The 57,671-nt window shown below is 31.5% G+C and carries 58 protein-coding genes and 1 pseudogene (1 of these 59 running past the window's edge); 27 read left to right on the forward strand and 32 right to left on the reverse strand.

Annotated elements, in window-relative coordinates; all coding sequences use genetic code 11:
- Positions 1–107: 107 nt before the first annotated feature.
- Genes B4E95_RS04835 through B4E95_RS04845 form a run of 3 tightly spaced genes read left to right on the forward strand, consistent with a single transcriptional unit; the run spans position 108 to position 2,765 of the window.
- On the forward strand, positions 108–1,133 hold the full coding sequence (locus B4E95_RS04835) for a DHH family phosphoesterase (protein ID WP_291061581.1): 1,026 nt from the start codon (positions 108–110) through the stop codon (positions 1,131–1,133).
- The gene (locus B4E95_RS04840; protein ID WP_291061579.1) at positions 1,133–1,660 is read left to right on the forward strand and encodes an FKBP-type peptidyl-prolyl cis-trans isomerase; all 528 of its coding nucleotides are present in this window, start codon (positions 1,133–1,135) and stop codon (positions 1,658–1,660) included. The genes B4E95_RS04835 and B4E95_RS04840 overlap by 1 nt, the downstream gene beginning before the upstream one ends.
- Before the next feature lie 25 nt (positions 1,661–1,685).
- Positions 1,686–2,765: a peptidylprolyl isomerase gene (locus B4E95_RS04845; RefSeq protein ID WP_286495213.1), complete on the forward strand. Its 1,080-nt coding sequence runs from the start codon at positions 1,686–1,688 to the stop codon at positions 2,763–2,765.
- Positions 2,766–2,815: 50 nt separating this feature from the next.
- Here the strand turns inward: B4E95_RS04845 and B4E95_RS04850 are convergent, their stop codons facing one another.
- Positions 2,816–3,043: a hypothetical protein gene (locus tag B4E95_RS04850; protein ID WP_291090354.1), complete on the reverse strand. Its 228-nt coding sequence runs from the start codon at positions 3,041–3,043 to the stop codon at positions 2,816–2,818.
- Between the two features lie 48 nt (positions 3,044–3,091).
- Entirely contained in the window at positions 3,092–3,436 is a 345-nt protein-coding gene (locus B4E95_RS04855) for an arsenate reductase family protein (protein ID WP_291061573.1), read from the reverse strand.
- 38 nt (positions 3,437–3,474) lie between these two features.
- On the opposite strand from B4E95_RS04855, the gene B4E95_RS04860 reads away from it, so the two are divergent.
- Genes B4E95_RS04860 through B4E95_RS04880 form a run of 5 tightly spaced genes read left to right on the forward strand, consistent with a single transcriptional unit; the run spans position 3,475 to position 8,370 of the window.
- The gene (locus B4E95_RS04860; protein ID WP_291090357.1) at positions 3,475–3,882 is read left to right on the forward strand and encodes a DUF6146 family protein; all 408 of its coding nucleotides are present in this window, start codon (positions 3,475–3,477) and stop codon (positions 3,880–3,882) included.
- A 33-nt stretch (positions 3,883–3,915) separates the two neighbouring features.
- The gene (locus B4E95_RS04865; RefSeq protein WP_291066780.1) at positions 3,916–4,314 is read left to right on the forward strand and encodes a hypothetical protein; all 399 of its coding nucleotides are present in this window, start codon (positions 3,916–3,918) and stop codon (positions 4,312–4,314) included.
- A gap of 26 nt (positions 4,315–4,340) precedes the next feature.
- The gene (gene prfB / locus B4E95_RS04870; protein ID WP_280048939.1) at positions 4,341–5,441 is read left to right on the forward strand and encodes a peptide chain release factor 2; all 1,101 of its coding nucleotides are present in this window, start codon (positions 4,341–4,343) and stop codon (positions 5,439–5,441) included.
- A 20-nt stretch (positions 5,442–5,461) separates the two neighbouring features.
- A complete protein-coding gene (gene trkA, locus B4E95_RS04875; RefSeq protein ID WP_291090360.1) occupies positions 5,462–6,829 on the forward strand; it encodes a Trk system potassium transporter TrkA in 1,368 nt (455 codons plus the stop codon).
- A complete protein-coding gene (locus B4E95_RS04880) occupies positions 6,829–8,370 on the forward strand; it encodes a TrkH family potassium uptake protein (RefSeq protein WP_291090363.1) in 1,542 nt (513 codons plus the stop codon). The genes trkA and B4E95_RS04880 overlap by 1 nt, the downstream gene beginning before the upstream one ends.
- Here the strand turns inward: B4E95_RS04880 and B4E95_RS04885 are convergent.
- Together B4E95_RS04885 and B4E95_RS04890 are read right to left on the reverse strand one after the other, a co-directional pair.
- Positions 8,367–9,341 (reverse strand): glycosyltransferase family protein, encoded by a 975-nt coding sequence (locus tag B4E95_RS04885; RefSeq protein ID WP_291061562.1) that lies wholly within the window; start codon positions 9,339–9,341, stop codon positions 8,367–8,369. The two genes, B4E95_RS04880 and B4E95_RS04885, sit on opposite strands and share 4 nt — an antisense overlap.
- Positions 9,342–10,166: a UDP-2,3-diacylglucosamine diphosphatase gene (locus B4E95_RS04890; protein WP_291090366.1), complete on the reverse strand. Its 825-nt coding sequence runs from the start codon at positions 10,164–10,166 to the stop codon at positions 9,342–9,344.
- A 92-nt stretch (positions 10,167–10,258) separates the two neighbouring features.
- Here B4E95_RS04890 and B4E95_RS04895 point away from each other — a divergent pair, with 92 nt between their 5' ends.
- Positions 10,259–10,471 carry a hypothetical protein gene (locus tag B4E95_RS04895; protein ID WP_286476837.1) on the forward strand — a complete coding sequence of 71 codons (213 nt, stop codon included), beginning with the start codon at positions 10,259–10,261 and terminating at the stop codon, positions 10,469–10,471.
- A 58-nt stretch (positions 10,472–10,529) separates the two neighbouring features.
- Here B4E95_RS04895 and B4E95_RS04900 read toward each other — a convergent pair whose 3' ends face one another.
- Together B4E95_RS04900 and lpdA are read right to left on the reverse strand one after the other, a co-directional pair.
- Positions 10,530–11,300: a T9SS type A sorting domain-containing protein gene (locus tag B4E95_RS04900; protein ID WP_052217822.1), complete on the reverse strand. Its 771-nt coding sequence runs from the start codon at positions 11,298–11,300 to the stop codon at positions 10,530–10,532.
- 137 nt (positions 11,301–11,437) lie between these two features.
- Entirely contained in the window at positions 11,438–12,829 is a 1,392-nt protein-coding gene (lpdA, locus tag B4E95_RS04905; RefSeq protein WP_038335929.1) for a dihydrolipoyl dehydrogenase, read from the reverse strand.
- A gap of 90 nt (positions 12,830–12,919) precedes the next feature.
- Here lpdA and B4E95_RS04910 point away from each other — a divergent pair, with 90 nt between their 5' ends.
- A complete protein-coding gene (locus B4E95_RS04910) occupies positions 12,920–13,267 on the forward strand; it encodes a hypothetical protein (RefSeq protein ID WP_291090373.1) in 348 nt (115 codons plus the stop codon).
- A gap of 28 nt (positions 13,268–13,295) precedes the next feature.
- On the opposite strand, the gene B4E95_RS04915 is transcribed toward B4E95_RS04910, so the two are convergent.
- Positions 13,296–13,493: a hypothetical protein gene (locus B4E95_RS04915; RefSeq protein ID WP_291090376.1), complete on the reverse strand. Its 198-nt coding sequence runs from the start codon at positions 13,491–13,493 to the stop codon at positions 13,296–13,298.
- Between the two features lie 101 nt (positions 13,494–13,594).
- On the opposite strand from B4E95_RS04915, the gene B4E95_RS04920 reads away from it, so the two are divergent.
- Positions 13,595–14,209: an alpha-ketoglutarate-dependent dioxygenase AlkB family protein gene (locus tag B4E95_RS04920; protein WP_291090379.1), complete on the forward strand. Its 615-nt coding sequence runs from the start codon at positions 13,595–13,597 to the stop codon at positions 14,207–14,209.
- On the opposite strand, the gene B4E95_RS04925 is transcribed toward B4E95_RS04920, so the two are convergent.
- Together B4E95_RS04925 and B4E95_RS04930 are read right to left on the reverse strand one after the other, a co-directional pair.
- The gene (locus tag B4E95_RS04925; protein ID WP_038335856.1) at positions 14,210–14,746 is read right to left on the reverse strand and encodes a hypothetical protein; all 537 of its coding nucleotides are present in this window, start codon (positions 14,744–14,746) and stop codon (positions 14,210–14,212) included.
- Positions 14,747–14,849: 103 nt separating this feature from the next.
- Positions 14,850–15,596, reverse strand: coding sequence for a M15 family metallopeptidase (locus tag B4E95_RS04930; RefSeq protein ID WP_280037621.1), 747 nt, complete (start codon positions 15,594–15,596; stop codon positions 14,850–14,852).
- Between the two features lie 69 nt (positions 15,597–15,665).
- On the opposite strand from B4E95_RS04930, the gene B4E95_RS04935 reads away from it, so the two are divergent.
- The 4 genes from B4E95_RS04935 to B4E95_RS04950 all read left to right on the forward strand — a co-directional run bounded on the left by B4E95_RS04935 (position 15,666) and on the right by B4E95_RS04950 (position 19,366).
- Positions 15,666–16,943: a hemolysin family protein gene (locus B4E95_RS04935; RefSeq protein WP_291090383.1), complete on the forward strand. Its 1,278-nt coding sequence runs from the start codon at positions 15,666–15,668 to the stop codon at positions 16,941–16,943.
- Positions 16,944–17,331: 388 nt separating this feature from the next.
- Positions 17,332–18,390: a 3-oxoacyl-ACP synthase III family protein gene (locus B4E95_RS04940; protein WP_291090386.1), complete on the forward strand. Its 1,059-nt coding sequence runs from the start codon at positions 17,332–17,334 to the stop codon at positions 18,388–18,390.
- Between the two features lie 339 nt (positions 18,391–18,729).
- On the forward strand, positions 18,730–19,155 hold the full coding sequence (locus tag B4E95_RS04945; RefSeq protein ID WP_219033988.1) for a cold shock domain-containing protein: 426 nt from the start codon (positions 18,730–18,732) through the stop codon (positions 19,153–19,155).
- A gap of 19 nt (positions 19,156–19,174) precedes the next feature.
- On the forward strand, positions 19,175–19,366 hold the full coding sequence (locus tag B4E95_RS04950; protein ID WP_135837000.1) for a cold-shock protein: 192 nt from the start codon (positions 19,175–19,177) through the stop codon (positions 19,364–19,366).
- A 73-nt stretch (positions 19,367–19,439) separates the two neighbouring features.
- Here the strand turns inward: B4E95_RS04950 and bioA are convergent.
- The 5 genes and pseudogenes from bioA to B4E95_RS04975 all read right to left on the reverse strand — a co-directional run bounded on the left by bioA (position 19,440) and on the right by B4E95_RS04975 (position 23,871).
- Positions 19,440–20,705: pseudogene (gene bioA / locus B4E95_RS04955) on the reverse strand (adenosylmethionine--8-amino-7-oxononanoate transaminase).
- Positions 20,693–21,688 carry a biotin synthase BioB gene (bioB, locus tag B4E95_RS04960; protein ID WP_291090389.1) on the reverse strand — a complete coding sequence of 332 codons (996 nt, stop codon included), beginning with the start codon at positions 21,686–21,688 and terminating at the stop codon, positions 20,693–20,695. The pseudogene bioA and the gene bioB overlap by 13 nt, the downstream one beginning before the upstream one ends.
- A gap of 62 nt (positions 21,689–21,750) precedes the next feature.
- A complete protein-coding gene (gene bioD / locus B4E95_RS04965; RefSeq protein ID WP_291048370.1) occupies positions 21,751–22,170 on the reverse strand; it encodes an ATP-dependent dethiobiotin synthetase BioD in 420 nt (139 codons plus the stop codon).
- Between the two features lie 87 nt (positions 22,171–22,257).
- Positions 22,258–23,307, reverse strand: coding sequence for an aminotransferase class I/II-fold pyridoxal phosphate-dependent enzyme (locus B4E95_RS04970; protein WP_291048373.1), 1,050 nt, complete (start codon positions 23,305–23,307; stop codon positions 22,258–22,260).
- A gap of 288 nt (positions 23,308–23,595) precedes the next feature.
- Positions 23,596–23,871: a hypothetical protein gene (locus B4E95_RS04975; protein ID WP_260509649.1), complete on the reverse strand. Its 276-nt coding sequence runs from the start codon at positions 23,869–23,871 to the stop codon at positions 23,596–23,598.
- A gap of 254 nt (positions 23,872–24,125) precedes the next feature.
- Between B4E95_RS04975 and B4E95_RS04980 the strand changes: the two genes are divergently transcribed.
- On the forward strand, positions 24,126–24,521 hold the full coding sequence (locus B4E95_RS04980; protein WP_291090392.1) for a hypothetical protein: 396 nt from the start codon (positions 24,126–24,128) through the stop codon (positions 24,519–24,521).
- Positions 24,522–24,730: 209 nt separating this feature from the next.
- On the opposite strand, the gene B4E95_RS04985 is transcribed toward B4E95_RS04980, so the two are convergent.
- From B4E95_RS04985 to B4E95_RS04995, 3 genes are read right to left on the reverse strand one after another with little or no spacing between them, the layout of a single operon-like run.
- Positions 24,731–25,510 (reverse strand): HAD family hydrolase, encoded by a 780-nt coding sequence (locus B4E95_RS04985; RefSeq protein WP_291090396.1) that lies wholly within the window; start codon positions 25,508–25,510, stop codon positions 24,731–24,733.
- A 60-nt stretch (positions 25,511–25,570) separates the two neighbouring features.
- A complete protein-coding gene (lat, locus tag B4E95_RS04990) occupies positions 25,571–26,860 on the reverse strand; it encodes an L-lysine 6-transaminase (RefSeq protein ID WP_291090399.1) in 1,290 nt (429 codons plus the stop codon).
- 12 nt (positions 26,861–26,872) lie between these two features.
- Positions 26,873–28,402: an aldehyde dehydrogenase family protein gene (locus tag B4E95_RS04995; RefSeq protein ID WP_291090402.1), complete on the reverse strand. Its 1,530-nt coding sequence runs from the start codon at positions 28,400–28,402 to the stop codon at positions 26,873–26,875.
- 141 nt (positions 28,403–28,543) lie between these two features.
- On the opposite strand from B4E95_RS04995, the gene B4E95_RS05000 reads away from it, so the two are divergent.
- Together B4E95_RS05000 and B4E95_RS05005 are read left to right on the forward strand one after the other, a co-directional pair.
- Entirely contained in the window at positions 28,544–29,710 is a 1,167-nt protein-coding gene (locus tag B4E95_RS05000) for an acyl-CoA dehydrogenase family protein (RefSeq protein ID WP_291090405.1), read from the forward strand.
- 72 nt (positions 29,711–29,782) lie between these two features.
- The gene (locus tag B4E95_RS05005) at positions 29,783–31,459 is read left to right on the forward strand and encodes a PNGase F N-terminal domain-containing protein (protein ID WP_291090408.1); all 1,677 of its coding nucleotides are present in this window, start codon (positions 29,783–29,785) and stop codon (positions 31,457–31,459) included.
- Between the two features lie 23 nt (positions 31,460–31,482).
- On the opposite strand, the gene B4E95_RS05010 is transcribed toward B4E95_RS05005, so the two are convergent.
- The 3 genes from B4E95_RS05010 to B4E95_RS05020 all read right to left on the reverse strand — a co-directional run bounded on the left by B4E95_RS05010 (position 31,483) and on the right by B4E95_RS05020 (position 34,925).
- Positions 31,483–32,409: an alpha/beta fold hydrolase gene (locus B4E95_RS05010; RefSeq protein WP_291090412.1), complete on the reverse strand. Its 927-nt coding sequence runs from the start codon at positions 32,407–32,409 to the stop codon at positions 31,483–31,485.
- A 187-nt stretch (positions 32,410–32,596) separates the two neighbouring features.
- The gene (locus B4E95_RS05015; RefSeq protein WP_291090415.1) at positions 32,597–33,928 is read right to left on the reverse strand and encodes a metal-dependent hydrolase family protein; all 1,332 of its coding nucleotides are present in this window, start codon (positions 33,926–33,928) and stop codon (positions 32,597–32,599) included.
- 121 nt (positions 33,929–34,049) lie between these two features.
- Positions 34,050–34,925, reverse strand: coding sequence for a DUF808 family protein (locus tag B4E95_RS05020; protein ID WP_291090418.1), 876 nt, complete (start codon positions 34,923–34,925; stop codon positions 34,050–34,052).
- Between the two features lie 197 nt (positions 34,926–35,122).
- Between B4E95_RS05020 and B4E95_RS05025 the strand changes: the two genes are divergently transcribed.
- The 7 genes from B4E95_RS05025 (at position 35,123) to B4E95_RS05055 (ending at position 40,812) form a co-directional block, all read left to right on the forward strand.
- Entirely contained in the window at positions 35,123–35,707 is a 585-nt protein-coding gene (locus tag B4E95_RS05025; protein ID WP_291090421.1) for a Crp/Fnr family transcriptional regulator, read from the forward strand.
- Between the two features lie 109 nt (positions 35,708–35,816).
- Positions 35,817–35,993 carry a carboxymuconolactone decarboxylase family protein gene (locus B4E95_RS13060; protein ID WP_312192984.1) on the forward strand — a complete coding sequence of 59 codons (177 nt, stop codon included), beginning with the start codon at positions 35,817–35,819 and terminating at the stop codon, positions 35,991–35,993.
- A 297-nt stretch (positions 35,994–36,290) separates the two neighbouring features.
- Positions 36,291–37,004 carry an AAA family ATPase gene (locus B4E95_RS05035; protein ID WP_291090424.1) on the forward strand — a complete coding sequence of 238 codons (714 nt, stop codon included), beginning with the start codon at positions 36,291–36,293 and terminating at the stop codon, positions 37,002–37,004.
- Positions 37,005–37,013: 9 nt separating this feature from the next.
- On the forward strand, positions 37,014–37,499 hold the full coding sequence (locus B4E95_RS05040) for a GNAT family N-acetyltransferase (RefSeq protein ID WP_291090428.1): 486 nt from the start codon (positions 37,014–37,016) through the stop codon (positions 37,497–37,499).
- Between the two features lie 79 nt (positions 37,500–37,578).
- On the forward strand, positions 37,579–38,616 hold the full coding sequence (locus B4E95_RS05045; RefSeq protein ID WP_291090431.1) for a sulfite exporter TauE/SafE family protein: 1,038 nt from the start codon (positions 37,579–37,581) through the stop codon (positions 38,614–38,616).
- An 81-nt stretch (positions 38,617–38,697) separates the two neighbouring features.
- Positions 38,698–39,981 (forward strand): MFS transporter, encoded by a 1,284-nt coding sequence (locus tag B4E95_RS05050; protein WP_291061509.1) that lies wholly within the window; start codon positions 38,698–38,700, stop codon positions 39,979–39,981.
- A 66-nt stretch (positions 39,982–40,047) separates the two neighbouring features.
- Positions 40,048–40,812, forward strand: coding sequence for an Eco47II family restriction endonuclease (locus B4E95_RS05055; RefSeq protein WP_291090434.1), 765 nt, complete (start codon positions 40,048–40,050; stop codon positions 40,810–40,812).
- Here B4E95_RS05055 and dcm read toward each other — a convergent pair.
- Positions 40,788–42,026, reverse strand: coding sequence for a DNA (cytosine-5-)-methyltransferase (gene dcm, locus B4E95_RS05060; protein ID WP_414647139.1), 1,239 nt, complete (start codon positions 42,024–42,026; stop codon positions 40,788–40,790). The two genes, B4E95_RS05055 and dcm, sit on opposite strands and share 25 nt — an antisense overlap.
- A 126-nt stretch (positions 42,027–42,152) precedes the next feature.
- Positions 42,153–44,537 (reverse strand): outer membrane beta-barrel family protein, encoded by a 2,385-nt coding sequence (locus tag B4E95_RS05065; RefSeq protein WP_286476240.1) that lies wholly within the window; start codon positions 44,535–44,537, stop codon positions 42,153–42,155.
- A gap of 166 nt (positions 44,538–44,703) precedes the next feature.
- On the opposite strand from B4E95_RS05065, the gene B4E95_RS05070 reads away from it, so the two are divergent.
- A complete protein-coding gene (locus tag B4E95_RS05070) occupies positions 44,704–45,258 on the forward strand; it encodes a DUF4303 domain-containing protein (protein WP_280061169.1) in 555 nt (184 codons plus the stop codon).
- A 35-nt stretch (positions 45,259–45,293) separates the two neighbouring features.
- Here B4E95_RS05070 and rpoN read toward each other — a convergent pair whose 3' ends face one another.
- The 10 genes from rpoN to B4E95_RS05120 form a co-directional block, all read right to left on the reverse strand.
- Positions 45,294–46,766, reverse strand: a complete 1,473-nt coding sequence (gene rpoN / locus B4E95_RS05075; protein WP_115000980.1) for an RNA polymerase factor sigma-54 — start codon at positions 46,764–46,766, stop codon at positions 45,294–45,296.
- Between the two features lie 80 nt (positions 46,767–46,846).
- On the reverse strand, positions 46,847–48,295 hold the full coding sequence (asnS, locus tag B4E95_RS05080; protein ID WP_291090440.1) for an asparagine--tRNA ligase: 1,449 nt from the start codon (positions 48,293–48,295) through the stop codon (positions 46,847–46,849).
- 209 nt (positions 48,296–48,504) lie between these two features.
- Positions 48,505–50,916, reverse strand: a complete 2,412-nt coding sequence (locus B4E95_RS05085) for a DUF5686 family protein (RefSeq protein WP_291090443.1) — start codon at positions 50,914–50,916, stop codon at positions 48,505–48,507.
- Between the two features lie 76 nt (positions 50,917–50,992).
- Positions 50,993–51,547: a ribosome recycling factor gene (gene frr / locus B4E95_RS05090; protein WP_286485669.1), complete on the reverse strand. Its 555-nt coding sequence runs from the start codon at positions 51,545–51,547 to the stop codon at positions 50,993–50,995.
- A gap of 8 nt (positions 51,548–51,555) precedes the next feature.
- Positions 51,556–52,266, reverse strand: coding sequence for a UMP kinase (gene pyrH, locus B4E95_RS05095; RefSeq protein ID WP_115000992.1), 711 nt, complete (start codon positions 52,264–52,266; stop codon positions 51,556–51,558).
- Between the two features lie 50 nt (positions 52,267–52,316).
- Positions 52,317–53,084: a TatD family hydrolase gene (locus tag B4E95_RS05100; RefSeq protein ID WP_291071479.1), complete on the reverse strand. Its 768-nt coding sequence runs from the start codon at positions 53,082–53,084 to the stop codon at positions 52,317–52,319.
- Positions 53,074–54,060 carry a GSCFA domain-containing protein gene (locus tag B4E95_RS05105; protein ID WP_291090447.1) on the reverse strand — a complete coding sequence of 329 codons (987 nt, stop codon included), beginning with the start codon at positions 54,058–54,060 and terminating at the stop codon, positions 53,074–53,076. Before B4E95_RS05105 ends, B4E95_RS05100 begins: the two co-directional genes overlap by 11 nt.
- Before the next feature lie 3 nt (positions 54,061–54,063).
- On the reverse strand, positions 54,064–55,035 hold the full coding sequence (locus B4E95_RS05110; protein ID WP_291090450.1) for a polyprenyl synthetase family protein: 972 nt from the start codon (positions 55,033–55,035) through the stop codon (positions 54,064–54,066).
- A 39-nt stretch (positions 55,036–55,074) separates the two neighbouring features.
- Positions 55,075–55,530: a hypothetical protein gene (locus B4E95_RS05115; protein ID WP_291090453.1), complete on the reverse strand. Its 456-nt coding sequence runs from the start codon at positions 55,528–55,530 to the stop codon at positions 55,075–55,077.
- 42 nt (positions 55,531–55,572) lie between these two features.
- On the reverse strand, positions 55,573–56,562 hold the full coding sequence (locus B4E95_RS05120; RefSeq protein ID WP_291090456.1) for an LLM class flavin-dependent oxidoreductase: 990 nt from the start codon (positions 56,560–56,562) through the stop codon (positions 55,573–55,575).
- A gap of 361 nt (positions 56,563–56,923) precedes the next feature.
- Between B4E95_RS05120 and B4E95_RS05125 the strand changes: the two genes are divergently transcribed.
- Positions 56,924–57,671, forward strand: partial view of a transcriptional regulator gene (locus B4E95_RS05125; protein WP_291072771.1) — the beginning only. 974 nt of this gene lie beyond the right edge of the window; only the first 748 of its 1,722 coding nucleotides appear in the window; its start codon is at positions 56,924–56,926; its stop codon lies off the right edge, out of view.

Genomic DNA, 57,671 nt, shown 5'->3' on the forward strand with positions numbered 1-57,671 from the left:
CACTACCGGTTATTGATAATTAAATTATTTCTATATCAAAGTATTGTTATAACTATATTTTAAAAAAGTCATTCTACTTTTTAAGTTGTTTGTTTATCTTTGCAACTATGCAAATGACAAATTTCGAAGAGCTAAAAGTTCTTTTAAAATCAACACCAAAGAAAATTGCAATTCTACCGCACAAAAATCCTGATGGAGATGCGATAGGTTCTACATTGGCGATGTATCATTATTTGAACAAATTGGGACATATATGTAATATTGTATCTCCTAATGATTTTCCGAAGTTCCTAAAATGGATGCCTTCAGCAAAAGATATTGTAATTGCAGATTACCGACCAAAAGTTGCCGAAGCAATTATACATCAAGCTGAGTTGATTTTTATCTTAGATTTTAATACCGTAAAACGAATTGACGACTTAGGAAACTGGGTTGAACGTTCAAAAGCACCAAAAATATTAATCGATCATCACCGCGAACCAGATACATTTGATTTTATGTATTCGGATATCGAAATGCCTGCGACTTGTCAAATGGTTTATAATTTTATCGATACGATGAATGATTTGGATAAAATTGACAAAGGTATTGCTGAATGTATTTATACTGGGATAATGACCGATACAGGTGGATTCCGTTTTCGTAATACATCGGCAGATACGCACAGAATTGTAGCAGAATTGATTGATAAAGGTGTAGAAGTTGACAAAGTGACTTCTTATGTAAACGATTCGCAAACGCAAGGACGTTTAAAATTGTTATCCTTAACCCTAAATAATCTAACTTTTTTACCAGAACATCGTACAGCTTTCATGTTTTTAAAACGTGAAGATTTGTTAGCAAATGGTTTTCAGAAAGGAGATACAGAAGGTTTTGTAAATTATGGTTTGAGTGTAGAGAATTTTATCTTTTCTGTAATTTTTATTGAAGACACACATCATAATTTCATTAAAATTTCGTTACGTTCTAAAGGTGATTTTGATGTGAATGAATTCTCTCGTAAACATTTTAATGGCGGTGGTCATATGAATGCGGCTGGAGGTCGTTCGGATATGAATATGGAAGAAACAATTGCTTATTTCCAATCACTTTTACCAGAATATCAAGAAAAATTAGCTAGTATCGTTATCTAATGAAAAAAGTTATTTTATTCACTTTCGCTGTTTTTGCGTTAATGAGTTGTGATCAAAAAGTGATACAATATCCCGTTTCATATTCTAATGATGATTTTATGAAACGTTCGCAAGAGCGCGGAAAATTATTGCATCAAGAAGAATTGCAATGGTTTGATGATTATATGAAAACATCTGACCTAAAATTTGTTAAAACGAGTTCGGGATTTTGGATTTCGAACAGTGGTCAACGAACAGCTCAAACAGCTAATAATGGAGATTATATCGAATTTGAATACCAAGTAACTGATCTCGAAAACAACATTTTATATTCGTTTCACGATAATAAAGTTCAGAAAATAATTTTAGGAAAAGCTGATATTGTGAGAGGTTTACAAGCTGGTTTACAATTAATTCCTGAAGGTGAAACTGCTAAATTATTGTTACCTTCGTTTTTAGCTTATGGAGGTTATGGCGATACGCAAAAAATTGCGCCAGACTCGCCTATTATTATGGATGTAAAAGTCTTAAAAATTAAAAAACACTAATAAACACAAAGACTGTCAAGTTAAAATGAGAAAAATATTATTAATCTTAACTGTCATCACTACCCTTGTTAGTTGTGGCGTTAAAATTCCAAAATCGATGAGTAAAGAAGAATTTAAAAGTTTAGAAGACGGATTGTATGCAAAAATGACAACAAATCATGGTGCAATGACAATCAAATTATACGAAGAAGAAGCGCCAATGACGGTTGCTAACTTTGTTGGATTAGCAGAAGGTACAAAAGAAAATAAAGCAAAAGCAAAAGGAGTTCCTTTTTATGATGGAATCATTTTTCACCGTGTGATCAAAGATTTCATGATTCAAGGTGGTGATCCAGATGGTATTGGTACAGGTGGACCTGGTTACGATTTCGAAGATGAGTTTGAACCAACTTTAAAACACGACAAAAAAGGTGTTTTATCTATGGCAAATTCAGGACCAGCTACAAACGGTTCTCAATTCTTCATCACAGAAGTTCCTACACCATGGTTAGACGGACGTCACACTATTTTCGGACAAGTTGTAGAAGGTTTAGACGTAGTTGATTCTATTGCAAATGTAGAAAAAACGCCAAGTGATAAACCAGTTGTTCCAGTTGTAATTGAGAAAGTAGAAATCGCTCGTAAAGGTGATAAATATGCTAAATACAACGGAGCTGAAGCATTTGAAGCTGCAAAAGCTAATCACGCAAAAAAACAAGCTGAAGCTGAAGCGAAAGCAAAAGCTGAAAAAGATGCAGAAATTGCTCGTCAAAAAGAATTAGAAGCAAAAGCTCAATCAACTCCTTCTGGATTAAAATATGTAATTTTAGAAGAAGGTAACGGAGCAAAACCAATTCAAGGAGATCCAATCCAAGTACATTATACTTTACGCTTAAACGATGGTGAAAAATTAGATTCATCTTACGATCGCAATCAACCATTAGACGCAACAGTTGGTGTAACAGGATTAATCCAAGGTTGGATGGAAGCATTAACAATGTTCAACAGAGGTTCTAAAGTTTTCTTAATTATCCCTGCAGAATTAGGATATGGTTCAAGAGGTGCTGGAGGTGTTGTTCCACCAAACGCAACTTTATATTTTGATATGGAAGTTTTAGATAAATAATTTATCTATTCAAAATAAGTAGAAAAGCCACTCAAATTGAGTGGCTTTCTTTATTTATTCTCTATAACAGTTTCATTCTCTGCTTCAACTTTCTTCTCGTATTTTTTTCGGATATACTCTGCTGCCAATGTCACAGCAATCCCTCCAATTATTCCATAAATAGACCTTTTTCCTAGAAATTTAGCAACGGTTACGCCTGTTGTAGCTGCAGTTGTTAAAAGACCTATTTTAGTTCCTTTCTCTGTGTGATTTTTTGTTAATGCTTCTAAAATTTTCATAGCTTTTTATGTTTAGTTTTATAAATACTAACAATTATCAAACCAATTTTATTTAATAAAATCTTCTACTAATTCTTTTGGACGACCTACTACTCCATTTTTTTCATCTGTTACAATCGGACGTTGAATCAATTTTGGATATTCAACCAAAGCATTCAAAACTTCATCATCAGAAAGTTCTTTTCCTTTAAAATTTGCTTTCCAATCTTCCTCATTTGTACGCACAATATCAATCGGTTTTAAATTTAGTTTAGTCAAAATTTCCTTCAATTCATTCTTCGTTAAAGGTTCTTTCAAATATTCTCTTACTACAAAATCTTTTCCAAATTCTTCTAAAATTTTCATCGCATCTCTACTTTTACCGCAACGCGAATTATGCAAAATCGTGTACATATCGTTATTTTTTAGTAAATTTAACTAAATTAAAGATTATGAAAAAGCTATTTTTATTTATCAGCGTTTCTCTCCTATTCTTTGCTTGTACAACCAATCAATCTACACAAAATTCAGTTCCGAATAAAGATGAAAATTCATTAAAATTCGAACCAAATGAAGATGGTGATTATGATATTGTAGTATTTGATTCTCAATATGATATTTATTTAAAAACAACTGCATTACCCAAAGAATATTATTCAAAAGAATATTACGAACAAAAAAATCGCCAATATGTGATGATTTGGAATCAACGACATATGCAACCAATGACATATAATCCAGATTTGTATGCGGTGAGTATAGATTTGGATCCTTCGATTGACTATGGTTATGATTTTGAATACAAATTATTTAACTTTTTTCGATTTATTGAACATAAATATCGTGTCAGAATTAGATAATATCGTTTATTTTTGCAAGCTAATTTTAGAAAGATGAACGATTTTTCAATCAAAATATACAATCAAATTATTGAAGCAATTCCAGATTTCACAGGGCTTCACAAGAAAGATACAGAATTATTAGAATTTCATATCGAGAATGAATACAAATCAACTTTTGGAGATCTTTATATTCAGATTTCGGATGATGATAAGATATGGATTAAATCTTCTTTTCCTTTCACAACTTACGAAGTAGATTCTGTGGAGGAACTTTTGTATATTTTAGAAGGATTGTTGTTCAACCAATTATTCTGGGTAATTAGTTATGATGATGGCGATTGGGACGATACTTTTTTGATGCTGAAAGACCAAGAAATTAAAACAGAAGAAGGTTTTACTTATAAAATTCTTTCTTGGAACGGAAAAGATGATAAAGTGATTAATGCTTAACCTCCTATTTTTATACATTTGCAATTATGTTTAACAACGAATTACTAAAAGACATCCAAAAACGTACACAAGATTTGCACGAATATTTGGAAATCGAACAAAAAGAAATCGAAGTTCAAAATGAAGAAGAGCATGCTGCTTCACCTGAATTTTGGAACAACCCGAAAGAAGCCGAAGCTTTTATGAAAGTTTTGCGTGGTAAAAAGAAATGGATCGATGAATACCAAACAATTGCAAATGCAGTAAATGATGTCGAAGTTTTAGTAGAATTTAACCGCGAAGGTGAAGTAAGTGACGAAGAAGTTATGGAACAATATAATGTTGTTGCCAAGCTTTTAGAAGATATAGAATTCAAGAATATGCTTTCAGAAGAAGGAGATAATCTTGGTGCAATTCTTCAAATTACTGCGGGAGCTGGAGGTACAGAATCTTGTGATTGGGCTTCTATGTTGATGCGTATGTATTTGATGTGGGCCGAAAAACATGGATATAAAGTAAAAGAATTAAACTATCAAGCGGGTGATGTTGCGGGTGTAAAAACGGTAACATTAGAAGTGGATGGCGAATTTGCTTTCGGTTATCTAAAAGGAGAAAATGGTGTACATCGGTTGGTACGTATTTCGCCTTTTGATAGTAATGCAAAGCGTCACACAAGTTTCGTTTCGGTTTATGTTTCGCCAATTGTGGATGATACAATCGAGATTGAAATCAATCCTGCTGATATCGAATTACAAACGTCTCGTTCTGGAGGAGCTGGAGGACAAAATGTAAATAAGGTTGAAACGAAAGTTCAGTTAACACACAAACCTACAGGAATTGTGGTTGTTTGTCAGGTTGAACGTTCTCAGTTAGCCAATCGCGAACGTGCAATGGAGATGTTAAAATCTGAATTATACAAGATTGAGTTAGAGAAAAAAATGGCTGCACGTAATGAGATCGAGGCAAATAAGATGAAAATCGAATGGGGTTCTCAAATTCGTAATTATGTGATGCATCCATACAAATTGGTAAAAGACGTCAGAACAGGAACTGAAACAGGTAATGTGGATGCTGTAATGAACGGTGATATAGACGAATTCTTGAAATCGTTCCTTATGCTAATGGGACAAAAAGAAACGTCAAAATAGTTTTATCCTAAATTTCTTTCATGAAAATATTAATCGGAGGTGCTGGAGAAGTTGGTTTTCATTTGGCTAAATTACTTTCTAATGAAATGAATGACATCGTCATCATGGACATGGACAAGGACAAGTTGTTGATGATCGAAAACTCATTAGATGTAATGGCTTATCGTGGTGATATCACTTCTTTCAAAGCTTTGCGAGAAGTTGGAATTGATGATACAGATATTTTTATATCGGTCACTCATCTTCAAAACACAAACCTTACAAGTGCTTCGATTGCAAAAGATTTAGGAGCAAAACGCACATTAGCTCGAATTTCGAATCCTGAATTTCTTTACAAAGAAAATCAATTTTGGGTTCAAGGAATGGGAATTGATGCATTAATTAGCCCTGAGAAATTAGCGGCTGATGAAATTTATTCTCTGGTTCAACAATCTGCTTTCAATGCGATGCATCCGTTTGCAAATGGTCAGCTTTTTATGGTTGGAACTGTTTTGGATGCGGATTGTAAAATTTTGGATAAGCAGTACAAAGACATGTATTTGACGACGAAAGGTGGCGAAGACAATCTTTTGATGCCAATTGCAATAATTCGTAGCAACGAACGTGGCGAGTATCAAACCATTATTCCTGAAGCCGAAACTGAATTTAGAATAGATGATCACGTTTATTTTATTGTCAAAAAAGCTGGAATTTTAGAAGTTTATAAAATCCTTGGAAAGAAACAAGAATATTTCAAAAATGTAATTGTTTTGGGAGGAGGAAGTATTGGTGTCAAAGTTGCCAAACTTTTGAAAGATAATAAGCACAACGTTAAGCTATTAGAAATCAACAGAAACAAAGCTTTTGATTTAGCTGATGATTTAAATAACATTTTGATTATCAATGGTGATGGTCGCGATGGAGAATTGTTATTGGAAGTAGGTATTTCTGATTCGGATGCTTTTATCGCTGTGACAGGAAGTTCGGAAACGAATATTATGTCATGTCTTTTAGCAAAATCAAAAGGTGTTAAAAAAACAATTGCTTTGGTCGAAAATATCGATTATATTCATCTTAGTCAAGAAGTTGGAATTAACGCTTTTATCAATAAAAAACTCTTAACCGCAGATAGTATTTTCCGTTATATTCGACAAGGTTCTGTGATGGATGTAACAGGAATTTCTGATTTAGATGCTGAAGTTTTAGAATTTCGTATTCACGAAAATTCCGAAATCGCGTTCAAAAAAGTAAGCGATTTTCCGTTTAAAGAAGGTGCTATTATTGCTGGAATTGTTCGTAGAAATGATGGATTTATTCCAACAAAAGATTTTATTATCGAACCAAAAGATCACGTTGTGGTTTTTAGTCAAGCGAATTTAATTCCAAAAGTGACCAAATATTTTAAATAATGAAATCACTTAACATCAAAGTAATCCTGAATCTTTCGGGTGTTTTATTACTATTAAATGCGCTCTTTATGTTTATTGCAACATGTGTCAGCATTTATTTTAATGATCATCTACTCTACCCTTTTTTAGTTTCGGGGAGTTTAGTGGGATTGTCGGGAGCTGCAATGATGTATTTTACGCGTGACAGAAGAAAACACATCAACAAACGCGAAGGTTATATCGTGGTTTGTGTCGGATGGCTTTTCTTGATTCTTTCGGGGTGTTTACCCTATGTTACCTCGTTAATATTTCTACCAAACGATCATATCATCAATGAGAATTTTAGTTTTGTTAACATTATTTACGAAACCGTTTCTGGTTATACAGCGACTGGGACATCAATTTATGATGATGTAGAAAGTCTCCCAAAAAGTATATTATTTTGGCGAAGTACAACCAATTGGATTGGTGGAATGGGGATTATCGTTTTGACGATTGCAATTTTACCGTTTCTTGGAATTGGTGGTCGACAACTTTTTATGGCAGAAGCACCTGGTATTTACACGGATAAAATTCACCCTCGAATTACAGAAACAGCGAAAAACCTTTGGTTAGTTTACTTAGGCTTAACTGCTTTTTTTGCGATATTACTTTATTTTGGTGGAATGAATTTATTTGATGCTGCAAATCATTCGATGAGTGTGATTGCAACCGCAGGTTTTTCCACTAAAAATGAAGGTTTGATGTATTGGAATAACAATGTTTTTATTCAATATGTATTAATCGTGATGATGTTTTTGGGCGGAACAAACTTCGCTTTAATTTATTTATTGATTAAAGGACAATTCAAAAAAGTATGGAAAAATGAAGAATTCCGTTGGTGGGTTGGTTTACTTGCTGTCGTTACATTTATCGTTTTTGTCGTATTATTTTTCAATATTTACCCTAGTTATTCCGTCGAAACCTATTCGTGGTTCAATTTCGAACATTCATTCAGAAGTTCATTATTCCACGTTGTATCTATCGCATCTACAACAGCTTTGGCAATGGAAGATTACACAAGTTGGTTAACCGTAACCACACTTATTTTCTTCTCTTTGTTCTTCATCGGAGGTTCGGCAGGTTCTACATCTGGAGGAATTACAGTTATTAGACACGTCATTTTATTAAAAAATAGTTGGATCGAATTTAAGCGTATTTTACATCCAAACGCAATTATTCCTGTTCGTTATAACAATCGTTCACTGAATCAATCTATCGTTTTCCACGTCATGGCATTCTTTGTTATGTTTATGTTTACGTGGATTGTAAGCTCTATTTTATTTGCTCTTTTAAATTATGGTATAACAATGAGTTTCCAAGATATTTTGGCCTCTTTAACATTAACTGCTTCCACTTTAGGAAACGTAGGTCCGGGAATTGGCGAATTTGGTCCGGGTACCTCAATGAATTCTTTAACAGATAATGCAAAATTATTATGTTGTTTTCTAATGGTTTTAGGACGATTAGAGCTTTATACAATCTTAATTTTATTTACGCCAGCATTCTGGAAAAATAATTAATGAGACGCTTCTAAAATTACTTTCTGAATGATTTCTTCAGTTTGATCTGGGAAATCTTTCTCAATAATTTTATTCGAATCCACCCAACATTGCAATTGTTGGACATTCAAATCATATGAATAATCAACGCCAATCATTTTTAAAGCTTCGCAATTACATAATTGTTCGTATTGACCTTTGATCGGAATCACAAAAAGCTTCTTTTTAAGATAAATACTTTCGGCAGGCAACTCGAAACCAGCACCGCACAAAACTCCTTTACAGTTTTCGAGCGCTTTTATAAAAAGACGTTCATCAATAGGATAAATTTCAACATTAAATTGACGTATTACCTCTTTCACAAAAGGTGAAAAAACTTTCCATTTTGAGTCTTTAATCAATGATAATTTCTCCATAATTTCGGTTGGATGAAAACTTGGTAAATACGCCAAATAGTAATCTTTTTGTTTTGGATGCAATGCTCTAATTTTATCTCGAATGATTGGTAAAAAAATAGCATCATTATATTCTTCGAAATGAAAACCGTAATGTTTAGAAGTCGGTGCATAATATTTTAAAATCGTCTCGCACGTTTTATTTTTCACTTTTGGCGTTTCATCAAATAAAAGCGAAGCTTGATGACTCAAACCTATAATATTTATCTTTTTCTTTCGAGCTGCATGTGCCGTAATTGGTTCAAAATCATTGATAATCAAATCATATTTTTCAATTGGAAAATGATTCACTTCATTCCAAAAAGATTTAAAACTATTCTCCTTAAAAATTCGTTTATACGAAACTTTTCCTAGCTGATTATAAAATAATGACAATCCTTTATGATGTTTAAATTGAAAACTATCGAGTTGTAATTGTGAATTAGAGCCACTTACAAAAACATCCAAATCTCCGTATTCTTCTAGGATTGGTAACATTTTTTGCGCACGAGCCAAGTGTCCATTTCCCGTTCCTTGTAAAGCATATAAAATTTTCATTTACTTCTTATTGAGAATTGAAACGATCAGTTCATCCAATGAATAATTGAACTCGATTTCTTCTAAATTTTGCATCAAAGTATGTTTGTGTTCTTCAAAATAAAACACTGACCAATTTCCGTCTACACATTCTAAAGCCGATAAATTTTCAATCCAATCGCCCGAATTCATATACACACAAGTTCCTTTATCCGTTTTTACTTTTCGCAATTGTGGCTGATGAATATGTCCACAAACCACGTAATCATATTCATTTTCGATAGCTAATTCGGCAGCAGTTTGTTCAAAATCATTGATATGCTTCACTGCTTTTTTAACTGAGTTTTTAATCTTTTGAGACAACGAATAACGTTCTCTTCCAAAAAACTCTAAACACTTATTGATAAAATAATTCAACTGAATTAATTTATCATAACCCCAACCACCTAATTTCGCAATCCATTTCGAATGTTGAATCGATGCATCAAACACATCTCCATGATAAATCCAAGCGACTTTATCATTCTGTTTCAACATATATTTATCCGTTAAAAGAATATTACCAAAACGCATTGTCGTAAATTTACGCAACAGTTCATCATGATTTCCAGTGATATAAACGATTGGAATTCCTTTTTCGGATAAATTCAATAAATAACTAATGATTTGAAGATGCGTTTCTGGGAAATAACTTTTCTTGAAATTCCAAATATCCACAATATCACCATTGAGAATAATTTTTTTTGGATTGATTGACTGTAGATAAGCTAACAGTTCTTGTGCTTTACAACCAAAAGTTCCTAAATGCACATCCGAAATAACAACAACATCAAGATTACGCTTCATTGATTTTTATTTAAATTTCGAAATCAAATATTACTTAAACGTTTTTTTAATCTTATGAAATCTTTATAAATTTGAGTCTAAATTGTAAAGTTATGAGCGAATTGAAATTCAAAACAAATATAAATTGTGACAGCTGTATCAAATCTGTTAAACCTTTTTTAGACGAAGCTGTTGGTGAAGACAATTGGAAAGTTGATACTTCTGATGAACGAAAAGTACTGACTGTGACAACAACTGAGGATGAAGAAGAAGTTGTGGAAGCTGTGACAGATGCAGGTTTTAAGATTCAGAAATTAGAAGAATAAATAAAAGCGATTCAGTAAACTGAATCGCTTTTTTGTTAGATTAAGAATATACTCTTTCTTATTTTTTTACTACTTTTTGAGTAGAAGATTTTCCGTTAGAAGTTGTTTTAACCACATAAGTTCCTTTAACTAATGAAGAAACATTTACGTTTTGAACACCTTTAACTTCGAAAGATTTTACTAATTGTCCGTTGATATTGTATACTTCTACAGTTGTTTTATCTTTTGCATTGAATAAAGCATCTGTTCCCCAAACTGTATTAAATACAGCTTTAGAAGCTTCTAAATCATTTAACCCTAAACTTGGAGCTGTCCAAACTACATTATCCACAGTAAATTGTTTATTTCCTGCAGCTGTACCTCCTGCAAATGAAATTTTAACTTTTACAGCACCTTCTTTTTTAATAGTAGTAGTTGATGTATAAACAGTAGTTTGAGTTCCTGATCCTTCACCAAATGCTGGCATAGCATTTACTTGAACACCATCTACATAAACAGCTATAGTTCTAGGAACACCCCCTGTGAAAGCTTTTCTATAAGAAAAAGTAAAATCACCTACTCCATTTGGAATTGAAAATTCAACTGAACTTGGTTCATCAGCTCTTCTTAACATTATTCCTTTTGATTGAATAGCACTATCATCAGCAGTTCCTAAACCTTCATTTCTTGAATGTACAAAACTTACATTAACTCCTGCTGTCTCTCCAGCAAAAGATCCATCTGCATAAGTTGCTGTTAAAACCGTTTGAGACTCGAATGATTCAGAACCTTGCCCAAATGATAATGTTGATAATGCAGCAACTGCTACTAAAGAATAGAATTTTTTCATATTGTATTTTTTTAAATTATTTCTGTAAAGATAGTTAAAAAACTAAATCAATATACAAGACGCAAAAAATTAACGATTTGGTAAAACTAAAAAAGCAGCCAAAAGGCTGCTTCAACTATAAATTCTAATTATATTTTTTAAATATGAATTGCATGTCCATATGCATCTTCTACCGCTTCCATAATAGCTTCCGCCATTGTTGGGTGAGCGTGTACAGATTTCATTATTTCGTGTGCCGTCGTTTCTAATTTACGTGCAACAACTGCTTCCGCAATCATTTCCGTAACACCATCACCAATCATGTGACATCCTAACCATTCACCATATTTCGCATCAAAAACAACTTTTACGAATCCATCAGCAGCTCCATTTGCAACAGCTTTTCCGTTTGCAGAGAATGGGAATTTACCAACTTTCACTTCGTAACCTGCTTCTTTTGCTTTTGCTTCTGTAAGCCCAACAGACGCAATTTCTGGTGAACAATATGTACAACCTGGGATATTTCCGTAGTCAATTGGCTCAACTTTTTCGCCAGCAATATGCTCAACACATAAAATTCCTTGTGCTGATGCTAAGTGTGCTAAATCTGCTCCTTTTACAACATCACCAATTGCGTAATATCCTTTTACAGATGTTTCACAAAAATCATTGATAACAATTTTACCTCTTTCAGTTGCAATACCAACTTCTTCAAGACCAATATTTTCTGTATTTGGAACAACACCAACAGCAGATAAAACAACTTCAGCTTCGATAATTTCTTCACCTTTAGCAGTTTTAATTGTTGCTTTTACTAAATCTCCAGTTGTATCAACTCCTGTAACTTCTGCATTTGTTAAGATATTGATTCCAGATTTTTTAAGAGATAATTGCAATTGTTTCGAAATATCTTCATCTTCAACATTTACAATGCGTGGTAAAAACTCTACAATTGTAACTTCTGTTCCTAATGTATTGTAGAAATGAGCAAACTCAACTCCAATCGCACCAGAACCTACAACAATCATTGATTTTGGTTGTTTTTCCATTGCTAATGCACCACGGTAACCAATTACTTTTTTACCATCTTGCGGTAATGCAGGTAATTCACGAGAACGTGCACCAGTTGCAATAATTATATTTTCTGAAGATAATTCGCTAACAGAACCATCTGCTGCAGTAACTTTTACTTTTTTTCCTGGTAAAACTTTTGCTTCACCTTGAATTACTTCAATTTTGTTCTTCTTCATCAAGAATTGAACACCTTTACTCATACGATCTGCTACTCCTCTACTACGAGAAACTACATTTCCAAATTCGAATGAAATATCTGAAGGTAGGTTAATTCCAAAATCTTCTGCATGATTTAAGTATTTAAATACTTGTGCAGATTTTAATAAAGCTTTTGTAGGAATACATCCCCAGTTAAGACAAATACCACCTAACTCAGCTTTTTCTACGATTGCTACTTTTTTACCTAATTGTGCTGCTCTAATTGCTGCTACGTATCCTCCAGGACCACTTCCAATAACTATAATGTCGTAACTCATTTTTTCCATAATTTGAATGCTAATTTAATAATTATAACCCGAAAAAAAAGGAATTCCTCAAAATAGATTTAAATTTCTTACTTTTGCAATGTGAAAATATTCTTTGAAAATTACGCTGACGACTTACAAGTCGAAACTGAATTACCTTTAGAAGGTAGTTTATCACAAGCTATTGAGATTTTTCATAACCTACCTGATTATGACGGGAGTTATATTGGTTTGATGAATCAAGATGGGAATACTATTCAGATTTCGAAATATGATCGTTTTTTATTTTTAGTAGAAATCCCTGTATATCAAGAACAAGCTTCATATTCAGTATTATTTACTTATTTTCAAGTAATGCAATTATTAGAAGATTTATACAAAGGATTTGATCCTTATAACATAAAAGGATTGAAGTTTGAACAGTATTTAACAAAAAAAGCAACGAAATAATCGTTGCTTTTTTATTTAATATTATGTATTAATTCGCTAAATCCGTATATTTTTTTCTTGACTTTTTCAAACGAATTAATACATAAATTAAAGAGATTACAGAAATTGTAAACGTAGTATTTAATAATAAATCTGCAGATTCAAATTCTAAAATCTTAGTAAAACCAGCAATCACAACTAAAATAAAACTAAATATATAAATAAAAAATGGGTGTCTAACATTCATTTCTACTATTTTTTAACTTAAACTTAACATTGATAAAAATAATTTTATAATTTCCAAATTATTTATCATCAATCAAATAAAATTTAACATAACTTAGTTCCATGGATCTTTTTAACGATTTATTTGAGGAACAAGAAAATCTACTTCCTAAAGATGGAACTGTAAATTATTTTGGGCAAATTATGAGTGACGAGGAAGCGCATCATTATTATTCTGTTTTATTAAATGAAATTGAATGGAAGAATGATCAAGCGATAATATTTAGAAAATTAATCGAAACTAAACGAAAAATTGCTTGGTTCGGAGATTTTCCATTTGCGTATACCTATTCCAAAATCACGAAAACAGCTTTGCCATGGACTGATGCTTTACTTGAATTAAAAAAATTAGCTGAGGAAAAAACTGGCGAAAATTATAATTCTTGTTTGGTAAATTTATATCACGATGGTTCCGAAGGAATGGCTTGGCACAGTGATGGTGAAAAACAATTGAAACGTCATGGCGCAATTGCGTCGCTTAGTTTTGGTGCTGAACGTAAATTTGGTTTTAAACACAAAGAAACCAAAGAAGTAATTGCTTTAAATCTTGCAAGTGGAAGTTTATTGGTAATGAAAAATGAAACGCAGGATTATTGGCTACATCGCTTACCTCCTACTAAAAAAGTAAATTCGCCACGAATTAATCTAACATTCAGAACAATAGATTTGGAGCAATAATTATTTTTGCTTGGAGATTTCAGCTTTATAAAAAGTCAAACTTTGTTGATTAAATTTATTCAGAAATGCATCATTAAAATCATTCAAAGAAATAACATCCAAATCAATTTTGGTTTTTAACGTCGGTAAAGCAATCACTTTATTTGATGATTTATCCAAACTATTCCATTTTGCAATAAACTCTTTTGTAGCTGTAATAAAAGTTGATTCGCCATTTTCTTTCGAATAATCATCCGAAACTATTGAACGTTTTATAGCAGATAATTCAATCTTTTTTGTCTGACGATTGTATCGAAAATAAGATGTAAACAAAACATCTCCTATTTTATTGATAATCTTAAAACCTTTCTTTGTTTCCTCAATCTTCGCATTGTGATCCAATTCATGAAAAGCTAAACTACTCTGCTTTTTATATTCAGTATCAGAAAGTAAAAACTCTATTTTATTCGTTTCAAAATTAATCGAAACCTTGTCAAACTTTCCATCTCCGTCCAAATCTTTCACAATAGATTGTTTTGCAAAAGTCAGTAGACTCATGCTCAAAAACAACGATATGAAAAATATTAACCTCATCAGAAAGTACAATGTTTTAATTTTTATCTAAAGATACCACAAAAAAAGCTCCAAAAAGGAGCTTTAACTATTTAATAACAGGATTTATATCCAAAATATTTTCTTTTCGATATTTTTCGATAAAATCATCTGTAAAATTTTCGCTTCCTAACAATTTATTTTCTTGTAAAACCTTTTTAATATCAAGCTTTTTATAAGCTTGTAACATCGGTTCAGAAATCGCTTTATACGTAAAATGCCACGGTTCATATTTGAATCCTTTTCTCGCTGAATTATCCGTGTACACCAAATAAAAACCATATTTAGATGCATTTTCATCTAACCAAAGTTTAAATTTATGCATTGATCCTCCTTCGTTAAAATGTTTCTCATTCAACGGATCTGCTGGTATTCCGCGCGTTCCGTCTATAATATCCAAATCAGTTCCCCAATGGTGACGAGAAGTTCCTGGAATGGTAGAATATTCAATAATCTTTTCGATGTTTTCTTTCGCTGCAATTTTCTTCGCTTGATTTGCTTTATACTTGCGCTCCCAAATTCCGTTTTGATACGTATAATTTCTATAGCTCGAAATCACTTGTATTTTAAAACCTGCTTTTTGTGCATCAGCTTTCATTAATTCAAATTGTTTTGCAACTTCTGGCAACAATTTATACCCATTTCCAACCATCGTAGGGTTGCCTTTACCAATCAATTCAGCCGTTGTAAAAGTAGGTAAAATAGTATCTGTTTCTTCTGGAGTTTGATCGCTGTTACCGAAAGCACAACCAGCATTTAGCATAAAAGCAAGTAAAATTAAATAAGAAAATTTCATAATATTAAATTGAGACATTATGGTAAGTATTAGATTTTGGTTTATTTTTATCAAAATTAAAGAATAAAAGTGGAGATTGTTATAATAATCGTATTGATTTTATTGAACGGAATTTTTTCCATGTCAGAAATGGCACTTGTTTCGTCAAGAAAATTCAAATTAGAAAATCAAATGAAGAAAGGAAGTTCTGGTGCTAAAACGGCTTTAGAACTTGCTGAGAATCCGAACAAATTTTTATCAACCGTACAAATCGGAATTACCCTTATTGGTATCTTATTAGGGGTTTTCTCGGGTGATAAACTAACTGCAAATTTAACAGAATTTTTAACATCTATTTCTTTCATTGCACCTTACGCCAAAACACTTTCTCCAATTATTATGGTAGTAATCATCACTTATTTTTCGATTGTATTTGGCGAATTATTACCAAAACGTTTGGGAATGAAATTTCCTGAAATGGTTTCTACTATTGTTTCGAAACCGATGAAATGGTTATCTATCATCACTTCTCCATTCGTTTGGTTGTTAACAGTTACCAATAATTTTTTCTTAAAATTGTTTGGTATTAAAGACGATAGCAGCGAAGTTGTTTCGGAAGAAGAAATTAAAAATATCATCAAAGAAAGTACAGAAGGTGGTGAAATTCAGGAAAAAGAACACGAAATCTTAGAACGTGTTTTCGAGCTTGGAGATCGTCGTGTGAACACGTTAGCAACGCATCGTTCGGAAATTGCTTCATTAGATATTTCGGATGATTATGAGAAAGCACGTGCAAAAGTTAAGAAAAATAAATATTCAGCCTACCCTGTTACGAAGAACAATAATCTGGACGAAATCGTTGGTATCTTGAAACTAAAAGATATGTTTGGTGTAAGTAAGGAAGATTTTAGCCTGAAAAAATTTATACACAAACCTATTTTTGTCAATGAAAATTCGTTTAGTTATCCTTTGTTGGAAATGTTACAGAATTCACAAGCACATTTTGCCATTATTTTAGACGAATATGGTACGACGGCTGGAATTGTAACAATAAACGATATTTTGGACGAATTGGTTGGTGATACACCAGAGAACCAAGACGAAGATTACGAAATCGTAGAACGTGAAGATGGTACATGGTTGATCGATGGGCAATTTTCGATCTATGAATTCGAGAAGTTTTTTGAGATTGATATCGACGAAGACATCGAAAATAGATATGTTACCGTTGCTGGAATTTTCTTAGATAAATACGAAACCATTCCAAATGTTGGTGATAAGGTAGAAGTAGAAGATTTGACACTAGAAATTGTAGACAAAGACGGTAATCGTATTGATAAAATATTGGCATATCGAAAATTTAATTGAACTTTTTTAAATTAATAGGATAACATAATTTGAATTTGTTTCTTGAAATTCAGTTTTATTTGTGCAACTCATGATTTAAACAGAAAGTAAAACTATTGAACCTAATAATAAAGGTGTGATTATTTTTTTCATTGTAATAGATTTTGAGAAATAGTTTTATCAAAAATCTATCTGAATAAATTCTGAAGATTAAAAATTTATTTAAATCCATTCTCAATAAAATTGTATTAATTAATTCTCTATAAAAATTTAAATTTGTTATTTTTTATCACCTTATTTTTAATAGTACATAATTTTTACGTTAAAAAAATAAATTTATACGATTTATTAAATAAGTTTTTCGGAGATTGTAAGCAATTGTAGATTTAATGCTACAATTTATAATACTATGACAAATCACTTTATAGGAATAGGAAAATATATTCCAACCGAAACAATTTCAAATCAATTTTTTGAAGAGCATCAATTTTATAATGAACAAGGAGAAATTTTAGACCAAAATAATGCTACAATTTCGCATAAATTAAAACAAATAACAGGAATAGAAGAACGTCGATATGCTAGAAAAGATCAAGTAACATCAGACTTAGGCTATATGGCAGCTGCTAAGGCTATTACAAATGCAAATATCGACGCAGAAACTATTGATTATATTATATTCGCTCATAATTTTGGAGATGTAAAACACGATACGATTCAGTCTGATATGGTGCCAAGTCTTGCTGCAAGAGTAAAAAATTTATTGAAAATTCAGAATCCTTATTGTGTTGCTTACGATGTTATTTTTGGTTGTCCTGGCTGGGTAGAAGGTGTTATACAAGCCAATGCATTTATGAAAGCTGGATTAGCAAAAAGATGTTTGGTGATTGGTGCGGAAACGCTTTCGAGAGTTGTCGATGAACACGACCGAGATACGATGATTTATGCAGATGGCGCTGGAGCTGTAATACTAGAAGCTTCTACAAACAATAAAGGGATACAAGCCCATTTATCTGCTTCTTATGCAAACGAAGAAAAAGATTATCTGTTCTTTGGAAAATCATATAATTCAGAAAAATGTCCGAATACCAAATACATCAAAATGTATGGTCGAAAAATCTATGAATTTGCTTTATCCAGAGTACCGTTAGCAATGAAAAAATGTGTTGATGATAGTACATATAACATTGACGATATCAGTAAAATAGTGATTCATCAAGCTAATGAAAAAATGGACGAAGCAATTGTAAAACGCTTTTATAGTTTATATGATCTTGATGTGCCAAAAAATATTATGCCAATGAATATTCATAAACTTGGCAATAGTAGTGTGGCAACAATTCCAATTCTTTTGAAAATGATTATGGATAATGATTTGGAAAATCACCAAATAAACGAAGGCGATGCGGTATTATTTGCATCTGTTGGTGCTGGTATGAATATCAACACATTTATTTATCAATTTTAACGATATCAATCATAATAAGATCAAATTTCTAATCACATTTAGGTTAGAACTTTTTTGTCATATCGAATTCTGTAGAAATTAATACCATTTAATTCATTAAAACTTATTACCTTTGCAACGTACTTAAGAAGATATTTTGTCTTAATAGTTTACAATTGTATTCTTTATTTTACTTTTTTTAATTCACTAATTGACCTAGTCAATATAATTTTAACTTCTGTTTTCTAAAACGTATACTTGTAAGTTTTACTTCATTATAATATAAATGTTGTTGGATAATTAATTCATGTTTTCTTAGGTTTTATGAGTATTAATAATAAAAAATCTATACAAACATTTATGGCAGATTCTACATCTAAAAAAGAAAATAGCAAAAAGAAAGCTTTAAAAAAATTAGAGAAATTAAACAAAAGAGAGAACAGAAAAGAGAATAACAACAAAGGAAAATCATTAGAAGATATGATTGTCTATGTTGATGTACTTGGTAATTTTACAGATGTACCACCTCATTTACAAGACAAAGAAGCCGATTTGCTGAATAATAAAAGATTAGAATCTGATAACAGAGATGTTTTTATTGAAGGTATGGTTGATATCTACAACGATTCAAAAGGGTTTGGTTTTATTAAAGTACCAACTTCTAACGATAAAATCTTCTTCCACTTCAAAGAATCAAAAGAATTACTTAAAGTAGGAGATCAAGTGCAGTTCAAAAAAGAAATGTCTGAAAAAGGATTCAGAGCAATTCAAATATCAAAAAAATAAATTAATTAAATATACAACTATGCAAGAAGGAACAGTAAAATTCTTCAACGAATCAAAAGGTTTTGGTTTTATCTCTAACGCAAACGGAGGTGAAGATGTTTTTGTACATGTTTCTGGATTAATTGACAAAGTAAATGAAAATGATCAAGTTACTTTTGATATTGAAAAAGGAAAAAAAGGTCTTATGGCTGTTAATGTAAAAAGAAAATAATTGAACATATAATTATTTCTTATAAACCAAAAAGTCCTTATGTAAACAAGGACTTTTTTATTTATAAGAAATTCTAAACCAATTCTATTAAATCCTGACGAATCGTATCATAAATATAATTTAGATCATCAGTCGAAATACAATAAGGAGGAACTAAATAGATGATATTTCCTAATGGACGCAATAATACAACTTTCTCTAAAAAGAAAGAATACAGCTTTTCTTACATATCACTAAAATAAGATATTTGTTCGTCTTTATTCCATTCCAACGCCAACATAGTTCCTCATTGTCTTATCACTTTTACTTTAGGATGATCTTGAATAGACGTAACAAAATGTTGATGTACAATATTTGCTATTTGCTGTTGTGTAGAAGTCTGTAATAACAAATCAAGACTTGCTAACGCAGCGGTACACGCTAATGGACTTGCGGTAAAAGAATGCCCGTGAAATAACGTCTTATTCAAATCATCTGCATAAAAGGCTTGGTAAATTTCGTCTGTACAAGTTGTAACGCCCAAAGGCAAAGTACCACCTGTTAAACCTTTCGAAAAACACATAATATCTGGAACTTCTGTCAAATGATTTGCTGTAAATAATTTACCTGTACGACCAAATCCTACAAAAATCTCGTCTTGAATCATTAAAATATGATGTGTTCTACAACACCTCATCAATTGATCTAAATATTCAGCCTCATGCATCAACATCCCCGAAGCTCCTTGAACCAAAGGTTCGTAAATAAAACACGCCACTTTAGGTGCAACTTCTTTTATTTGTGCTTTAATTGCTTCTATATTTTCTGCATTCGGCGTATCAATAAATATCACATCAAAAAGCTTTTCACTAAAAGGTTCTGTCCAAATTCCTCTTCCACTCACCGACATCGCGCCAAAAGTATCGCCATGATAAGCATTTTTGAACGCTAAAATCACAGGTCTATCTTCTTTTTTATTGAAATGATATTGTAAACACATTTTTAGTGCTACCTCAATCGCTGTTGATCCATTGTCGCTATAAAATGCTTTCTTTTGATTTTGAGATAAAAGAGCCAACAAACGTTCAGACAATTCAATTGCAGGTCGATGCGTAAATCCTGCAAAAATAACATGTTCCAAAGTTGTTAGCTGTTCGTGCATTTTTTGTGCAATATACGGATGCGCATGTCCATGCAGCGTTACCCACCACGATGAAACCTCATTAATATATTGTTTGTTATTTTCATCGTAAATTTAACTTCCTTCTCCTCTTACAATTGCAATAATATTATTGGCTTTTTTCATCTGCGTATAAGGATGCCAATTCACCAACTGATCGCGTTCTTTTAATGTGTACATGTCTGAGTTGTTTCTTGTTTAACCATTGGTACTAAACCTAAATTTTCAAACATTTTCATATCCTCTGTTACCCCAGGATTAGGCGTCACCAATAAAGTTTCACGCTCTCCTGTAAAAATCGAATTCGCTCCAGCCATAAAACACCAAGCTTGTTCAACTTCCGTCATTTCTATTCGACCAGCACTTAACCGAACAACCGAAGAAGGCATCACAATACGAGCTGTAGCAATCATACGAACCATATCCCAAATATCTACTTTCGGATTATTTTCTAAAGGTGTTCCTTTTACTCTTGCTAAAGCATTTACAGGTACAGATTCTGGATGTTTTAGCATTGTTGCCAAAGTTAATAGCATAGAAATTCGATCTTGATGCGTTTCTCCTAAGCCAATAATTCCACCCGAACAAACTGTAATCCCAGCCTTTCGCACATTTTGTATCGTATTGACTCGATTATCAAATTTACGTGTAGAAATAATCTCATCATAATAAGCTTCGGAAGTATCTAAATTATGATTATAAGCGTGTAAACCTGCTTCTTGCAAACGAATTGCCTGCTCTTCTGTCAACATTCCTAATGTACAACACACTTCTAATCCCAACTCATTTACACCTTTCACCATTTCGATTATTCGATCAAAATCTCGATTATTTCGTACTTCTCTCCAAGCAGCTGCCATGCAAAAACGTGATGAGCCAGCTTCTTTTGCTTTCTTTGCATGTGCTAATACTGTTGCTGTTGGTAACAAAGCTTCTACTTTAATATCGGTATGGTAGCGCGCTGCTTGTCCGCAATATGAGCAATCCTCGGGACAACCACCTGTTTTTACAGATAACAAGGTGCATACTTGTACTTCTCTTGCGTTGTGCCATTCTCGATGTTTTTTGGATGCGTGATATACTAAATCTAATAATGGTTGATGATAGATTTTTTCGATTTCTTCTTTCGTCCAATCATGGCGTGTTTCGTTTGATACTTTCATTGTATTTAAATATTAAATTGATACTTAATTGTTTTTTGCTATATTTCTCACTTCGCTTGAGTTTATTGAATTGAGTTTTGGTATAATGATGATAGAAATATCCGGACTACTAGGAGATTAAACTGCTGAATAAGATCAATCATAAAATCTTCTTCATTAATAGGAACAAATAATCCGCCTGCTCCTTCAACAATAAGAGAATTGGTTGTTTTGGGAAGTTCAAAATCATTTAGATTGATTTCAATATCTTCTTCTTTTGCAGATTGATGTAGCGAAGCGGCTTTTTGCAAACAATAACGTTCTTGATGAATTTTCAGTTCTAGAGAAGTTAACGATTTTGCCAACAAACTATCTGATGAATCTAAATCTCCCAATTGTATTGGTTTGCAATAATCAGCTTGTAAAACTTCAGTTAAAATTGCTGAAACAATCGTTTTCCCAGCTCCTGTCCCAATTCCTGTAACAAATAATTGTTTAGACATTTTCTTTTATCTTTTCCATTAATTGATTAATTTCTTCTTGTGTGTTAAAAGCATGCAAACAGATTCTTAAGCGCTCTTCTCCTTCTCCTACTGTAGGTTGAAAACCGCAAAAGTGTTTATTTCCACCAACTCCAATTGATTTTTGATTTTGGTTAATTGGTTTGTAGACTCAAACTTTAGAATTTGAATTGGACTATTTTTATTCGAAAAACTCGTTAAGCCACTATTTGTAAAATGTGAAATATTATATTGTAAACTTTCTTGAAGCGATTTATTTTCTTTGATAAACTGATAACCTTTTCGTAAACCTGTCACATGAAAATCAGCAATAGCTGTGGTGTAAATAAAAGTTGAAGCATAATTAATGAGATAATCAATCACTAACTTATTAGCTAAAATCTCGGCACTGCTCATTCCCATCGCTTTTCCATAAGTTACAACCGTTGCAAACACTTTGCGTTGTAAACCCAATTGATGAACCAATCCGTAATTAAAAACACCAAAAGCATGAGCTTCATCTACCACTAATGCTGCATTGTATTTATTGGCTAATTCAACCAGTTCAATTAATGGAGCACAATCACCATCCATCGAATACAAACTTTCTACCGCGATAAAACAACACTCTTCTACTCTTTGCAATAGTTCTTCTAAATGATTTAAATCGTTATGTTTAAACTTTATTTTTTTTGCGTTAGATAATTTAATCCCATCATGAACTGATCGATGTATATTTTCATCAACTAAAGCAATATCATGTTGAGTTAAAAGCGCAGAGAAAAGTGCCAAATTAGCATTATATCCAGATGAAAAAAGTGTTGCAGCTTCTACTTTATGTTCTTTCACAATCATCTCTTCCGTTTCACTTAGATAATCAGAATTCCCACTAATCAAACGTGCTCCAGTAGAACCATAAAGTAAAGATGGTTGCACTATAAACTCATTTAAAATCTGCTGATGTAAGATTTCATTTTTAGCTAATTCCAAATAATCATTACTATAAAAATCAATTCCAGAAGAACGAACTTTTAATTCCTTTTTGTTCCTTTTTGTTCTTTTTCGAATAGAGATAGTTGCAATGGAATAAAAAATTTCGATATTATTCAGTTCATTTTCAATTGCAGAAATCCAATTCATAAATAACACTTCTTCTAGTTGTATCACTTGATTTAAATAGATTTACCATTCAGTATGAAATTTTTTTAATTGTGAAATCATTTCTTCAAGATGACCTTCTTCTTAGACAATAATAGATTTCACCATCACTTTTTGTTGATGCACCGTCAAAATATCTTGATATATTAGATCCAACTCATCGGCCCTCACTTCTATAGCATAAGTCACAAACAAATAGGTTGCGTATTTTAAATCTACTCCATCAAAATTAAATTCTTTCTTCTACAAACGACAAACCTGAATATCTAATTAATGTAAATAATAAATTGTTTCTTTTGGTGCTAAAACATAAATAGGCTCATAATTGACACAATTATCTGGAATTAATTTTTTAATTTGCTTTTTCAAATAATAAGCATGACGATGTTCCTCTGCTGCATGTTTCAATTGGATAAGATTCACAAAAGTTTTGTGTTCACATGCCGAAATTTTTCGTGCTCCTGCATTTTCCATATACGAAAGTGTATTAAGCCACTTTACATGTAATTTTGGTTCTAAAACAATATGATTTAATAATTTTTTCAATTGATTTTATTTTTGACCAAAATTATAAGTCAAACGGATCACATATATACTCCACTTTTATAATAAATGATAGTCCGGATATATTAAACCTATTTTGAATCTCTGAAAAAGGTTGTAGAATCATCACTATAAAGAAGTTGAGTAATAAAAACTATTATTACAGAAAAATTCATTATTCATGTATTAATTCTATCTTTTACGATTAGACTTTTCTAAATAGCTACATTAATCTTATTTTTACAAAAACTTTTAAATTGAGTACTCGAGAAAATTGGATAAGTTGCAAGAATTGTAATGGACTTGGAAAAAAAAGTCAAGGAGTTTCGAAAAGAAAACTATCACGTTATGAATCAGCTGTTGCTCAATCTAAAAAGAATGAAAATTTTATTACTCCAAATAAACCAAAAAGTTCAATGCAGATCTGTACTATTTGCTCAGGAACTGGTTTGATTACTACAAATGAACGCCCATCATCTAACGAAAAAAAATATCCTCATGTTGCAATTGTCGGAGCTGGAATTGGTGGAATTGCATTTGCATTAGCGTGTTTACATCGTCAAATTCCTTTTACTCTTTTTGAGCTTACTCTCTTTCAAACTCCTTTATTTTTTCTTCATCATGCTTTATATCATATTTATAATCGACAATAAACTTTTCTTGCCCAAAACCAAAATTCGAAAAAAGTAAAAATCCAGCTAATAATAATTGTTTCATTATATTGTAAATTTTTAATTATTACTCTAAAATAATTTTTATTTTTTAATTCTACAATAATAGAATACATAATTAACACAACATTGTGAAAAGAAAAAAAATTCAACCTAAGTTGTTTTTTTTCTATATAAATTAAAATAAGTTTCTAAATTATCTCAAACTGTTTCAGCGCATTCCATATTCCGTGATTATCTGCAGAAGTTGTATAATAATCAGCCGCTTCACGAACATTCTCTTTCGCATCGCCCATTGCTACGCCTATTTTACAACCTTTCAACATACTAATATCGTTACCACCATCACCAAAAGCCATTGTTTTAGTTAAATCTAAATTATCGCGTTCAGCCATTCGCTCTATTCCACGCATTTTACTAATATTTTTCGGATTTATATCAGCAAAATATTCTATCCAACGTGTTCCTACACTGTTTGTCAACACATTTTTCATCAAATAATCTTCTTGTTCTTCGTTCACAAAAAAATTCATTTGCATAATATTATCTTTCGGCAAAGTTCGAGGATCAACTACTTCTGGAAGTTCCATTCCAAAATAAGCAAACGATTTTTCTACATTCTCATTCACACGATTGATACTAAACGCTTCTTTCGTCATATACGAAAATGAGAAAGGATTTTCATCATCGTATTGCAACAAAGCCTCTATATCATTAGGATTGATGTAATCTACAAAAAATGATTGACGGTTTTCGTCGGAGCACATTCCTCCATTATTATTGATGTAACCATCAAAACCATAATCAAAAATATGTTCAGGCATATCCACCATATTTCGTCCTGTTGCAATATATATTTTTTTGTTTTTTTGTTTCAATAATTTCAACGCTTCAATTGTCGAATCACTGATTTCGTGTTTTTCAAAACCTTGTAATGTTCCGTCAAAATCGAAGAAAAAAGAATCTATCATACTTTTATTTTATCTTTTACAAAATTAAAAAAGCAACCTTTGTTTGGTTGCTTTTGCTGTTTATTTTAATGCTAATTTAATAATTTCTATTGCTTTATTGGTATCTTCTTCGGAAATATTGAGATGAGGACGCATTCGCACCGAGTTTTCACCACAAGGAAGAATAATCATATGATTTTCGAAACATGTTTTGATGAATTCTGAACGATCCAAATCTGATGAAAAATCAAACGCAATGAACAATCCTAATCCACGAACCGAATGAATTTTCTTCGTTTCTTTTGCGATTTCATTCAATTTTGATAAAATATATTTTCCTTTTTCTGCCGCATTTTCTACTAATTTCTCTTGTTCGATCACTTCTAAAATTAATTTGAAACGCAACATATCGATATAATTTCCACCAAAAGTTGAATTGATTCGGCTTGATTCCTTGAAAACATTATTCGGAATTTGATCTAACTTTTCTTTATTCGCTAAAATTCCACAAACTTGTGTTTTCTTTCCAAACGAAATCACATCAGGAATCACATCATAATGCTGAAAAGCCCACATTTTACCAGTCATTCCCATTCCTGTTTGTACCTCATCAAAAATCAATAAAATCTCTTCTCTATCACAAATTTCTCTCAATTTATGAAAGAATTCTTTTCGAAAATAATTATCTCCTCCTTCACCTTGAATCGGCTCAATAATAATACAAGCAACTTTATTTTTGCATGTTTCTAAAGCATTTTCAATTTGTTCAATCGCACGTTTTTCAGCCTCAACAACCTTGCATAAATTATCTTCCGTAACAGGATAAATTCGTTTTGGATTTTCAATTCTTGGCCAATCAAATTTTGGAAAATATTCATATTTACGAGGATCTTTCGTATTCGTCAACGACAATGTATAACCAGAACGCCCATGAAACGCTTGCTTAAAATGAATGACATCACTTGCTTCTTTTTCAATTCCTTTCAAAAAATTTAATCTTGTTTTCCAATCAAAAGCCGTTTTCAATGCATTTTCTACTGCCAATGTTCCTCCAGAAATAAAGAATAAATATTGCAATTCTTTCGGCATCGCAACACGCTCAAATGTATCAATTAAATCGGCATAATCTTTTGTATAAATGTCTGACATTGCAGGTTTATTGACAGCATTTCGACCTAAAAAATCTATTTTCGACATCAAATGTGGATGATTATAACCAATCGCCGTCGAAGCAAACATTGAAAATAAATCCAAATATTCAATGCCATTTTCGTCTACAACATAGGATCCATGCGACTTATCCATATCCATTACAATCGGATATCCATCTGCCAATATATGTTTTGCTAATCTTTCGTGTACTGTACTCATCTCTGTAAATTTTTAAAAATCAAACTTAATTCCTTGCGCCAATGGCACTTCTGTCGAATAATTAATTGTATTCGTTTGTCGTCGCATATACGCTTTCCAAGCATCAGAACCTGACTCGCGTCCACCTCCAGTTTCCTTTTCTCCACCGAAAGCGCCGCCAATTTCTGCTCCAGAAGTTCCAATATTTACATTTGCAATTCCACAATCAGAACCTTGCTGACTCAAGAATAATTCAGCTTCACGAAGATTATTTGTCATGATAGAAGACGATAAACCTTGTGCCACATTATTCTGAATTTCAATTGCATTTAACACATCTCCAGAATATTTGATTAAATATAAAATTGGAGCAAAAGTTTCATGTTGAACAATTTCGAAATGGTTCTCAACCTCAGCAATTACAGGCTTTACATAGCAACCGCTTTCAAAACCATTTCCTTCTAAAATTCCTTCTTCAACGATAATTTTTCCTCCTTCTTCATTAATTTTTTCTAATGCTTTTGAATACATTTCAACCGCATGTTTATCAATCAACGGACCAACATGATTTGTTGTATCCAACGGATTACCTATTTTTATTTGTTTGTAAGCATTTATCAACGATTCTTTTACCTTATCATAAATAGATTCGTGCACAATCAATCTTCTTGTTGTTGTACAACGCTGTCCAGCTGTACCAACTGCACCAAAAACAGCCGAAGTCAACATAATTTTTAAATCTGCATCTGGCGTAACAATAATCGCATTATTTCCACCTAATTCTAAAATTGTTTTACCCAAACGAGCCGCAACAACTTTATTCACTTCAATTCCCATTCGCGTAGAACCTGTTGCAGAAACCAAAGCCACACGAGCATCTTGTGCAATTAATTCACCAATTGTTTTATCGCCCATTATCAAAGAAGAAACGCCTTCTGAAATATTATTTGCTTTTAAAACTTCTGCTAAAATATGTTGACATGCAACCGCACACAAAGGTGTTTTTTCGCTTGGTTTCCAAATAACAACATCGCCACAAACCATCGCTAAACACGTATTCCAAGACCAAACAGCAACTGGAAAATTGAACGCAGAAATCACCCCTACAATTCCAAGCGGATGATATTGATCGTACATGCGATGCAAAGGTCTCTCCGAATGAATTGTCGAACCATATAATTGACGCGATAATCCAACTGCAAAATCACAGATATCAATCATTTCTTGCACTTCGCCCAAACCTTCTTGATAGGATTTTCCCATTTCATACGAAACTAATTTTCCTAAAGAAGCTTTTTTCTCACGAAGTTTATCTCCAAATTGACGCACAATTTCTCCACGTTTCGGTGCTGGAATCATTCGCCATTCTTTGAAACCAACTTGTGCCTCTTTTATCACTACTTCATAATCATCTTTTGTTGATGACTTAACTTTTCCAATCAATTTTCCATCTACTGGCGAGTAAGAAGAAAGCTCTTCACCTTTTCCAAACCAAGTATTTCCTGTCGATGTTCCGAAATTTTCGGAAGAAATACCTATTTCTTTTAATTCGTTTTCTATCATTTTTTTGTGTTATTTTGTGTTTTTAACTTTTACCTAAATTAGTCAAAAGTTTCATAAATTAAAATTTTTAATAAATATTATTCAGAATAATTTTTAATTTAATGAATAATCGTTAGATTTAATAAAATAAAACCGCATAAAATGAATTCAACTACAGATTATTTTAAGATTGATGATTTATTAACCGAAGAACATAAATTAATTCGTCAATCTGTTCGAGATTTTGTGGACAACGAAATAAAACCTGTGATAGATGATGCTGCGCAACATCATAAAGATATTCCAGATTTAATGAAAAAATTAGGTGCAATTGGTGCTTTAGGACCATATATTCCTGAAGAATATGGAGGCGCTAGTTTAGATCAAATGTCGTATGGATTAATCATGCAAGAATTAGAACGCGGCGATTCGGCTGTTCGTTCTGCTGCATCAGTACAATCTTCATTAGTGATGTATCCAATTTTTTCTTTTGGATCAGAAGAACAAAAACGCAAATATTTACCAAAATTAGCTTCAGGAGAATTCGTTGGAAGTTTTGGATTAACTGAATCAAATCACGGTTCAAATCCAGGCGGAATGGAAACTCGTTTAACTAAAAATGGTGATCATTATATCTTAAATGGAGCAAAAATGTGGATTACAAATTCACCAATTTGTGATATTGCAGTTGTTTGGGCAAGAGATGAAGAAGGAAAAATTCGTGGTGTTATTGTAGAACGTGGAATGCAAGGTTTTACAACACCAGAAACTTTGAATAAATGGTCATTAAGAGCTTCAAAAACAGGTGAATTAGTTTTCGAAAATGTAAAAATTGAAGCATCTCAAATTTTACCAGAAGTGAGTAGTTTACGGGGACCACTATCTTGTTTAAATTCGGCTCGATACGGAATTTCTTGGGGTGTAATTGGTGCTGCAATTGATTGTTACGAATCAGCTTTGAAATATTCATTAGAACGAACACAATTTGGAAAACCGATTGCTTCTTATCAATTACAGCAGAAAAAATTAGCTGAATTTATTACAGAAATTACGAAAGCTCAGTTGTTATGTTGGCGATTAGGAACGTTGAAAAACGAAAATAAAGCAACTCCTGAACAAATTTCTATGGCAAAACGCAACAATGTAAAAATAGCTATTGATATTGCGAGAGAATCTCGTCAAATTATTGGAGCAATGGGAATTGTAGGCGATTTCCCTATGATGCGACATGCTGCAAATCTTGAATCTGTAATTACATACGAAGGAACGCATGATGTCCATTTATTGATTACTGGAGCAGATGTGACAGGTATTAATGCTTTTGTATAAGATATTTTTTCATACAATCAGATATTTTTATAGGTTTACAATTCGTTTGTAAACCTTTTTTATTTATCACACATGAAATTGAAATCAATTCTACTTATAATTTTTTGTATTCAGGCTATTGTTCTTGATGCACAGGAAACCTACAAAATTACGTATGAACGCTTTTCGAACGGAAAGAAAGTCGAAGAAAATAACCCCATACAAGTTATTGCGAATACAAAAGAAACAATTATTGGAAAGCAACAAAGCTTTAATTTTTCGACAAATTATCCTGATGAAATGTTTTATTATTCCAAAACAAATCCATCAATCATCTCAATGATTACGCAATTTGACCCGACTAATTCTATTATTACAAATGATTCTGTCTCGTTTAATAAATCTGTTTTCACGATTTCTAAAGATACAAAACGAATTTTAGGTTTACGTTGTAAAAAAGCGACGACAAATATCAATTCGAATACAATAGACGTTTGGTTTGTTGACAATATGGAGTTGAATGCTTCTCCAACAATGATTGGAATGAATTTAGGTTTTGTCTTAGAATTTACTCGAAATAATAATTCAACTATTCGAGCTTCGAAAATAGAACGCGAAAAAGATTTGATTCCAAGTCAATTTATCCAAAAAGAATTGCTTCAAAATCGAGTTGATTTATTGACATATAAAGACATTATTTGGAAAAGTAAATTCGTTGATATTCCACTTTTATCACATCAACAAGTTAACTTTAGTAAAGATTTTTCGTCAAATGATTCAATTTATCGCTTTGCTAATGGAACTGTTGTGGTTCGAAAAATTAAAATTCCTCAAATTAAAGTAGGAAGCCAAGTTTTCTTAAATGTTTCGCAACAATCAAATGGTGATGCTTACGACAGAACTGGTTCTGTGTTTTTGATTCCCCGTGATTCTAAAATTACATTTATGGATGGTTTACAAAAAGGAATTAATCAATTACCGATTTTTACATCTGCAAATAATAAGAAATATCAAGGTTATTTTTTGACAGAAAATTATTCGCCAACTATTGAATTAATGCGCTTTTTCACACCTTTTGGAATTAAAAAATTCAATCATATTCAATTAAAAAATCAAACATGGGAAACCGAAGCAAAATATCGTCAAGAAATCACAGAATTTCAAGGTTTATTATCTGATCAAGAAGTTTTGATTGGTTTCTTCATTGGAAATTATGATCAAGGCGGACATATTATTTCTGCCAATATTTCTGTTCATCCATCAGGTTCTACAACAATGCCAATTAAAAAGGTTTTACCAATTTTCAATACTGCAAATGTGATGGAAATGGCTGGACAAGAATACCCTACTTTGTTCGAAAATCCGAATGGTTTTACAGTAGAATTCACGTTGAAAGAAGATTACAACAATGCTAAATTACGTTTTACAACAACTGGACATGGCGGTTGGGAAAATGGTGATGAATTTGTTCCGAAAGAAAATAGTATTTTTCTTGATGGACAAAAAGTATTTAATATAGTTCCTTGGAGACAAGATTGTGGTTCGTATCGCGCTTACAATCCTGCTTCTGGTAATTTTGACAATGGTTTATCATCATCTGATTATAGTCGTTCTAACTGGTGCCCTGGAACAATCACAAATCCATATTTTATAGATTTGGGCAATTTAAAAGCCGGAAAACATAGTATACAAGTAAAAATTCCGCAAGGAAAACCAGAAGGAAATAGTTTCAGTTATTGGAATGTTTCTGGTGCTCTTTTAGGAGAATAATTTTTTTGGAGCAAAAAGATTTATTAAACGTCTTTTTGCTCTATTTTTTTATGATTTATCAAAACCGTTAACCAATCTACAATATCTTGATATACTTCATCTTTGATAGATTCATTCAATATTTCATGTCTCAAGTTTGGATATAATTTCATTGTTACATGTTGAAATCCATTTTGCTTTAAATCTTCATACGATTGCAAAACTCCTTTACCAAAATCACCAATTGGATCATCTGCTCCACTCACAAAATAAATAGGTAAAGATTGCGGTATAGCTTTTGCCCAATTCTTTTTTGTTGCTTGTATATTTAAATTAATCAAAGTACAAAAACCGTTAACAGTGAAAGGTATTCCGCAAAGAGGATCTTTCAGAAAATTTAAACGATTTAACTCATCTAAACTAAGCCAATTAGTCTCCTGAAAATTTTCTTCATTTTTAAAATATTTATTATTCGATTTTGAAAAAATAGTATTAAGTAATTGACTTCTTTTATGAGGAATCAATTTATTTAGAAGACTTAAAAAACTACTCAATAATTTAATTCCAGGAATCCTACCTCCTGTTCCCATAATTATAGCACCATCAAAATGATTTCCATATTCTTGAAGTAGGCAACGTGTTATAAACGATCCCATTGAATGTCCCAAAATAAAATGCGGTAATAAAGGGTATTTATTCTCTAACAAATTAGCTAAATCTTTTGCCGTATTTATTAAATTTTCTTTTGGATTATCTAAGCAGAAAAAACTGTAATCTTCTTCTATTTTCGCTGTTTTTCCATGCCCCAAATGATCATATAACAAAACTAGAATTCCTTTGTCAGCCAAATACTTTGCAAAATTTTCATATCGCCCACTATGTTCTTGCATACCATGGACAATAAGTAAAGTAGCTATAATCTCATCGTCTGGAAGAATTACTCTATAATAAATATTCTCTGGTGTTGACATTTTTATTAAGATTTAATTATTAATTTACAGTTTTACTTATTCAAAATCAAAATTTTTTATAAATAAACCATTGACTTTTTCAACAAATTTCAAGCCGATAAATAAGATCTAAAATTTCTAATTTTTATAACTAAAAAAAACGAGGTAAGTAAAAATTCATCTCGTTTTTTTATAATGTATGATAATTTTACTTTTTAGTTTTAATTGTATTCTTATAAATCTGACCATCTTTAATAATGACTAAAAAGTTTTTATCTGGATTAGCGATTAACGATAAATCTTTCAAAGGATTTCCATCAACCAAAATCAAATCTGCTAAAGCTTGTTCTTCTACAACACCTAATTTCCCTGGATATGGACTTCTTAAACCAGATAACTGTAATAATTCACCATTATCTTGAGTAATCATTTTCAGAATTTCAGCATTTGTAAACCATTTTTGAAGACGTAAAATATAACTATTTTGCTCATCATTCAGCTCAGGTTCAAACAAGAAATCCGTTCCCCATGAGAGCTTCACACCAAGTTTTTTGGCTAATGGCCAAACTTTATCTTGACCATCCAAAACTGGTTTACGTTTTTCTTTTCGCTGCTCGTCCATGTTTTCATTATTATCCATCAAATTCTGAAGACTCAACCAAACGCCTTTTTTAGCAAGAATTTTCAATGTTTCTTCATCTAACATTTGACCATGCTCAATTGACTTCACTCCTGCTTCCACAGCGCGTTGCACAGCTCTCGGCGTATAGGCATGCACCATTACATAGGTTCCCCAATCTTCAGCAGCATCAACAGCCGCTTTCATTTCGTCAAAAGTATATTGCGTAACATCAATCGGATCATAAGCAGAAGACGTTCCTCCACCTGCCATCAATTTGATTTGACTCGCACCAAAACGTAAATTTTCTCTTGTTGCTGTCAAAACTTCATCTCTTCCATCAGCAATAAAAGTAGCTCCTAATTCCTCTGCTCGAGATGCATTTCCAAAAAAACGACGCGAACGTTCACCAAGAGTTCTAAAATCACCGTGACCAGCCGTTTGACTAATCGTTGCTCCTGAAGGCCAAATTCTAGGCCCTGCAACTTTACCTTTATCAATGGCTAGTTTCAAAGGAAAAATTGGTCCTCCAGCATCACGAACACTCGTAAAACCACGCATCAACATTTTGTGGGAAGCTTCGCCAACTTTATTCATTAACATTTCTTCTGACATATCTGGCGACATCATTTGCGCCATCGTCAATGAACCAAATACCATGTGTACATGAACATCGATTAAACCTGGCATCAACGTTTTTCCTCCTCCATTAATTTTTACAACATCTTGATTAGGTGAAGAAATTTTTGTAGAACTAATTTTTTCAATTTTTTGACCAGAAACCAAAACATTCATCGGTGATGTTAATGCTTGAGTTTGATGATCTAAAATTCTAACATTTTCAATCAGAATCTGCTTTGTTTGAGCAAAAGTAAAAGTGGTAGCGAGAAAAAAAAGTGCTATTATCGACTTTATTTTCATAATTTATTGTTTAATTGTCCTAAAGATACGTTGAATGCGCGTAATTTGAGGATAAAGTTTAGATTAAAAATTTATTCATTAATTAAATGAATACAATCCTTTTCTAAATCTATTCTATCTCCTAACCTTTAGCTAAACCTATTAATTTCTTAACTATTGTGACAAGTACCACAACCAATAATCCTGCAACTAATGAAATCAAAGCTTCGTTAATCATCATTGGAATTGCTGTAGGTAAATGATGATGAATATAATCGATGTTGTGAACAAATATTCCGCCTGACACCAATAAAAGCGCAACAGTCCCTACAAATCCTAAAATTTTAATCACAAAAGGCAATGCAGCAACTAAAAAGTGCCCTAATTTAGAAACAGCTCCTTTGTCGTGTGATGCTTTTATCAGTTTAAAACCTGCATCATCCATACGAACAATTAAGGTTACAATCCCATAAACGCCAATAGTTGCTAAAATTGCAATAAACGAAACTGTAAAAACTTGTGTCAACATTGGTTGTTCCAAAACTGTACTCAATGCAATAATCACAATTTCTATCGAAAGAATAAAGTCTGTAATAATCGCAGATTTCACTTTTGATTTTTCCGAAACTTGTTTCTTATCTTCTACTTTATCTTCATGAATAACTTCTGAACCTTTTTTTGGACGGTGAAAAATAAACTCGATTATCTTCTCTACACCTTCAAAAGCTAAATAAAAACCTCCCAAAATCAAAACATATTTTATGATCTCTGGCATGTAATGATTTAGTGTCAAAACAATTGGAACAATAATCAATTTATTAATAAAAGAACCTTTTGTAATTGCCCATAAAACTGGTATTTCGCGAGAAGATAAAAATCCCGTTGCTTTCTCAGCATTTACAGCCAAATCATCTCCTAAAATCCCTGCTGTTTTACTCGCTGCTACTTTACTTGTAACCGCTACATCATCCATCAATGCTGCAATATCATCTAAAATTGCAAATATTCCTGAAGCCATATTATTGTTATTTTTTGGTTCATAAAAGTAAAAAATAATGTCAAATCTTTATAGATTATTTTTATGTTGTTTCGACGATTCATTTCAAGCAAATTGCACTCCAAATTCTGACTATAAACCTGATTAATTTTAAACTAAATTAAATCCTTTCGGAAACTAATCATTAATTTTAAAGAGAAATATATTAAGCTTATAAAATGGAAAATTCTTTCGGTCAGTTAAAGAAACATATTCAAATTTTCACTTCAATTTCTGAAGAAGAATTTCACGATTCAGTCCAATATTTTAAAAAGTTTTCGGTGAAGAAAAAAGAAATGATTCATAAAGCTGGAACAGTTTGTACGTACAATTATTTTATTATTTCTGGATGTATTCGGTTATTTTTCATCAATGAAAAAGATGTAGAACAAATCATTGATTTCGCTATAGAAAATTGGTGGTTGACAGATTTGTTTTCTTACATTAATCAACAAAGTTCTGAGTTTTATATTCAAGCTGTAGAAAATGCAATTATTATGAAAATGAGTAAAACGAACGAAGAAATTTTATGCGAAAAAAATCCTATTTTCAATTCGTATTTCAAACAAATTTATCAAAAAGCAAATGCTGCTGCTCAAATGCTTTCCAAATATTTGAAAGAGTTTTCGAAAGAGGATTTTTATCTTCACTTCAAGAAAAATTTTCCTGAGTTTTTACAACGCGTTCCTCAATATTTATTGGCTTCTTATTTAGGTTTCACACCCGAATATTTAAGCGAAATCCGAAAGAAAGAGTTTTCTTAAACCAGTTTAATTTTATTGAATAAATAATCGACGAACTTTGTAAAAAATTAGGAAATGAAATCACGATTAAATATTCAAAAATTAGAACCAAAAGCTTACGAAGCGATGTATGGGTTTAGAGAATTATTTAGCAAATTCTGAATTAGATAAATTATATTTAGAACTTATTAAAACCAAAGCTTCACAAATCAATGGTTGTGCTTTTTGTATTAATATGCACACCAAAGAAGCGATGATATTAAGCGAAACAAATCAACTTATTTTTTTGTTGAATGCATGGCGATAAACAACACTTTTTACAGAAGAAGAGCGTGTGATATTGTAGATGACAGAATAAATTACAAATATTAGTCAACATGGTTTATTAGAAGAAACTTATCAAAAGGCATTGACACTTTTTTCTGAAAATTATATTGCGATTATCATTATTGCAATTACCACGATTAATGCTTGAAATACAATTTCAATAAGTTATCATATGATGGTTTAAAATTTTAGCTTCAGAAATCTGAAGCTTTTTTTGTACTAAAAATCGGCTTTCGGATTAAAATAGTTTAATTTTGAGTCTTGAAGTAAAATTGATATGAATATTTACGATTTAATTGTTGACGATAAGGAAGAAATTTCTTTGAATGATGTTTTTTTGGATGATCAAAATCTTGTGCAAGTAAAACAACTTATCAAAGAACATCGATATATAGAGGAATTGAGCAAATATAATTTACCTGTCAATAATAAAATTTTGTTACATGGATTTTCGGGTTGTGGAAAAACAACAACTGCAAAAGCAATTGCAAATGAAATCGGAAAACCTATATTGATTCTGAATTTAAGCAATATTGTTTCGTCAAGAATTGGTGAAACTTCGCAAAATATAAGAATGCTTTTTGATAAAGCTGCTCGTGAAAAAGCAATTCTATTTTTGGATGAGTTTGACCAAATCGGAAAAGCGCGTGGAAATGATGACAAAGACGTTGGCGAAATGCGTCGTTTAGTGAACACAGTAATTCAATTAATTGATTATTTGCCACAAAACTCATTGTTGATTGCCGCTACAAATCACCCACATATTATTGATGTCGCATTGTTGAGAAGATTTCAGTTAAAAATTGATTTCAAAATGCCAACTTCTGAAATGTTAGATGTTTATTATGATAAACTTTTAAACGATTTACCAAAAGATATTCAATCACTTAAACCAAAATATAACGTTTCATTTGCAGAAGCTAAAGATTATGCGCTTACAAACGCAAAAGCATTATTGATTGAAAAATTAGAACGTCAAGCAAATTCTTAAATCCAAAATATGGAAGACGAATTAATTTATTTCAGAGAGCTTTTAGACACTGATGTAGCTAGACTTTTCGAAATTTATTCGAATGCGGAAGCCATGAAATATAGCGAAACCGCACCAATGAAAACGATCGAAGATGCATACAAAATGCTGGAAAGAGATAAAGAAAAAAAGAATTCTGGATATGAATTTCGCTTTGCTGTTATCGAAAAATCTTCTGAAACATTGATTGGTACTGTGATGTTTCAACCTTTTCACGACAAAGCGATTATTGGTTATTCGATTGATGAACAATTTTGGAACAGAGGTTACGCAACACGAATCATCAATCTGATTTCGAAAGAGTTGAAATCGAGAAAATATATGCTGATTGAAGCTTGGGTGAAAAAAGAAAATATCGCCTCGTCTAAAGCCTTATTAAAAAATAATTTTCAGCAAATTTCGCAAACAATTTATCCGAAAAATCATCTTTTTCAATTAAGATTTACTTATTCTTAAGTTTTACTTAAGATAAGTCTTTAGACATTTATTTCTAAAATCATCGTCCTAATTTTGTAACAGAATAAAATTTCTGATTATGATTTTTACTATTTTTCTCCTATTTATTGGAGCAATTTTAGCATTTTGGATAAGTGCAATTTGTGGCGGTGGCGCAAGTTTAATCTTAATTCCAATACTCAATCTTATTATTCCGACTTCGTTAGTTCCTTTTTCATTAACAATTGGAACATTTACAAGTTCTGCCTCTCGAATAGCGGCTTTCAGAAAATCTGTACATTGGAAAATCTTCTTTTGGTTTGTGCCATTTTCAATTCCAGCAGTTTTAATGGGTGCTTATTTAATCAAATTTATCAACCCAATTTATTTACAAATTATTGTAGCTGTATTATTGATTTCAAATGTTCCACAATTATTTCTAAACAAAAAACAACAAGACAATGAAGAAAAACCTTCACCAAAATATATTTTGGCCATTGTTGGTTTTTTAGCTGGATTTGTATCTGGAATAACAGGAGCAATTGGCTTATTATTCAATAGATTTTATTTAAAATATGGATTAACAAAAGAAGAAATTATTGCAACACGAGCTGCCAACGAAATTATACTTCATATCATAAAATTAATCATTTATATTGTTCTTGGTTTATACTCAAAAAACGCTTTATTACTTGGGTTGACGATTGCTGTTGCCTCAATTATTTCTTCTTATACGGTCAAATATATTTTACCTTATTTTAGCGATTTTATTTTCAGAAAAGTTGGTTATGCAGCGATGGTTATTTCTGGAATTACACTTTTTTATACAAGTTCCCAAAAAATCATTCAAGAAGATAAAGTTCAACTTACAACAACAAGTAAAGGTGACGAAAATGAAACAACTTTGAAATGGCGAAACAGCGATTTTGTGATGGAATATTCGTTAGATGGTGAATTTGAGATTGAACGTCCAATTCAACCGAATGAATTACCTGAAGGTTTATTAAAAAAATACAATGAAATTTTACCTAATTACGATAAAATCCATCTCGAAAAAGTATTCAGAATTGGAGAAGATAGTTATGAATTTTATTGTTACAAAGACAATAAACTGACCAAATTTGAACTGAAAGAATAGAAGATTGAACAATTAATTTTTACGAAACATTATTTTTAATAAATTATTCTTAAGTTTAACCAACATTACTATAAAAAATTTATGAATACAAAAGATAATCCCAAACTAATACGAGCTTGGATTTCTTACGATTGGGCGAATTCTGTTCATTCTTTAGTTATTGCCTCTGCTATTTTTCCGGTTTATTACACTTTAATGACCTATGATGCGAACGATCAACCAATTAAATTCTTAGGATTATTACCAGAATCCGCATTCAATTTTTCATTAGCAATTGCTTTCTTTTTTGTGATTGTTTTGTCTCCTGTTTTATCTTCAATTGCAGATTTAATCGGAAATAAAATCAAATTTCTTCGCTTTTTTTGCTACTTAGGATCGTTCTCATGTATCGGAATGTTTTTCTTTACATCAAGCGATTTAGTTTGGTTAGCTTTATTACTCAATATCACTGCAAGCATAGGTTTTTGGGGAAGTTTAGTTTTTTACAACGCCTATTTACCAGAAATTGTCTCAGACGAAAAAATGGACAAAGTTTCGGCACAAGGTTATATGTTTGGTTACATTGGTTCTGTCATTTTATTGACAATTTGTTTGGCGATGATACAATTCGCTCCAGAAGAACAACAAGCAATGTTTACTCGAATAAGTTTCTTATTAACAGGAATTTGGTGGTTAGGATTTGGACAAATTGCATTAAGTAAATTACCAAATCACAAATATGATCGCGAAATTCCAAAAGATATCATCAAATCTAGTTTTAAAAATTTAAAACATACCTTCAAAGATCTAAATCAATACAAAAATATTCGTGTTTTTTTGGCTGGATTTTTCTTTTACAGTTTAGCAATGCAAACTATCTTTTTGATGGCTGCAATGTTTGGAAGTTCAGAAATTGGAATGGAATCTTCAGAATTGATTATGACTATTTTATTAATTCAAATAGAAGCTGTTTTAGGTGCATGGTTATTCTCTTTTCTATCAGGGAAAATAGGAAATAAGAAAACCTTGTTAATCGGAATTTTTATCTGGATTATTACATGTATAATTGGTTATTTGATTAATAAAAATGATCCAAATGTAAAAACTCAATTTTACGTAATGGCTGCAATGGTTGGTCTTGTAATGGGAGGTTTGCAAGCTTTGTCACGTTCTACATACGCCAAATTATTACCAGAAACAGAAGATACAACAACTTATTTTAGCTTTTACGATGTTTTCGAAAAATTTGCCTTATTTTTAGGTTTAGTTATTTACGGATTATTGATTGAATATTCTGGTGGAATGAAAGCTTCGGCGCTTGCAATGGGTGTTTCGTTTACCATTAGTTTTGTGATTTTATTGTTCTATAAAATGGAAAAGAAGTAAAGCATAATTACATTTTTATATAATCGAATAATTATTCTAACTTAGCAATATTATACAATACTGGTAATGAAAAATAAATATGTAAACTTTATTTCAGATGAGCATTTATTAAATTGCATTGAAAATTTATATAAATCTTATCAAAAGGCTAAAAGCAAAATTTCTAAAAAAAGTTTTTATACAAATAAAGTTGATACAATTAAACTAACCTTTGATTCTAAATTCAATAACATTGATGAAGAAGATTTAATTCAATCAGAAATTCTTAGACAAATAGATAAGTCTATTAATAATTCTATCGGAACTTTTCATGAACAAATTTTAGGAGGTATAAAAGGCTTTGAAGTTGGAAATTTAAGTGGTTTTGATATAAAAGCAAATGATGATACACTTTTTGCAGATATCAAAAATAAACATAATACAATGAATAGTAGTTCTGCGGAAGCTCTTTTTCAAAAATTGGCTCGATATGCTGATGATTATAAGAAAGCTAAATGTTATTGGGTTCAGATTTTAGCGAAAAATAGTTTTAACGAAAATTGGAAAGGTGAAATTAATGGTAAAGAATATAGTCATTCGAGGGTTTTTAAAATCTCTGGAGATCAATTTTATGCTTTATTAACTGGAGAAGAAGATGCTTTCTATCAACTTTATAAAGCACTTCCAATTGCAATAAATGATTTTTTGAAAACTACAAAAAAGAAACAAGACGTAAAAGAAAATTCGGCTTTAGAAGAAATTACTTCAGAAACCGAAAATTCAAAACGTTCTATTCTTGATCAAATTTCCTTTGATAATTATTCTTATTATTCAGGTTTTGACAAACTATAATATTGATTAAGAAAATTAATTATAGAGTAACCAACCTCTTTTCCTAAATTAACAGGAACAGCATTACCGATTTGCTTATATTGTTGAGCCATAGGTCCAGAAAATTCCCATTCATCAGGAAAAGTCTGAATACGAGCATATTCTCTTACTGTAAAAGGACGAGTTTCATCTGGATGGCAACGCTCTGTTTGCTTTTGAGCAGGGCTACATGTTAGCGTTAAACAAGGTTCGTCCCAGCCTATTCTTCTTGCCATTCCTGTTTTTCCTCCGCCTAAATAAAAACTTGCTCCCATAAATTCTTTCTGAATATCAAGAGGTAAATCTCTCCAATAGCCTTTTGGAGGAACTAAATCTAATACACTTTTCTTGCTTTCAGGATATTTAGCTCCAGTAGATTTCGGAACATTACAATCGAACAATTCTCCTTTTTTCAACGCATCAGAAAGATTATATATTTTTTTGTACGGCGTTGGATAGTGATAATCTATTGGAATATCTTTGCGAATTCCTACTAAAATTAATCGTTCTCTTTTTTGTGGAACATTATAATTAATTGCTTTCAAAACCTCTACTGGAACTACTTTATACCCAATTTCATCTAAAATTGAAATCATTCCACGTAAAGTATTACCATTATCATGATTCAATAAACCTTTTACGTTTTCTCCAATGCAAATAGGTGGATTAACTTCTTTTACAGCTCTTGCAAATTCATAAAATAAAGTTCCTCTTGCATCTTCTAAACCAAGTCTTTTTCCTGCGTAACTAAAAGCTTGACAAGGAAATCCTCCTGTTACAACATCAACTTTATTATAATATTCAGAAAAATTAAAATTCTTAATATCACCTTCTAAGACATTCCAATTTGGTCTATTTTTTCTTAGAGTTTCGCAAGCGTGTTTATCAATTTCATTTAATGCAACACATTTCAACCCTGCTTTTTCCATACCAATTGCCAAACCTCCAGCTCCAGCAAATAATTCTAAGACATGAAAATCTTGCGTTGGCTTTACAAAATTTGAAACAGTTTCTTCAATATCTGTCTGCAAAAATTCAGCAAACAACGTCTCTACATCTCTTCTCCTATAAACTCTATAATTACTTATAGGTTCTCGAACAGCCGATAACTTCCCTTCTTCATCCCAACGACGAAGTGTTTTTGTACTTTTATTAAGTAATTTCGCTGTTTCTGAAATAGTTAAATACTCACTCATAACCAAATTATACAACATTAGACATTGGTTACAAAATAAAAGAAAAAAAATAGAATCTCAAAGAAAAAATTATAAAAAAAACAAACCTCAATATTTTAATCAATATTGGGGTTTATTTTTAACAATTTACAATCTTCCTTTTTCAGAACTACTTTTTGATTGTTCTATTGTAAATGATTTTCCGAAATTGTATCGAATTCCAACGCGATAATAGCGAGCAGATTGTCCTGTATAAACAAATTTTGTATCGTTACTAAAGCTTTCATCTTGCCAAGCTCTATCTTTAAATACATTATTCACATTAAACGAAACTTCGAATTTTTTATCCAAAAATAACGCTCTCAAACCAAAAGCTGTACTCCAATTAGCGCGACTTCTTGACATAGCATCAATCGTTTTTGTTGTATAATTTGTGGTATGATTAAATAACAATGTTTTCGATTTATTCAATTCCAAATTATTTGTCAAACGAAATTCTCCATTAAATCCATCCAATACATAATTATATTCTGGAATAATTCCTTTCGTTTTTTTGTAATACAAATCAATCGCTCCATTGACTTTCCACCATTTTACAAGCTTAAAATTTACATTTTCACTAATCCCAAAACTCTCCGAATCAGCATAATTGTATGGAATCCAGTTTTGCGTATTTTCGCTCGGATTTACAACTACAATTTGATTGATTTCATCCGTAGAATTTCTGTAATATAATGTTGTAACTGCCAAATCTTTGTATGCATATTCCAACTCATAATTATACGAATAAGAAGGTTTTAACTTCGGGTTTCCTTCGGCAAAAGAATAAGGAGAATAAATGGTACGAAACGGATTCAATTGTCCCATAAAAGGTCGATCAATACGGCGCCCAACATTTACACTTAATGAATGATTTTCAGCTGGTTTATACATCAAATAAGCCGTTGGGAATAGCCCATCATATTTATAGGTATCATGTTGATTTTCTTGCGGAGAAAAACCTTTTGCATCTGTATTTTCGTATCTCAAACCAACTTTTGCAGACCATTTTTCTGAAATATCTTTTTCGATACTCGCATAAAAAGCTAAAATATTTTCGTCATAATAAAAACCATTACTCAACTTTTCATCATAAACAGGTGAACCAGACGAAGTATTGTAAAATAAATTATCGCTATTATTTTTAGTCCAACTATAACGTCCACCATAATTTAGTTTCCAAGTATTAACGGGATGTTCCATATCAATATTCAAACTATAATTGTTTGCTTTTTGATCGGACAAACTTTTATTTCCTTGATATTCTGCTGTATTCTCAACATTATTTGAGTCAAAAAATCGATTAGAAGTTACACTTGTATTGTTGTTATTAAAATTTACCCAATCAAAATCAAATGTCAGTTTTTTTCCGATGGTATCCATTTTATAAATCACGTGATAATTTAAAGTATTGTATTTCGTGTTTCCTTTGCTCCCATTTCGATCATTCAAAATATAACTCAACAATTCGTTCTTATCCAAACTATTTATCATTGTTTTCGTACCACCAGTTCCTTTTCGATTTCCAGCATATAAATCAACCGTAAAACCAGTCGTCAATTTCTCCGAAATTTTATAATCCAACCCTAATTTTCCGCCAATATTTCTATTTTTACCACTATTTTTTTCTCTTTCGGTCCAAACTTCATTGGTTTTTGTAAAATAAATATCCGATTGTCCAATTCCGTCATATTCACCAAAACCTCCAAAAATATTAGAGACTAATGTCCATTTATTTTTTCGATAATTAAACGATGCACTATTGTTCCAATATGGTTTGTTATAATGTTGCAATGATGACGACAAACTCCCATTCCACGAGTCTTTTTTTCCAGATTTCAATACAATATTGAGAATTCCACTATTTCCTATTGCTTGATATTTTGCGGGCGGATTTGTAATTACTTCTATTTTCTCGATATCATCAGCTCGAAGTGTTTTTAAATAATTTGTCAATTGATCACCAGACATTTCCAACAAACGATCGTCCACCATCACGCGCAAAGTACTTTTACCAATTATCGAAACTACATCATTATCAACCTTCACACGAGGCGCCAATTTTAGCAAATCTAACGCATCTCCACCTTTCGCTCCTTCCGCTAAATCTGCATTAAAAACAAGTCGATCAACTTTCTTTTCAATTAATTTTTTTTGACTTTTTACAACTGTTTCAGTTAATGTAATGTTTTCAGTTTTTGGAAGAATTATTACGCCTAAATCTTGATTTTGTCCACATAAAATCGTTTGAGTATAAAGTAAAACTCCAGCTTCTTCTATTCGAAACGTATAATTTCCTTCGGGTAATTCGACCACAAAATTTCCTTTATCATCAGTTGAAATTTCATCAATAATTTGATCATCTTTCAGAATAATCACATCAGCCAAACTAACAGACGTTTGATTCGCATATTGCAAGCTTCCTTTATATTGTTGTTGCGCAAAAATCGAGGTCGAGGCAAATAATAAAATTGGTATATATAATTTAGACATATTAGGTTTGTTTACTATAATGACGTGTGAATTGTAGAAAAGTTACATAGAAAATGAATAATAATTGAATTTGTCTTTAAAAAATAAATTAACAATGATTTAATATTTAAAGAATTTTACTACATTTCAAAAAAATAATTTTAAACGATTAAAAAAATATAAATGAATGGATTTTAATGAATTAAAAAACAAATTAGTGCAATCAACCAAACAAGCCTTTTTGAAAATTTATAACGAAAATCCTTCCCAAGACCTTTACGCTTTTGCCTTGTGCAATAACGACTCGAAAATAGCTATTCATCCTTCGGCAAATTCTGTAGAACATTTAGAAAAAGTTTCGGATGAAGACGATTTTTGTTACTACAAATACGAGCCTTCTGAATGGAAATATGATTATTTAGGAGCTGAAAATTCTTTTCAAGAAATCAATCAAATATGCAAAGAAATAGTTGATAAACACGACGATGACGAAGATTGGTTTTATCAATTTCAGAATAAAATTAATGAAAAATGTATCGAAGTTTTAGAAGAATTAAAGAATGAAAATTTCTTTTCAAAATTAATCGGTAAAGATATTTTCTTAAATTTTTCTGTGATTGATGATGATTTGAACAAAGAAAAACAACAAAAAATTATTACGCAATTAAATGATAATTCATATAAAGAAGATTATTTTGAATGGATGACAACTTGGGGTAAAAACAAAAAAAGAGCTTTATAAAAAGCTCTTTTTTTATTGATTATATTCTAAAAATTTTAGATTTCTTTTCTCAATCTTGCAACTGGAATATTTAGTTGTTCGCGATATTTTGCAATTGTACGACGAGCAATTGGATAACCTTTTTCTTTCAAAATTTCAGTTAATTTTTCGTCTGTCAAAGGTTTACGCTTATCTTCATCTGCAATTACATCTTGCAAAATTCGTTTGATTTCGCGCGTCGAAACCTCTTCACCTTCATCATTTGTTAACGATTCTGAGAACAAATCCTTTATCAAAAATGTTCCGTAAGGCGTTGTGACATATTTTGAATTCGCAACACGAGAAACTGTCGAAATATCCATTCCAATTCTGTCTGAAATATCTTTCAAAATCATCGGTTTGATTTTCGTTTCATCTCCAGTTAAGAAATACTCTTTTTGAAATTTCATAATCGCTTCCATCGTATACAAAAGCGTATTACGGCGTTGCTGAACCGCATCAATAAACCATTTCGCAGAATCTAACTTTTGTTTGACAAACATTACAGCTTCTTTCTGTTGATTCGATTTATTTTCGGTTTTTTTGTATGTATCTAACATTTCTGCAAACGCACTCGAAATTTTCAATTCTGGTACATTACGTCCATTTAAAGACAATTCTAAATCGCCATCGTTGATATGAATCGTAAAATCTGGCGTTATTTGCTCTACAATTTTACTACTACTCGAAAATGATTTTCCTGGTTTTGGATTCAAACGTTCAATCTCCGAAATTGCATCACGCAACTCATCATCATCCGCATCATATTTTGCCATCAATTTCGAATAATGCTTTTTCGTAAATGCATCAAACGATTCTGAAATTAATTTTTCGGCTAATTCTACTGCTTCTGTTTGATTTTTATTTTCTAATTGAATCAATAAACATTCTTGCAAATCTCGCGCACCTACTCCAACTGGATCCATTCGTTGAATATAATTAATCAACAAATTTTCGACCTCTTCTGGCGAAGTGTAAATATTTTGCGAGAATGCTAAATCGTCAACCAACGATTTAATATCACGACGCATGTAACCATCATCGTCAATATTTCCTAATATAAATTCAGCAATTTGAAATTGTTCCGAAGTTAATCGATTCGTATATAATTGCGAAGTCAAAAACTCGATAAAACTCTCTCCTTGTGCGTAAGGAACAGATTTATCTTCGTCATCATCACTATAATTATTCGTATACGTTTTATAATTTGGGATATCGTCATCGCTCAAATAATCATCAATATTGATATCACTTGTATCAATCACTTGTTCGTCGCCAAAATCATCACTCTGATTGTCCCATTCTTCCTGCTCTCCTCCGTAATCTTCATCATATTCAGAAGATTGATCATCCAAAGCAGGGTTTTCTTCCAACTCTTCCTTTACGCGTTGTTCAAAAGCAACCGTAGGAAGTTGAACCAACTTCATTAATTGGATTTGTTGTGGCGATAGTTTTTGTTGTAATTTTAAATTTAATTCCTGCTTTAACATATTTTGGGTTTTGGCTTATATAAAAAACGGATTTAGCTTAAAGTTACAATTTTTAAGCATAATCCGTAAAAATATTTTGATTAAAATTCAGCGTTATTCGGTGTTCTAGGGAAAGGAATCACGTCACGAATGTTACCCATTCCAGTAACGAATAATACCAAACGCTCTAAACCTAAACCGAAACCAGAATGTGGCACAGAACCGAAACGTCTTGTGTCGCGGTACCACCATAATTCTTCTTTATCGATTCCGAATTTTTCCATTTTTTCGTCTAAAACTTCTAAACGTTCTTCACGCTCAGAGCCTCCGATAATTTCTCCGATTCCAGGGAATAAAACGTCCATTGCACGAACTGTTTTTCCATCGTCATTCATACGCATGTAGAATGCTTTGATTTCTGCTGGATAATCAAATAAAATAACTGGTGTTTTGAAGTGTTTCTCAACTAAATAACGTTCATGTTCAGATTGTAAATCTGCTCCCCAACCTTCAATTGGATATTTGAATTTACCTTTTTTATTTGGTTTAGATTCTTTTAAAATATCAATTGCTTCTGTATAAGTTAAACGAATGAATTTGTTATTTAAAACATATTCTAAACGCTCTATTAATCCTAATTCAGAACGTTCAGCTTCTGGTTTTTGTTTTTGTTCTTTGTCAAAACGTTCAGCTAAGAATTTCAAATCATCTTTACAAGTTTCCATTGCGTAAGTGATAACAGATTTCATGAAATCTTCAGCCAAATCCATATTTTGATCTAAACGGAAAAACGCAACTTCTGGCTCAATCATCCAGAATTCAGCTAAGTGACGAGAAGTATTCGAGTTTTCTGCGCGGAAAGTAGGTCCAAATGTATAAATTTTTCCTAATCCCATTGCTGCAGTTTCTCCTTCTAACTGTCCAGAAACCGTTAAGTTAGTCGATTTACCAAAGAAATCTTGTGTATAATCTACTTTTCCTTCTTCGTTTTTAGGCAAGTTTTCCATATCCAAGTTTGTGATATGAAACATCTCTCCTGCTCCTTCAGCATCAGATCCTGTAATAATTGGCGTGTTGATGTAAACGAATCCATTTTCGTTGAAATACTTATGAATACCGAACATTAACGCATTACGAACACGCATAGTTGCAGCAAAAACATTCGTTCTGAAACGTAAATGTGCTTGCTCACGCAAAATCTCTAAACTGTGCTGTTTTGGTTGTAAAATTGTTCCTTTTAAATCATCAGATGGCGCAGTTCCTAAAATTTTGATTTCTTTCGCAACAATTTCAATATCTTGGCCTGCTCCTTCACTTTCTACCACTTCTCCTTTTACTTGTAAAGAAGCCGCTGTAGAAATTTGTTTTATAATTGATTCGTCAAAATTTTCGAAATCTACTACTACTTGAATATTATTAATTGTAGAACCGTCATTCAACGCGATGAAACGATTACTTCTGAACGATCTTACCCATCCATTTACAACTACTTCCTGTAGCAACAAATCCTTGCCTTTTTCTAATAAGGCTTTAATTCCGTACGATTGCATAATTTTTTAATTTATCCTTACAAATTTAGTTATTATTTAAAGTTATAAAAATTATAGGCATAATTTTTGACAATATTTTTCAACCAACCTAAAAATCCTTTACAATTTCAATGAAAATGTAAAGGATTTTTGATTTTAGTTTATTTTTTGAAGTAAAATTATCTTATCATGAGATTCTGAAATAAATTCAGAATGACAAAATCTAAATTCTACAAAAAATTCAAATTAACTGTTAATTTTAAATAGAAATTATCTTGGAATTTTTCTTCAGAATAAGCTCCTAAACGATAGAAAGCTCCCAATCCAAATGTTTTGAAAATTAAATTATTTACTTCAACTCCTGTTTCGTGATAATAATGATTCAATGTTTTGAATTCTAAATTTTGATGATCTGCTCTATCTTTCATATCACCTAAAACTCCACGGTAAACGAATTGTGGGAAAATAATTTTGTTTCCAACTTTAATGCCTGCAAAAATATGTTTCAACTGAAATGATACAAATCGATCCGAATAAAATTCTCCAGGACGCATTGTTTCAAAGTTCGTTAAACCTCCTACTCCAAAATTCAAAAAGTCATTTCGTTTTGCATTTCCTTGTCCTTCGTACAAATTCATCAACGGCATTTTTCCTTCAATCCAACCTGCATTTACATTGAAATTTGTTTTACCAATTCGCGTATCAAACACATCAAAATAAGACACATTGAAACGAAGCGGATCATAGTTAGAATTGAAAATATCCCAATATTTCGTCAACGTTGCATAAAAAACAGATTTCCCGCTATTCACCGTCACTTTTCCGTAAGGCGTGCGAATAAACTTGTCTTTTGGCGCAAAACGAATCGCTAATTGCGTGTTATACAAATCGTACCAACCAATATTATTCAGGAAAGAATAATCAAATTCTGCTTGTTGTTTTTCGTAATTCGCCGAAATATTAAAAGTTACATTCTTGAAAATATCTTGCTCATATCCAAACGAATAACGTTTATATGAAAAATATTCATGGTTATAAATATTACTAAAAGCTCCAGAAATTAGACGTGTATAATTCGATTGCAATAAAATTGGCGTTTTCCCAGAAGCTGAAACATCTTGCGAGTATTTTGCAAAAAATCGTCCCGAATAAGGTTTGTTTACATAATAATCTCCACCAAATCCAAACTTAAATGTTTCATCTTTGAAACCATAAGCTGAATACGCATTCAATGAATATTTATCGCTCCAATTTTCGTTTGTATTAAACGCGGCTCCAAGTCTGAAACCCTCGTAATCATTAAACGCTAAGATTTTTGTTAAATCTAAATCAACTTTTCCTAACGATAATTTTCCTCCAGAATTGATGATTCTCATCAATTTCATTTGACGTTCTAACTTATATTTATCGCCAATACTATCAATTGTCGTATAAGTATTTCGTTCTTTGTTTGATAATGACGAATCACGGTAATCTTCCATCACATTGTCCCATTTCTTTTCGTTCATATTTTGAAAAGAAATTTCGTCTTCGTATCCTAAAAATTCGTTGCGTTTGAAATGTGCAGGATTTTGAATATCCTTGAAAGTTGTTTCAAGATTAATCCAAATTTTTTCTTTTTTATCAATAAAATCATCGTCAGCTAATTTCTCTGTAATCTTAAAATTACCAGCTTCCATGCGATATTTTTGTTGATTTGGAATCCAAGAACCATTATTCAATTTCCAGTCTGCTTCTAATTCTGCAACATAATTTGAAATCGTATTTTCTGCTTCAATTTTTATTAAAGCATAGGTTCTATCATCAATCCAAAGTGTTCCTTTAATTTGTCTTTTATCCGTTTTGATTGATGGAAAAAAACTAATAACAGCCGTTTTTCGTCCATCAATAAAAATATCTTCTTTGAAACCATAACGGTAATGCGAAAGACCTTCGCGACTCACTGGATTAATAATTCCTTTGAAGAAAAAGTTGATTTTATCTTGATCAAAATTGAACGCAACTGGTTGCATCGCCAAATATTCGTACAAAGGCGAACGCATTCCAGAAATACGAGAAGATTGCACGATATTTTTTAGTCCAAAACGCTTTGAAACTTTGTGATCCATTGCACGTTCTCCCAAAAATAAATGACTGTTATCTAACAATTTTTTCCATTGATTATTGACAGAATCTTTGTGATTTTGAGGTTGAATGATAAACGGAATCGAATCGTTATTTACTGTACTCCAAAATTTAGTATATGATTTTAGGAAAATATTTCCTCCGTTTCTGATTGTATTTTTGGATTGATTGCGAATTGCTTTGATAATCAAATTACGACCAACAGAATCATTTGTCGTAAAACTAACCTCATCCAAACTAATGAAAGAAGGTTTCATCATAATTTCCACCAACTTTTTACCATCAGTCTGAATACTTTCTGAGAAATATCCGTTTTTGATTATATCAATAAAATGAACAGAATCATTAATATCCAATTCTCCTAATTCGTCTGTTTGACCAAGAAATTGTTTGGTATCGCTGTAAACATTGGCACCTGTTAAACGAAATTCGTCTTGAGCATCGAATACTCTTACTTTAATTTGAGCAAATGTGGCAATTGAGATACAGAAATTTAGCAGGAATATATAATTCTTCATCGTTTGAAATTGATTATGCAAATAAATAAAAAAAGCAGCGAAACGCTGCCTTAAAATATTTTTTTTTCAAGAAAGATTAAACTTTCATGATTTCAGCTTCTTTTTTCGTTAAAGCTTCTTCTAATTTCTTAGAAAACTTGTCTGTTAATCCTTGTACACGTGTTTCGTAATCTTTCACCATGTCTTCAGAAGCTTCTTTTACAGCTTTCAATGCTTTGTTCGCATCTTGGCGTGCATTACGAAGTGAAATTTTTGCAGTTTCCATTTCCGATTTGGCCATTTTCACTAACTCTTTACGACGTTCTTCTGTTACTGGAGGAATACTGATAATGATTGTATCTCCATTGTTAGAAGGTGCAAAACCTAAATTAGCATTGATGATGGCTTTTTCGATTTCGTTAATTAAATTTCTCTCGTATGGTTGAATGCTCAATGTCATTGCATCTGGTGTATTTACATTTGCAATTTGAGTTAACGGAGATAAACTTCCGTAGTAATCAACACGAACTGAACTTAACATTGCAGGAGTAGCTTTACCTGCTCTTAATTTGTCGAATGCAACCTCTAAGTGACTTACAGTTCCCTGCATTTGCTCCTTAGCCGTTTCTAAAATAATATCTAATTCTTCCATTTCGGGATTTATTTATTTGTTACTAGAGTACCTACGTTATCTCCTAAAATTAATTTTTTCAAATTACCATCTGTATTCATATCAAATACAATAATAGGTAAATTATTTTCTTCACTCAAAGTAAAAGCTGTCATATCCATTACTTTTAAGTTTTTATCGTAAACTTCTTGATAAGAAATTGTTTCGAATTTCTCTGCTGTTGGGTCTTTTTCTGGATCTGCAGTATAAATTCCATCAACACGAGTTCCTTTCAAAATAACATCAGCTTGTGTTTCAATTGCTCTCAAAACCGCTGCTGTATCTGTTGTAAAATATGGATTTCCTGTTCCTGCACCAAAAATTACGACACGACCTTTCTCTAAATGACGCGTTGCTCTTCTTTTGATAAATGGTTCTGCGATTTGCTCCATACGGATAGCCGTTTGTAAACGCGTATTAACGCCAGCATCTTCCAAAGCTCCTTGCAATGCCATACTGTTAATCACAGTTGCTAACATTCCCATATAATCTCCCTGTACACGATCCATACCAGAAGCGACACCTTGTACACCTCTAAAAATATTACCACCTCCAATTACAATTGCCACTTCGCAACCAAGTTCTGCAACTTCTCTAATTTGTTGCGCATATTGTTTCAGCATATTTGGATCAATACCATATTGTAAATCTCCCATTAATGCTTCACCACTCAATTTAAGTAATATTCTTTTGTATTTCATCTTGTCAAAGGTTTTCTTTTGCAAATATAATTTTTCTATTCTGATTTATCCTAACGTTCGAAAATGTCAAACGCATTTTTTGTTGTAATTGCTGCAATTTCAGCTGGTGTTTGATGATAAATATCGACCAACTTATCACAAACATGTGTCAAATAACTACTTTCATTACGTTTTCCTCGAAACGGAACTGGAGCTAAATAAGGTGAATCTGTTTCGAGAACAATATGTTTAATATCAAAATCACCTAAAAATTGATCTATTTTTCCATTTTTGAAGGTTAAAACTCCGCCAATTCCTAATTTCAAATTGAAATCAATTGCGCGTTGTGCATCTTCTTTTGTTCCAGAAAAGCAATGAAAAATTCCGAATAATTTTTCATCTTTCACTTCTTCTAATACTTCAAAAACTTCGTTGAAAGCATCACGGCAATGAATCACAATTGGTAAATTCTTTTCTTTCGCCCATTCAATTTGCGTTTTGAAAGCATCTTGTTGCGTTTGTAGAAATTCTTTTTCCCAATACAAATCAATTCCGATTTCGCCAATCGCTTTAAATGGACGTTTATCAATCCATTCGCGCACATGAGTCAATTCCTCTTCTATTGTATCTGGATGAACCGAACACGGATGCAAACCCATCATCGCAAACATCGAATCTTGATGTGCTGCTTCTAACGCCAACATTCTCTCCGTATAACTTTTATCAATTGCTGGCAAATAAAATCGCTCTACTCCATTTTGCTTTGCTCGCGCAATTACTTCATCTATATCATTCTCGAATTGCTCCGAATATAAATGTGTATGTGTATCAATTAACATGTTTTATTTTTGATTTCAAAAGTTCTTTTTCAGCTGAAAAATCAAGTTGATTTCCTTTTTCTAATGCATTTATCAATTCAATCGTTTTTACTAAAAATTGTTGATGATTTTCTGATTCTTCATTAAAAGGACGATGATTAATCGCTGAAATAATTTTGTTTATTTTTTGAATAATTGTTTGCGTTGATTGCTCGAAATAAGTCTCCGAAAACCTTTCCCAAATATAATCAACGGCTTGTTTTGATGGATGAATCAAATCTTCTTTGAAAAAACGATAATCTCTCAAATCATCTAAAACCAATTCGTATGACGGAAAATATTCAACTTGATTATTTTGACTTAATTGATATAAAGCGTCTAACAATCTCGCTTTGCTTACATTATTTTCGACCATTCCATCTTTTGTGTGACGAACAGGACTAACTGTTGTAATAATGCGAATAGTTGGATTAATTTTCTTCAAATCTGAAACAATTAATTCCAATGATTTTAGATTTTCTTCTGTTGTTAATAATCGTTTTTCAAATTGTTTAGCCTCTACTTTATGACAATTTGCGACAACTTGATTAGATTCTTTCCATTCATAAATCCACGATGTTCCCAATGTAATCATCAAAACATCACAAGAATGAATGTAATCATGAACTTGATCTAAAGTCGAATTTAATTCCTCTAGAACAGCTTCTTTCGTCAACGCATTAAACGAAGAATGTACATCGAAACAGAAAAATTCTTCTCCATTTTGATGTACATCAGCTGTTGTAAAATATTTTTTTTGAATGCTTCTTTCGATTAAATTTTGAATAGAATTCGAATTAAAAATCACTCCAAATGGATTAATTAATCCATCAAACTTTAAATCGGTCAAACGCTTTCCAATTTCATCTGAAAAACAAGAGCCTATCGTCAATATTTTGTGTTGATGATTGAGCTTAAAATCAGAAGATTGAATTTGAAAAGTCGTTCGAAATTGCATTTTTTATCCTTGTCGATCAATTAAAACTTCGCTTAATTCTCTCAAATAAGATTTACGTTCTTCTGGAACATCAATTTGATCCAAATAGCTGTGCGCTTTATTTGTATACTCTCTAATTAATGTCGAAAGTTTACGGTTAACATTCAGTTTTCTGAATAATTTCTCTACCGCATATACCTTATCGATATTATCTGTATTTGAGCTATACCAATATAATAATTCCTCTTTTTCTTCTTCGTTTGCCGCTTCTAAAGCAGAAATGTAAAGAATCGTTTTCTTATTCTCGAAAATATCTCCAGCGTGTTTTTTACCTAAATGTTCAAGGCTACCAAAAACATCCAAATAATCATCTTTCAATTGATACGCGATTCCTAAATTCAAACCATATTGGTACAATTTATCCGAATCCTCTTCCGAAGCATTTCCAATCATTGCGCCTAATTTCAAAGCACAACCAAGTAAAACACTCGTTTTTAGAGAAATCATTTTGATGTAATCTTCGTATGAAACATTCAATTTTGTTTCATAATTCACATCTAATTGTTGTCCTTCACAAACTTCTAAAGCAGTTTTAGAAAATAATTTTGTCGAACGTTTAAATAATTCAGGTTCTAAATCTTCTAAATATTGATAGGCTTTTACCAACATCGCATCACCAGAAAGAATCGCTGTATTTAATCCAAATTTTTCATGAACTGTTGCTTTACTTCTTCTTAATGAGGCATTATCCATAATATCATCGTGCATCAGCGAAAAATTATGAAAAAACTCAATCGCTAACGAAGGTTTCAATGCTTTTTCAACTTCACCATCAAACAAATCATTTCCCAATAAAGTCAAAATTGGACGAATTCTTTTACCACCAATATTCAAAATATAATCCATCGGTTCGTATAATTCTTCTGGATTTTTAGAAAATGGATTTTTATCGATTGTTTCGGCAATTAATTCGTGAAATTTATCAAATGAGTACATAGTTTGATTTTTGTAAAAATTAAGTTTTGGCAAATATAACTAAGAATGATTGATTTTGGGTTGTTTTCTTTTATTTTTGATTGAACCTAAAAATTCGTTTCCGACAATCAAATACAAAAGAATTTGACCAATAATCGCAGCAATAAAATAAGGATGACCTTTTTGTAAAACAATCTCAGCACTTTGCAGCAAAGGAATTGTCCAAAAATAAGTGGAAACAATTACTAAAAGCAACGCATTAAGCCTAAAAATCCAGATTTTATTCATTTTATATGTTCCGAAATGTATAAATAAAGCGCCCAAAAAAGTATAAGCCAACACCTCGAAAAATTCGTTCAACACAAATTGTTCTCTAAATAAGCCAAAAATATCTTTGTGACTTACAGACAAAAATTCTTCTGGAACAAGGTAACTCCAATGGTTTGCAATAAAAAATAAAACAAGATTTAGCATCAAAACAATCGTCAATTGATCTTTGAATTGATCAACAAACATTGAATAATACTTGAACTTTGAGATTGATTTCTTTGATTTCATTTAACGAAACAATTCACTTACAATTTGATACGATTTTCGTTTTGCTTTTTGATCAAAAACATTTGTTGAAACCATAATTTCATCAATTTTAGATTCAAAAATAAATTCATCTAAACTCTGCGCCAAAGCACCTTTACTTCCAATAAAAGACAAAGCTGTCATTCCTTTTAGCATATATTTTTGCTCAGGCGAAGCCGATTCTAACTGTGTTTTTTCTGGCGGAACAATTGGTTGGCGTTTATCAGTAATAATATTCAAAAAACCTTGGTACATCGACATCGATAAATAATGCGCTTCTTCGTCTGTATTCGCCGCAATTACATTGACACAAGCAATCGTATAAGGTTCTTGCAAAAATTCTGAAGGTTGAAATTGAGAACGATAAATCTCTACCGCATTATAAAATTGTTGTGGCGCAAAATGCCCCGCAAATGCATAAGGTAAACCTAATTTAGCCGCCAAAAAAGCAGAATCTGTACTTGATCCCAAAATATAAATCGGCACATTTGCACCTTCTCCAGGAATCGCACGCACTTTACTTTCTTTATTATCTAAACTAAAATAGTTTTGTAAATTTTTAATTTCAGCTTCAAAATCGTAATTCATAAAATTATCTCCTCTACGCAAAATAGAAGCTGTTAATTGATCAGTTCCTGGCGCACGACCTAAACCTAAATCGATACGATTTGGATAAAGCGCATCCAAAGTCCCAAATTGTTCTGCAACTGATAAAACAGTATGATTAGGTAGCATTATTCCTCCCGAACCAACTTTAATTCTTGAAGTTCCATTTGCTACATAGCCTATTAATAAAGAAGTTGCCGCGCTCGCAACATTCTGCATATTATGATGTTCAGATAACCAATAACGGCTATACCCTATTTCGTCGACAAATTTTGCGTTATCTAACGTGTTTTTGAACGTTTGATTTAATGTATCTCCTTCTCTTACATAAGCCAAATCCAACACTGAGTAATTTATTTTTTTCATACGTTCTTTTCTAATTAAAATATGAAACTAAATTACAAAGAAAAAAATTCAAAAAAAATTCCCCCATAACATACATTATGGAGGAGATAATTTTGTAATTGGATTTATAAATAGGTTTAAGTAGTTGAAGAGTCTAAAATTTTTAATTAATAGTTTGATGATAGATTAGTAATCTTTCGAGATACTTAATTCAAAAATAGATAATTAAAAAAATAAATACTCAATTTAGAGGGGGACAACTGGGGGACATTTCATATTTATCTAAATATCAATATTTTGAAAATGAAGTAAAACATAAAAATTATTCGAATTTTTATTAAGATTTACAATTTTTTCGGTCTATATTTGAAAAAATAATATATTGAAAGTTTCTATTTTTTTTACGCTCCTACTCTTTCCTTTTTTATTTTTATCATCATTTAGTTCTATTAGTAAAAATGATGAACGTATTATTATTGAAAAAATCATCGAACAGAATAAAAATGTGACAGATTCTATTCAATTGCAAAATAATTTCAAGAAATTAGATATCTCATCAACTTCTTTTTTATCAAAAAGTCTAAAATCAATTTATCAAGTTTATTTAGCTAATCTTTATGCACAAACCAACGATAAATTAAACAAAAAAAGTAATTCGTTATTTGAGTCTGCATTAAAAGTTTCAAAAAATGTTAACTCACCAGAATTACAAATTTGGGTGAACACACAATATGGGTATTACTATTATAATTTTAGCCAATATCAAAATGCTTATCCATATTTTATGGAAGCATCAAAACTTCTCGACTTAACAAAAGATGAGGATATTTTTTCTAAAAGTGATGTTTACAAAAAGAATGCATTTTACTTTATGAATGTAAAAGAATTTGATAAAAGTGAAAAATATCTTTTGTTAGCTTTAAAATATACCAACAAAAAGGACCACGAATATGGAACAATTCTGAATGCGATTGGTCATGTTTTTATGAATAAAAATAATATTAATAAAGCAAATAATTACTTCGAATTAACAAAAGAATATGCAATTCAAAATAAGGACGAAATTCGATATGCAAAAGCTTTAGGTGATATTGCCTCTATAAATATTCTCAACAAACAGTACGATTTAG

The sequence above is a fragment of the Empedobacter sp. UBA7494 genome, assembly GCF_002478465.1.
GTDB lineage: Bacteria > Bacteroidota > Bacteroidia > Flavobacteriales > Weeksellaceae > Empedobacter > Empedobacter falsenii_B.

Coding starts and splice junctions, on each gene's coding strand:
- B4E95_RS04835 (WP_291061581.1), top strand. CDS start 108: ATGCAAATGACAAATTTCGAAGAGCTAAAAGTTCTTTTAAAATCAACA.
- B4E95_RS04840 (WP_291061579.1), top strand. CDS start 1,133: ATGAAAAAAGTTATTTTATTCACTTTCGCTGTTTTTGCGTTAATGAGT.
- B4E95_RS04845 (WP_286495213.1), top strand. CDS start 1,686: ATGAGAAAAATATTATTAATCTTAACTGTCATCACTACCCTTGTTAGT.
- B4E95_RS04850 (WP_291090354.1), bottom strand. CDS start 3,043: ATGAAAATTTTAGAAGCATTAACAAAAAATCACACAGAGAAAGGAACT.
- B4E95_RS04855 (WP_291061573.1), bottom strand. CDS start 3,436: ATGTACACGATTTTGCATAATTCGCGTTGCGGTAAAAGTAGAGATGCG.
- B4E95_RS04860 (WP_291090357.1), top strand. CDS start 3,475: ATGAAAAAGCTATTTTTATTTATCAGCGTTTCTCTCCTATTCTTTGCT.
- B4E95_RS04865 (WP_291066780.1), top strand. CDS start 3,916: ATGAACGATTTTTCAATCAAAATATACAATCAAATTATTGAAGCAATT.
- prfB (WP_280048939.1), top strand. CDS start 4,341: ATGTTTAACAACGAATTACTAAAAGACATCCAAAAACGTACACAAGAT.
- trkA (WP_291090360.1), top strand. CDS start 5,462: ATGAAAATATTAATCGGAGGTGCTGGAGAAGTTGGTTTTCATTTGGCT.
- B4E95_RS04880 (WP_291090363.1), top strand. CDS start 6,829: ATGAAATCACTTAACATCAAAGTAATCCTGAATCTTTCGGGTGTTTTA.
- B4E95_RS04885 (WP_291061562.1), bottom strand. CDS start 9,341: ATGAAAATTTTATATGCTTTACAAGGAACGGGAAATGGACACTTGGCT.
- B4E95_RS04890 (WP_291090366.1), bottom strand. CDS start 10,166: ATGAAGCGTAATCTTGATGTTGTTGTTATTTCGGATGTGCATTTAGGA.
- B4E95_RS04895 (WP_286476837.1), top strand. CDS start 10,259: ATGAGCGAATTGAAATTCAAAACAAATATAAATTGTGACAGCTGTATC.
- B4E95_RS04900 (WP_052217822.1), bottom strand. CDS start 11,300: ATGAAAAAATTCTATTCTTTAGTAGCAGTTGCTGCATTATCAACATTA.
- lpdA (WP_038335929.1), bottom strand. CDS start 12,829: ATGAGTTACGACATTATAGTTATTGGAAGTGGTCCTGGAGGATACGTA.
- B4E95_RS04915 (WP_291090376.1), bottom strand. CDS start 13,493: ATGAATGTTAGACACCCATTTTTTATTTATATATTTAGTTTTATTTTA.
- B4E95_RS04920 (WP_291090379.1), top strand. CDS start 13,595: ATGGATCTTTTTAACGATTTATTTGAGGAACAAGAAAATCTACTTCCT.
- B4E95_RS04925 (WP_038335856.1), bottom strand. CDS start 14,746: ATGAGTCTACTGACTTTTGCAAAACAATCTATTGTGAAAGATTTGGAC.
- B4E95_RS04930 (WP_280037621.1), bottom strand. CDS start 15,596: ATGAAATTTTCTTATTTAATTTTACTTGCTTTTATGCTAAATGCTGGT.
- B4E95_RS04940 (WP_291090386.1), top strand. CDS start 17,332: ATGACAAATCACTTTATAGGAATAGGAAAATATATTCCAACCGAAACA.
- B4E95_RS04945 (WP_219033988.1), top strand. CDS start 18,730: ATGGCAGATTCTACATCTAAAAAAGAAAATAGCAAAAAGAAAGCTTTA.
- B4E95_RS04950 (WP_135837000.1), top strand. CDS start 19,175: ATGCAAGAAGGAACAGTAAAATTCTTCAACGAATCAAAAGGTTTTGGT.
- bioB (WP_291090389.1), bottom strand. CDS start 21,688: ATGAAAGTATCAAACGAAACACGCCATGATTGGACGAAAGAAGAAATC.
- bioD (WP_291048370.1), bottom strand. CDS start 22,170: ATGTCTAAACAATTATTTGTTACAGGAATTGGGACAGGAGCTGGGAAA.
- B4E95_RS04970 (WP_291048373.1), bottom strand. CDS start 23,307: ATGAATTGGATTTCTGCAATTGAAAATGAACTGAATAATATCGAAATT.
- B4E95_RS04985 (WP_291090396.1), bottom strand. CDS start 25,510: ATGATAGATTCTTTTTTCTTCGATTTTGACGGAACATTACAAGGTTTT.
- lat (WP_291090399.1), bottom strand. CDS start 26,860: ATGAGTACAGTACACGAAAGATTAGCAAAACATATATTGGCAGATGGA.
- B4E95_RS04995 (WP_291090402.1), bottom strand. CDS start 28,402: ATGATAGAAAACGAATTAAAAGAAATAGGTATTTCTTCCGAAAATTTC.
- B4E95_RS05000 (WP_291090405.1), top strand. CDS start 28,544: ATGAATTCAACTACAGATTATTTTAAGATTGATGATTTATTAACCGAA.
- B4E95_RS05005 (WP_291090408.1), top strand. CDS start 29,783: ATGAAATTGAAATCAATTCTACTTATAATTTTTTGTATTCAGGCTATT.
- B4E95_RS05010 (WP_291090412.1), bottom strand. CDS start 32,409: ATGTCAACACCAGAGAATATTTATTATAGAGTAATTCTTCCAGACGAT.
- B4E95_RS05015 (WP_291090415.1), bottom strand. CDS start 33,928: ATGAAAATAAAGTCGATAATAGCACTTTTTTTTCTCGCTACCACTTTT.
- B4E95_RS05020 (WP_291090418.1), bottom strand. CDS start 34,925: ATGGCTTCAGGAATATTTGCAATTTTAGATGATATTGCAGCATTGATG.
- B4E95_RS05025 (WP_291090421.1), top strand. CDS start 35,123: ATGGAAAATTCTTTCGGTCAGTTAAAGAAACATATTCAAATTTTCACT.
- B4E95_RS13060 (WP_312192984.1), top strand. CDS start 35,817: ATGGGTTTAGAGAATTATTTAGCAAATTCTGAATTAGATAAATTATAT.
- B4E95_RS05035 (WP_291090424.1), top strand. CDS start 36,291: ATGAATATTTACGATTTAATTGTTGACGATAAGGAAGAAATTTCTTTG.
- B4E95_RS05040 (WP_291090428.1), top strand. CDS start 37,014: ATGGAAGACGAATTAATTTATTTCAGAGAGCTTTTAGACACTGATGTA.
- B4E95_RS05045 (WP_291090431.1), top strand. CDS start 37,579: ATGATTTTTACTATTTTTCTCCTATTTATTGGAGCAATTTTAGCATTT.
- B4E95_RS05050 (WP_291061509.1), top strand. CDS start 38,698: ATGAATACAAAAGATAATCCCAAACTAATACGAGCTTGGATTTCTTAC.
- B4E95_RS05055 (WP_291090434.1), top strand. CDS start 40,048: ATGAAAAATAAATATGTAAACTTTATTTCAGATGAGCATTTATTAAAT.
- dcm (WP_414647139.1), bottom strand. CDS start 42,026: ATGAGTGAGTATTTAACTATTTCAGAAACAGCGAAATTACTTAATAAA.
- B4E95_RS05065 (WP_286476240.1), bottom strand. CDS start 44,537: ATGTCTAAATTATATATACCAATTTTATTATTTGCCTCGACCTCGATT.
- B4E95_RS05070 (WP_280061169.1), top strand. CDS start 44,704: ATGGATTTTAATGAATTAAAAAACAAATTAGTGCAATCAACCAAACAA.
- rpoN (WP_115000980.1), bottom strand. CDS start 46,766: ATGTTAAAGCAGGAATTAAATTTAAAATTACAACAAAAACTATCGCCA.
- asnS (WP_291090440.1), bottom strand. CDS start 48,295: ATGCAATCGTACGGAATTAAAGCCTTATTAGAAAAAGGCAAGGATTTG.
- B4E95_RS05085 (WP_291090443.1), bottom strand. CDS start 50,916: ATGAAGAATTATATATTCCTGCTAAATTTCTGTATCTCAATTGCCACA.
- frr (WP_286485669.1), bottom strand. CDS start 51,547: ATGGAAGAATTAGATATTATTTTAGAAACGGCTAAGGAGCAAATGCAG.
- pyrH (WP_115000992.1), bottom strand. CDS start 52,266: ATGAAATACAAAAGAATATTACTTAAATTGAGTGGTGAAGCATTAATG.
- B4E95_RS05100 (WP_291071479.1), bottom strand. CDS start 53,084: ATGTTAATTGATACACATACACATTTATATTCGGAGCAATTCGAGAAT.
- B4E95_RS05105 (WP_291090447.1), bottom strand. CDS start 54,060: ATGCAATTTCGAACGACTTTTCAAATTCAATCTTCTGATTTTAAGCTC.
- B4E95_RS05110 (WP_291090450.1), bottom strand. CDS start 55,035: ATGTACTCATTTGATAAATTTCACGAATTAATTGCCGAAACAATCGAT.
- B4E95_RS05115 (WP_291090453.1), bottom strand. CDS start 55,530: ATGTTTGTTGATCAATTCAAAGATCAATTGACGATTGTTTTGATGCTA.
- B4E95_RS05120 (WP_291090456.1), bottom strand. CDS start 56,562: ATGAAAAAAATAAATTACTCAGTGTTGGATTTGGCTTATGTAAGAGAA.